Origin of the sequence: Leptospira langatensis, from assembly GCF_004770615.1 — a bacterium.
Classification (GTDB): domain Bacteria; phylum Spirochaetota; class Leptospiria; order Leptospirales; family Leptospiraceae; genus Leptospira_B; species Leptospira_B langatensis.
In genome coordinates, this window is sequence record NZ_RQER01000011.1 from 518,482 (window position 1) to 575,426 (window position 56,945).

56 protein-coding genes and 2 tRNA genes (1 of these 58 running past the window's edge) are annotated in these 56,945 nt (G+C 45.4%); 29 read left to right on the forward strand and 29 right to left on the reverse strand.

What is annotated here, in order from left to right; all coding sequences use genetic code 11:
• The first annotated feature begins 97 nt into the window (after positions 1–97).
• Positions 98–1,903 (forward strand): translation elongation factor 4, encoded by a 1,806-nt coding sequence (gene lepA / locus EHO57_RS18365; RefSeq protein WP_135642572.1) that lies wholly within the window; start codon positions 98–100, stop codon positions 1,901–1,903.
• Between the two features lie 3 nt (positions 1,904–1,906).
• Positions 1,907–2,857: a PALP domain-containing protein gene (locus EHO57_RS18370; RefSeq protein WP_135642574.1), complete on the forward strand. Its 951-nt coding sequence runs from the start codon at positions 1,907–1,909 to the stop codon at positions 2,855–2,857.
• Between the two features lie 36 nt (positions 2,858–2,893).
• Here the strand turns inward: EHO57_RS18370 and EHO57_RS18375 are convergent, their stop codons facing one another.
• Genes EHO57_RS18375 through EHO57_RS18385 form a run of 3 tightly spaced genes read right to left on the reverse strand, consistent with a single transcriptional unit; the run spans position 2,894 to position 6,245 of the window.
• Positions 2,894–3,625 carry a succinate dehydrogenase/fumarate reductase iron-sulfur subunit gene (locus EHO57_RS18375; RefSeq protein ID WP_135642576.1) on the reverse strand — a complete coding sequence of 244 codons (732 nt, stop codon included), beginning with the start codon at positions 3,623–3,625 and terminating at the stop codon, positions 2,894–2,896.
• On the reverse strand, positions 3,625–5,541 hold the full coding sequence (locus EHO57_RS18380; protein ID WP_135642578.1) for a fumarate reductase/succinate dehydrogenase flavoprotein subunit: 1,917 nt from the start codon (positions 5,539–5,541) through the stop codon (positions 3,625–3,627). Before EHO57_RS18380 ends, EHO57_RS18375 begins: the two co-directional genes overlap by 1 nt.
• 2 nt (positions 5,542–5,543) lie before the next feature.
• Positions 5,544–6,245 (reverse strand): succinate dehydrogenase cytochrome b subunit, encoded by a 702-nt coding sequence (locus EHO57_RS18385; RefSeq protein WP_135642580.1) that lies wholly within the window; start codon positions 6,243–6,245, stop codon positions 5,544–5,546.
• Between the two features lie 205 nt (positions 6,246–6,450).
• Here EHO57_RS18385 and EHO57_RS18390 point away from each other — a divergent pair, with 205 nt between their 5' ends.
• From EHO57_RS18390 to EHO57_RS18405, 4 genes are all read left to right on the forward strand, one after another.
• A complete protein-coding gene (locus EHO57_RS18390) occupies positions 6,451–7,941 on the forward strand; it encodes an aldo/keto reductase (RefSeq protein WP_246050792.1) in 1,491 nt (496 codons plus the stop codon).
• Entirely contained in the window at positions 7,931–8,416 is a 486-nt protein-coding gene (locus EHO57_RS18395) for a DUF309 domain-containing protein (protein ID WP_135642582.1), read from the forward strand. Before EHO57_RS18390 ends, EHO57_RS18395 begins: the two co-directional genes overlap by 11 nt.
• Before the next feature lie 9 nt (positions 8,417–8,425).
• Positions 8,426–9,316: an alpha/beta fold hydrolase gene (locus EHO57_RS18400; RefSeq protein ID WP_135642584.1), complete on the forward strand. Its 891-nt coding sequence runs from the start codon at positions 8,426–8,428 to the stop codon at positions 9,314–9,316.
• Positions 9,317–9,484: 168 nt separating this feature from the next.
• Positions 9,485–9,694, forward strand: coding sequence for a hypothetical protein (locus EHO57_RS18405; RefSeq protein WP_135642586.1), 210 nt, complete (start codon positions 9,485–9,487; stop codon positions 9,692–9,694).
• Positions 9,695–9,791: 97 nt separating this feature from the next.
• Here the strand turns inward: EHO57_RS18405 and EHO57_RS18410 are convergent, their stop codons facing one another.
• Together EHO57_RS18410 and serA are read right to left on the reverse strand one after the other, a co-directional pair.
• On the reverse strand, positions 9,792–10,097 hold the full coding sequence (locus tag EHO57_RS18410) for a PilZ domain-containing protein (protein WP_135642588.1): 306 nt from the start codon (positions 10,095–10,097) through the stop codon (positions 9,792–9,794).
• Between the two features lie 545 nt (positions 10,098–10,642).
• Positions 10,643–11,866: a phosphoglycerate dehydrogenase gene (serA, locus tag EHO57_RS18420; RefSeq protein ID WP_135642590.1), complete on the reverse strand. Its 1,224-nt coding sequence runs from the start codon at positions 11,864–11,866 to the stop codon at positions 10,643–10,645.
• 131 nt (positions 11,867–11,997) lie between these two features.
• Between serA and EHO57_RS18425 the strand changes: the two genes are divergently transcribed.
• Positions 11,998–12,531: a hypothetical protein gene (locus EHO57_RS18425; protein ID WP_425460802.1), complete on the forward strand. Its 534-nt coding sequence runs from the start codon at positions 11,998–12,000 to the stop codon at positions 12,529–12,531.
• Between the two features lie 161 nt (positions 12,532–12,692).
• Here the strand turns inward: EHO57_RS18425 and lysS are convergent, their stop codons facing one another.
• The 4 genes from lysS to EHO57_RS18445 all read right to left on the reverse strand — a co-directional run bounded on the left by lysS (position 12,693) and on the right by EHO57_RS18445 (position 15,696).
• Entirely contained in the window at positions 12,693–14,192 is a 1,500-nt protein-coding gene (gene lysS / locus EHO57_RS18430) for a lysine--tRNA ligase (protein WP_135642594.1), read from the reverse strand.
• A 2-nt stretch (positions 14,193–14,194) separates the two neighbouring features.
• Positions 14,195–14,830, reverse strand: a complete 636-nt coding sequence (locus EHO57_RS18435; protein WP_135642596.1) for a hypothetical protein — start codon at positions 14,828–14,830, stop codon at positions 14,195–14,197.
• Between the two features lie 47 nt (positions 14,831–14,877).
• Positions 14,878–14,960, reverse strand: a tRNA-Leu gene (locus EHO57_RS18440).
• A 64-nt stretch (positions 14,961–15,024) separates the two neighbouring features.
• Entirely contained in the window at positions 15,025–15,696 is a 672-nt protein-coding gene (locus tag EHO57_RS18445; RefSeq protein ID WP_135642598.1) for a CDP-alcohol phosphatidyltransferase family protein, read from the reverse strand.
• A gap of 132 nt (positions 15,697–15,828) precedes the next feature.
• Between EHO57_RS18445 and EHO57_RS18450 the strand changes: the two genes are divergently transcribed.
• Positions 15,829–15,902, forward strand: a tRNA-Asp gene (locus EHO57_RS18450).
• 288 nt (positions 15,903–16,190) lie between these two features.
• Here the strand turns inward: EHO57_RS18450 and fliG are convergent.
• Genes fliG through pdhA form a run of 4 tightly spaced genes read right to left on the reverse strand, consistent with a single transcriptional unit; the run spans position 16,191 to position 20,558 of the window.
• The gene (fliG, locus tag EHO57_RS18455; RefSeq protein WP_135642600.1) at positions 16,191–17,210 is read right to left on the reverse strand and encodes a flagellar motor switch protein FliG; all 1,020 of its coding nucleotides are present in this window, start codon (positions 17,208–17,210) and stop codon (positions 16,191–16,193) included.
• A 25-nt stretch (positions 17,211–17,235) separates the two neighbouring features.
• The gene (locus tag EHO57_RS18460) at positions 17,236–18,555 is read right to left on the reverse strand and encodes a pyruvate dehydrogenase complex dihydrolipoamide acetyltransferase (protein WP_135642603.1); all 1,320 of its coding nucleotides are present in this window, start codon (positions 18,553–18,555) and stop codon (positions 17,236–17,238) included.
• 45 nt (positions 18,556–18,600) lie between these two features.
• Positions 18,601–19,575, reverse strand: coding sequence for a pyruvate dehydrogenase complex E1 component subunit beta (locus tag EHO57_RS18465; RefSeq protein ID WP_135642605.1), 975 nt, complete (start codon positions 19,573–19,575; stop codon positions 18,601–18,603).
• Positions 19,575–20,558, reverse strand: coding sequence for a pyruvate dehydrogenase (acetyl-transferring) E1 component subunit alpha (pdhA, locus tag EHO57_RS18470; protein WP_135642607.1), 984 nt, complete (start codon positions 20,556–20,558; stop codon positions 19,575–19,577). Before pdhA ends, EHO57_RS18465 begins: the two co-directional genes overlap by 1 nt.
• A gap of 147 nt (positions 20,559–20,705) precedes the next feature.
• On the opposite strand from pdhA, the gene EHO57_RS18475 reads away from it, so the two are divergent.
• From EHO57_RS18475 to EHO57_RS18510, 8 genes are all read left to right on the forward strand, one after another.
• Complete coding sequence (locus EHO57_RS18475) at positions 20,706–21,374, forward strand: response regulator (protein ID WP_135642609.1); 669 nt, start codon at positions 20,706–20,708, stop codon at positions 21,372–21,374.
• 4 nt (positions 21,375–21,378) lie between these two features.
• Entirely contained in the window at positions 21,379–22,812 is a 1,434-nt protein-coding gene (gene creC, locus EHO57_RS18480) for a two-component system sensor histidine kinase CreC (protein ID WP_135642611.1), read from the forward strand.
• Positions 22,813–22,890: 78 nt separating this feature from the next.
• The gene (creD, locus tag EHO57_RS18485) at positions 22,891–24,213 is read left to right on the forward strand and encodes a cell envelope integrity protein CreD (RefSeq protein ID WP_135642613.1); all 1,323 of its coding nucleotides are present in this window, start codon (positions 22,891–22,893) and stop codon (positions 24,211–24,213) included.
• A 64-nt stretch (positions 24,214–24,277) separates the two neighbouring features.
• Complete coding sequence (locus tag EHO57_RS18490) at positions 24,278–24,973, forward strand: DUF1361 domain-containing protein (RefSeq protein WP_135642615.1); 696 nt, start codon at positions 24,278–24,280, stop codon at positions 24,971–24,973.
• A gap of 367 nt (positions 24,974–25,340) precedes the next feature.
• Positions 25,341–26,186 (forward strand): flagellin N-terminal helical domain-containing protein, encoded by an 846-nt coding sequence (locus EHO57_RS18495; RefSeq protein WP_135589416.1) that lies wholly within the window; start codon positions 25,341–25,343, stop codon positions 26,184–26,186.
• A 496-nt stretch (positions 26,187–26,682) separates the two neighbouring features.
• The gene (locus tag EHO57_RS18500; protein WP_135589415.1) at positions 26,683–27,531 is read left to right on the forward strand and encodes a flagellin N-terminal helical domain-containing protein; all 849 of its coding nucleotides are present in this window, start codon (positions 26,683–26,685) and stop codon (positions 27,529–27,531) included.
• Between the two features lie 380 nt (positions 27,532–27,911).
• Entirely contained in the window at positions 27,912–28,232 is a 321-nt protein-coding gene (locus EHO57_RS18505; protein ID WP_135642617.1) for an ArsR/SmtB family transcription factor, read from the forward strand.
• Between the two features lies 1 nt (position 28,233).
• Positions 28,234–28,782: an SRPBCC family protein gene (locus EHO57_RS18510; protein WP_135642619.1), complete on the forward strand. Its 549-nt coding sequence runs from the start codon at positions 28,234–28,236 to the stop codon at positions 28,780–28,782.
• Positions 28,783–28,838: 56 nt separating this feature from the next.
• On the opposite strand, the gene EHO57_RS18515 is transcribed toward EHO57_RS18510, so the two are convergent.
• A complete protein-coding gene (locus tag EHO57_RS18515) occupies positions 28,839–30,086 on the reverse strand; it encodes a lipoprotein LipL46 (protein ID WP_135642621.1) in 1,248 nt (415 codons plus the stop codon).
• 66 nt (positions 30,087–30,152) lie between these two features.
• Here EHO57_RS18515 and EHO57_RS18520 point away from each other — a divergent pair, with 66 nt between their 5' ends.
• The 6 genes from EHO57_RS18520 to EHO57_RS18550 all read left to right on the forward strand — a co-directional run bounded on the left by EHO57_RS18520 (position 30,153) and on the right by EHO57_RS18550 (position 35,823).
• A complete protein-coding gene (locus EHO57_RS18520; protein ID WP_135642623.1) occupies positions 30,153–31,412 on the forward strand; it encodes an exo-beta-N-acetylmuramidase NamZ family protein in 1,260 nt (419 codons plus the stop codon).
• A 31-nt stretch (positions 31,413–31,443) separates the two neighbouring features.
• Complete coding sequence (locus EHO57_RS19005) at positions 31,444–32,199, forward strand: LIC_11883 family protein (protein ID WP_246050793.1); 756 nt, start codon at positions 31,444–31,446, stop codon at positions 32,197–32,199.
• Positions 32,196–33,050, forward strand: a complete 855-nt coding sequence (locus tag EHO57_RS18535; RefSeq protein ID WP_135642625.1) for a DUF2797 domain-containing protein — start codon at positions 32,196–32,198, stop codon at positions 33,048–33,050. Before EHO57_RS19005 ends, EHO57_RS18535 begins: the two co-directional genes overlap by 4 nt.
• An 11-nt stretch (positions 33,051–33,061) precedes the next feature.
• Positions 33,062–33,922, forward strand: a complete 861-nt coding sequence (locus tag EHO57_RS18540) for a M48 family metalloprotease (protein WP_135642628.1) — start codon at positions 33,062–33,064, stop codon at positions 33,920–33,922.
• Between the two features lie 165 nt (positions 33,923–34,087).
• Positions 34,088–35,272, forward strand: a complete 1,185-nt coding sequence (locus EHO57_RS18545; protein ID WP_135642630.1) for a DUF2157 domain-containing protein — start codon at positions 34,088–34,090, stop codon at positions 35,270–35,272.
• Entirely contained in the window at positions 35,269–35,823 is a 555-nt protein-coding gene (locus tag EHO57_RS18550) for a GDYXXLXY domain-containing protein (RefSeq protein WP_135642632.1), read from the forward strand. Before EHO57_RS18545 ends, EHO57_RS18550 begins: the two co-directional genes overlap by 4 nt.
• Here the strand turns inward: EHO57_RS18550 and EHO57_RS18555 are convergent.
• From EHO57_RS18555 to EHO57_RS18575, 5 genes are all read right to left on the reverse strand, one after another.
• A complete protein-coding gene (locus tag EHO57_RS18555) occupies positions 35,795–36,673 on the reverse strand; it encodes an NAD(P)-dependent oxidoreductase (RefSeq protein WP_135642634.1) in 879 nt (292 codons plus the stop codon). The genes EHO57_RS18550 and EHO57_RS18555 overlap by 29 nt on opposite strands.
• Positions 36,674–36,719: 46 nt before the next feature.
• Positions 36,720–37,463, reverse strand: coding sequence for a mammalian cell entry protein Mce (gene mce / locus EHO57_RS18560; protein WP_135642636.1), 744 nt, complete (start codon positions 37,461–37,463; stop codon positions 36,720–36,722).
• 67 nt (positions 37,464–37,530) lie between these two features.
• The gene (locus tag EHO57_RS18565) at positions 37,531–38,298 is read right to left on the reverse strand and encodes an ABC transporter ATP-binding protein (RefSeq protein WP_135642638.1); all 768 of its coding nucleotides are present in this window, start codon (positions 38,296–38,298) and stop codon (positions 37,531–37,533) included.
• A gap of 3 nt (positions 38,299–38,301) precedes the next feature.
• The gene (locus EHO57_RS18570) at positions 38,302–39,081 is read right to left on the reverse strand and encodes an MlaE family ABC transporter permease (RefSeq protein WP_135642640.1); all 780 of its coding nucleotides are present in this window, start codon (positions 39,079–39,081) and stop codon (positions 38,302–38,304) included.
• A gap of 5 nt (positions 39,082–39,086) precedes the next feature.
• On the reverse strand, positions 39,087–40,487 hold the full coding sequence (locus EHO57_RS18575) for a hypothetical protein (RefSeq protein ID WP_135642642.1): 1,401 nt from the start codon (positions 40,485–40,487) through the stop codon (positions 39,087–39,089).
• Positions 40,488–40,528: 41 nt separating this feature from the next.
• Here EHO57_RS18575 and EHO57_RS18580 point away from each other — a divergent pair, with 41 nt between their 5' ends.
• Entirely contained in the window at positions 40,529–41,584 is a 1,056-nt protein-coding gene (locus EHO57_RS18580; RefSeq protein ID WP_135642644.1) for a D-alanine--D-alanine ligase, read from the forward strand.
• 156 nt (positions 41,585–41,740) lie between these two features.
• Here EHO57_RS18580 and metW read toward each other — a convergent pair whose 3' ends face one another.
• From metW to EHO57_RS18595, 3 genes are all read right to left on the reverse strand, one after another.
• Positions 41,741–42,352: a methionine biosynthesis protein MetW gene (gene metW / locus EHO57_RS18585; RefSeq protein ID WP_135642646.1), complete on the reverse strand. Its 612-nt coding sequence runs from the start codon at positions 42,350–42,352 to the stop codon at positions 41,741–41,743.
• Positions 42,349–43,458: a homoserine O-acetyltransferase MetX gene (gene metX / locus EHO57_RS18590; protein WP_135642648.1), complete on the reverse strand. Its 1,110-nt coding sequence runs from the start codon at positions 43,456–43,458 to the stop codon at positions 42,349–42,351. The genes metW and metX overlap by 4 nt, the downstream gene beginning before the upstream one ends.
• Positions 43,459–43,574: 116 nt before the next feature.
• Positions 43,575–44,879, reverse strand: coding sequence for an O-acetylhomoserine aminocarboxypropyltransferase/cysteine synthase family protein (locus tag EHO57_RS18595; RefSeq protein ID WP_135642650.1), 1,305 nt, complete (start codon positions 44,877–44,879; stop codon positions 43,575–43,577).
• Between the two features lie 325 nt (positions 44,880–45,204).
• On the opposite strand from EHO57_RS18595, the gene impL63 reads away from it, so the two are divergent.
• On the forward strand, positions 45,205–46,890 hold the full coding sequence (gene impL63, locus EHO57_RS18600) for a cytoplasmic membrane protein ImpL63 (protein WP_135642651.1): 1,686 nt from the start codon (positions 45,205–45,207) through the stop codon (positions 46,888–46,890).
• 4 nt (positions 46,891–46,894) lie between these two features.
• Here the strand turns inward: impL63 and EHO57_RS19010 are convergent, their stop codons facing one another.
• From EHO57_RS19010 to EHO57_RS18620, 4 genes are all read right to left on the reverse strand, one after another.
• Positions 46,895–47,767, reverse strand: a complete 873-nt coding sequence (locus tag EHO57_RS19010; protein WP_246050795.1) for an RsmE family RNA methyltransferase — start codon at positions 47,765–47,767, stop codon at positions 46,895–46,897.
• On the reverse strand, positions 47,767–48,282 hold the full coding sequence (locus EHO57_RS18610) for a zinc ribbon domain-containing protein (RefSeq protein ID WP_135642653.1): 516 nt from the start codon (positions 48,280–48,282) through the stop codon (positions 47,767–47,769). Before EHO57_RS18610 ends, EHO57_RS19010 begins: the two co-directional genes overlap by 1 nt.
• A complete protein-coding gene (fcpB, locus tag EHO57_RS18615; protein WP_135642655.1) occupies positions 48,283–49,107 on the reverse strand; it encodes a flagellar-coiling protein FcpB in 825 nt (274 codons plus the stop codon).
• Between the two features lie 126 nt (positions 49,108–49,233).
• On the reverse strand, positions 49,234–50,529 hold the full coding sequence (locus tag EHO57_RS18620; RefSeq protein ID WP_210409999.1) for an AAA family ATPase: 1,296 nt from the start codon (positions 50,527–50,529) through the stop codon (positions 49,234–49,236).
• A gap of 81 nt (positions 50,530–50,610) precedes the next feature.
• On the opposite strand from EHO57_RS18620, the gene fliN reads away from it, so the two are divergent.
• A complete protein-coding gene (fliN, locus tag EHO57_RS18625; RefSeq protein ID WP_135642659.1) occupies positions 50,611–51,129 on the forward strand; it encodes a flagellar motor switch protein FliN in 519 nt (172 codons plus the stop codon).
• A 61-nt stretch (positions 51,130–51,190) separates the two neighbouring features.
• Here the strand turns inward: fliN and EHO57_RS18630 are convergent, their stop codons facing one another.
• The 3 genes from EHO57_RS18630 to EHO57_RS18640 are packed head-to-tail and all read right to left on the reverse strand — an operon-like array spanning position 51,191 to position 53,560.
• Positions 51,191–52,123 (reverse strand): SPFH domain-containing protein, encoded by a 933-nt coding sequence (locus EHO57_RS18630; RefSeq protein ID WP_135642662.1) that lies wholly within the window; start codon positions 52,121–52,123, stop codon positions 51,191–51,193.
• A 4-nt stretch (positions 52,124–52,127) separates the two neighbouring features.
• Complete coding sequence (locus EHO57_RS18635; RefSeq protein ID WP_135642664.1) at positions 52,128–53,057, reverse strand: SPFH domain-containing protein; 930 nt, start codon at positions 53,055–53,057, stop codon at positions 52,128–52,130.
• A gap of 29 nt (positions 53,058–53,086) precedes the next feature.
• Positions 53,087–53,560 carry an NfeD family protein gene (locus EHO57_RS18640; protein WP_135642666.1) on the reverse strand — a complete coding sequence of 158 codons (474 nt, stop codon included), beginning with the start codon at positions 53,558–53,560 and terminating at the stop codon, positions 53,087–53,089.
• 70 nt (positions 53,561–53,630) lie between these two features.
• Here EHO57_RS18640 and EHO57_RS18645 point away from each other — a divergent pair, with 70 nt between their 5' ends.
• The 4 genes in view from EHO57_RS18645 to EHO57_RS18660 are tightly spaced (at most 38 nt apart) and all read left to right on the forward strand, a layout consistent with a single transcriptional unit that may run on beyond the window.
• On the forward strand, positions 53,631–54,068 hold the full coding sequence (locus EHO57_RS18645; RefSeq protein ID WP_135642668.1) for a heme-binding domain-containing protein: 438 nt from the start codon (positions 53,631–53,633) through the stop codon (positions 54,066–54,068).
• A gap of 32 nt (positions 54,069–54,100) precedes the next feature.
• Positions 54,101–55,516 (forward strand): argininosuccinate lyase, encoded by a 1,416-nt coding sequence (gene argH / locus EHO57_RS18650; RefSeq protein ID WP_135642670.1) that lies wholly within the window; start codon positions 54,101–54,103, stop codon positions 55,514–55,516.
• Between the two features lie 38 nt (positions 55,517–55,554).
• On the forward strand, positions 55,555–56,454 hold the full coding sequence (locus EHO57_RS18655; RefSeq protein ID WP_135642672.1) for a peptidylprolyl isomerase: 900 nt from the start codon (positions 55,555–55,557) through the stop codon (positions 56,452–56,454).
• Positions 56,454–56,945: the 5' portion of a hypothetical protein gene (locus tag EHO57_RS18660; RefSeq protein ID WP_135642674.1), read on the forward strand. Its footprint extends 117 nt past the window's final position; only the first 492 of its 609 coding nucleotides appear in the window; it begins with the start codon at positions 56,454–56,456; its stop codon lies beyond the right edge, outside the window. Before EHO57_RS18655 ends, EHO57_RS18660 begins: the two co-directional genes overlap by 1 nt.

Sequence of the window (56,945 nt, forward strand, 5' to 3'; positions counted from 1 at the left end):
CTTGCTCTGTAAGGCTTTTTGCAGGGCAAGTTGTTTCGTTTCCTCCTTAGTAAAACGCTTTTCAGAGGGGCATTCCCCACGGAATTTGTTTTTAGCAATGTCCGACCGTCAGAAATTCATCCGAAACTTTTCCATTATTGCCCATATCGATCACGGGAAGTCCACTCTTGCGGATCGCCTTTTGGAGATAGGCAGGATCACGGACGATCGAACCAAGAAAGACCAGATCCTGGACTCGATGGATATCGAGAGAGAAAGAGGGATCACGATTAAGGCGAATAACGCCACCTTCAATTATCTGGCCGCCGACGGAAATACGTACACGATGAATCTCATCGATACTCCGGGGCACGTGGATTTTACCTATGAGGTCTCTCGCTCCTTAAAGGCCTGCGAGGGAGTTCTACTCATTGTGGATGCGAGCCAAGGAGTCGAGGCTCAGACCTTAGCGAACTTATATCTGGCCATGGAACAAGACCTGGCAATTATCCCTGTGATGAACAAGGTGGATCTTCCCGCTGCCGATGTGGAAAAGACAAAGCTCCAGATCGAGGACAGTCTAGGTCTCGAAGCGGATAAGGCTGTAGCCATTTCTGCGAAGACCGGACTGAATGTGCAGGCGGTTTTAGAAGAGATCACAAAACAGATCCCGCCTCCGAAAGGAGATCCGAAGGCACCTCTCAAAGCACTTATCTATGATTCCTATTTCGATCCTTACATGGGAGTGGTGATCAAGATCCGGGTCTTTGACGGAACGGTGAAGAAGGGAGATCGGATCCTTCTCATGAGTAGCGAAAAGGATTTCACCGTAAATGAGGTAGGGATCAAAGGGATTGCCCTTACTCCGACCGAATCCCTCACCGCCGGAGAAGTGGGTTATATCATCGCCGGGATCAAGAAAGTATCCGACGCAAGAACCGGAGATACAGTAACACTATTCTCGAATCCGAGTAAGGAAGCTGTTCCCGGTTATAAGGATGCGAAGCCGATGGTATTCGCGGGACTCTTTCCGATCGCCGGAGAGCAGTTCGAAGAGCTTGTGGATGCCATCGAAAAGATGAAACTGAACGACGCGGCTCTTGTGTATGAAAAAGAAAGTTCCGCAGCACTCGGTTTCGGGTTCCGTGTAGGATATCTGGGGCTTCTGCACATGGAGATCGTACAGGAAAGATTGGAGAGAGAATTCAATCTGGACCTGATCACCACTGCGCCTTCCGTAAAATATACGATCAAGACCAAGAAGGGAGAAGTCTTCGATATAGATAACCCTTCTAAGTTCCCGGATCCTGTTCTCATCGATACGACCGAGGAGCCATATGTAAAGGCATCCATTATCACTCCGAACGAGTACGTGGGAAATATCATGACTCTCGCGATCGAAAAAAGGGGAGTCCAACTAGATACTGTCTATCTTTCTCAAGACAAGGTGCAGTTGACATACGAACTTCCGCTTGCGGAGTTAATTTTCGAATTTTATGATAAACTAAAGTCCTTAACCAGAGGATATGCTTCTCTGGATTATGAACCCTGCGGTTATAAGCCTTCCAAACTCGTAAAAATGGATATTCTTGTAAACGGAGAGTCCGTGGACGCTCTCTCTATGATCGTTCATACTTCCAAGGCCGAGTCCAGAGGTAGGGAGATCATCGAAAAACTGAAAGAGATCATTCCCCGCCACCAATTCATGATCCCGATCCAGGCGGCTGTCGGAGGAAAGGTCCTCGCAAGAGAAAGTATTTCCGCACTTCGCAAGAATGTGACCGCTAAATGTTACGGCGGGGACATTACTCGTAAAAAGAAACTCCTAGAGAAGCAGAAAGAAGGGAAGAAGAGGATGAAGCAGATCGGAAATGTGGAAATCCCGCAAGAAGCCTTCCTCGCAGTCTTAAAAACCGGAGACTGATCCTTGCTACTAAGTGTTTTGCGCATTGGCAAGACACGGATCGATCCGGTTGTTCGAACCGATTCTTACGAGATCCATATCAAACGAGAAGATCGGATCTTCTTTTCGCAAGGAACAAAGATCCGAAAGCTTCTGGGGATTTACCAAAGCCTTTTACCTGAGATCCAATCCGGCAGGATAGAGAAGTTCATTCTACAGGGGAATTTACATTCCAATGCGATCCTGGCCGGGGTGCTTTTCCTTCGAAATGTAGGAGTGCCTACAAAAGTCCTGGGTTATTCTAGGGATCCAAAGCTTGTTTCGCCCGCTTCTGTTCTGGCGAGTCGTTTTTCGGAACTGGAATTGTATCCGGGTCGAAGGGAATGGGAAAAGGCTGTCGAAGATACTACAAAATCCTCGCTGTCCGGATGGGATCTTATTGCTGAAGATCAGGACTCGCCTAGGAGCCTTCTTCTTCCGGAATATCTCTTCTGCCGGGAAGCCTTGGAGGGACTTTCTTCTCTTTGGGAAGAGATAGACCCGAGCTCCTTCGATCGGATTGTTTTAGATGTGGGCTCCGGACTGACCTGGATCTCCGGCATCCAATGGGGAAGGATTCCCATAACTGGGATCTGCCTGGGCTTACGCAAGGAGAGGACGATCTCTTGGCTTCAGGAGAATTTGTCGTCACTTCGACAAACACTTCCTCCGCTCCCGTGGAACTCTCTCATAGAGCCAAGGGAAAAGCTAGACCATCCTTTTTCCTTTGGAAAGAAGGGTGGGTTCTGGGAAGAGAAAGCAGACGAATATGAAAGAAGATTTGGGATCTATCTAGAGCCAATCTATGCTGCTAAGTCGTTCGCAGTTCTGGAAGAGATGGCCAAGTCGGGAGAACTGAAGGGCAGGATCTTATATATCTACCAAGGTGGAGCCTTGCAAGGAATGTCCCTGGATAATAAAAAAGCCTCCAGATAGGAGGCCTTTCTACAGAGTTGAAAATTCCAATTTGAATTAGGAAAGAATGAATTCCTTGTTCAAAACTCGAATGAAGTCGCGTTTGATGTCTTTCGGACAAGCGGCCTCGCACTCGTATTGGTTTGTGCAATTTCCAAATCCTTCCTTGTCCATTGCGTTCACCATGTTTTTCACGCGTTCCTTCTTCTCTACCTGTCCTTGTGGAAGAAGTGCCAGGTGAGAGACTTTTGCGGACACAAATAACATAGCAGAAGCATTCTTACAAGAAGCGACGCAAGCACCACAACCAATACAGGTCGCAGCATCCATTGCCACATCCGCATCTTTCTTAGGGATCGGAAGTGCATTCGCGTCAGGAGCTCCCCCGGTATTGATACTTACGAATCCTCCGGATTGGATCACACGGTCGAAAGCGCTACGATCCACAACCAAGTCCTTGATCACGGGAAATGCTTTCGCTCTCCAAGGTTCGAGATAAATTGTATCTCCGTCCTTGAAGCTTCTCATATGGAGCTGGCAAGTAGTGACCCCAGGAAGAGGGCCGTGCGCCTCTCCGTTGATCATAATATTACAAGAACCGCAAATACCTTCTCTACAGTCGTGTTCGAAGGCGATCGGATCATCACCCTTCACGATCAACTCTTCGTTGACCACGTCCAGCATCTCTAAGAAAGACATATCAGGAGAAACTCCCTTTGCATCGTAATTTACGATCTTGCCTTTCTCTTTTGAGTTTTTTTGTCTCCAGACTTTGAGTTTGAGGTCCATTATTTGTAGCTCCTCGTAGCGAGTTTAATGTTCTCGAATTCCAAATGCTCCCTGTGTTCCACAGGTTTTGTTCCAGATCCTTTCCATTCCCAAGCAGTTGCATGGCAGAATTTATTGTCGTCGCGTTTTGCTTCGCCGTCTTCCATCTGATGCTCGGTGCGGAAATGTCCACCGCAGGATTCTTCTCTGGTGAGCGCATCCAAGCAGAGTAGTTCTCCGAATTCTAAGAAGTCGGCAACTCTTCCTGCTTTTTCCAAGGATTGATTTAGCTCAGTTCCGGAACCTGGAACGTTTACGTTCTTCCAGAATTCCTCTCTGATCTGAGGGATCTTAGTAAGAGCTTCTTTTAGGCTCTTCTCATCTCTTGCCATACCGCAATTGTTCCACATGAGTTTTCCCAACTCTTTATGGAAGGAATCTACGGTTCTCTTTCCTTTGATGGAGAGAAGTTTATTCGTCTGTTCGTTTACATCCGTCTCTGCCTTTTTGAACTCGGCATGATCTACAGAAGGAGTTTTGCCGAATCCGACTTCTGCGAGATAATTTCCGATGGTATAAGGAAGAACGAAATATCCGTCCGCGAGTCCTTGCATGAGAGCGGAAGCTCCGAGTCGGTTCGCACCATGATCAGAGAAGTTTGCCTCACCGATCACGAATAAACCTGGAAGATTGCTCATTAGATTATAATCTACCCAAAGACCGCCCATGGTATAGTGAACCGCAGGGTAGATCCTCATTGGGACCTTGTATGGGTTCTCTCCGGTAATCTGTTCATACATCTGGAAGAGGTTTCCGTATCTTTCTGCGATTGTATGCTCTCCCAAGCGTTGGATCGCAGAAGAGAAGTCTAGATAAACTCCTTGTCCGCCCGGCCCTACGCCGAATCCAGCATCGCAAACTTCTTTTGCAGAACGAGAAGCGATATCTCTCGGGCAAAGGTTTCCATAGCTCGGATATTTTCTTTCCAGATAATAATCTCTCTCGCTTTCCGGAATGTCCGCAGGATTACGAGTGTCTCCTTGTTTCTTAGGGACCCAAATCCTACCGTCGTTACGAAGAGACTCGGACATCAAAGTTAGTTTAGATTGATGGTCTCCAGACACAGGAATACAAGTAGGGTGGATCTGAGTGTAACAAGGGTTTGCGAAGAAGGCGCCCTTCTTGTACGCTCTGAAAGTCGCAGTTACGTTAGATCCTTTTGCGTTTGTAGAAAGATAGAATACGTTACCATATCCACCGGAAGCCAGGACCACTGCATCGCCAGCGTGCACACTGATCTTACCGGTAACCAGGTCACGGATGATCACGCCTTTTGCATGGCCGTCGATCACTACCAGGTCTACCATTTCGGTGCGAGGATACATTTTCACATTTCCCAAACCGATCTGACGGGAAAGAGAAGAGTAGGCGCCTAAAAGAAGCTGTTGCCCTGTTTGGCCTTTTGCGTAGAAGGTACGAGAAACTTGCGCTCCACCGAAAGATCTGTTATCCAAGTGGCCACCGTATTCACGAGCGAATGGAACACCTTGGGCTACGCACTGGTCGATGATATTTGCGGAAACTTGAGCCAAACGATAGACGTTCGCTTCTCTCGCTCTAAAATCACCACCCTTGATCGTATCATAGAAGAGACGATAGACGGAGTCACCATCGTTCTGATAATTCTTGGCAGCGTTGATACCACCCTGAGCGGCGATGGAGTGAGCCCTACGAGGGCTGTCTTGGAAGCAGAAAGTTTTTACGTTATACCCAAGTTCAGCAAGAGTTGCGGAAGCGGAACCCCCAGCAAGACCAGTACCGATCACGATGATTGTATATTTTCTTTTGTTGGCTGGGTTCACCAATTTGATATGGGATTTGTAATCGTCCCATTTCTTTTCCAACGGACCCGATGGGATTTTGGAATCTAAACTCATAGTTATTGCGCTCCTGAAACTTTCACAAAGTTAAGAAGTACGGCAACCGGCATAGAACTGTTACCGATGAAGATGGTCAGTGCATAAAGGATTGCGAATGCGTTCGTTTTCGGTGCCCAGAAAGGGGTGTTGAGTCCCAGGGTTTGGAAAACGCTTGTGACCCCGTGTCTAAGGTGGAATGCGAGAATGAACATTGCCACGATATAGGAAACAGAAACATAAATGTTCTTAAATCCTAAAACGACCATGGAATACACATCATGCCTTTGCTTGTCCCCGATCGTTTCTTGAAGTGCAAAATTCTCAGGTTGGAATTTACCAAATGTAAAATGAAGCAAATGATAGATAACGAAAGAGAGAATTACCAAGCCGGTGAGAGCCATATAACGGGAGGAAAGGGTGGCTTGGATCGTGCTATTCTTTACGTAGCCGACCGGTCTTGCCGCCTTGTTTTCCAAGGACAATTGGATCGCGTAATACACGTGTAAAACGAAAGCGACCAAAAGAATTCCTCGAGCCAACCATAAAAGTCCGCCCAAGCTTTGTAGGAACTCGGCATAAGAATTAATCTTGTCCGGTTCTTGGAAGATCTGGAGGTTCCCCAGCATATGCAAAAATACAAAGCCGAAGAAAATGATACCGGTGATCGCAACGATAGTTTTTCTACCGATGGAAGACCTTAGATATCCAGCTTGAAAATCCATTCAAAATCTCCTGTGAGGATATAGGAAGAAGTCATCGATTTGTGTGAAAAAGGACCAGGAAACATACCAAATGTTCGCCTGACACTCTAACAAATTATGATAAAAAAACAGGTTCAGACGAAAAGCACTTTTAAACGAAAAGACAAAAAATGGACATTCTAAGCAGAAAGTTTAGACTTGGTCTCATTTAGCTTGGGACGGAAGTTTGGAACATTATAATATGCCTGGATCGGATCCGTTTCGAAGTTTATACCAAGAGGAATTGAGGGAGGGAAGAAAGGAGAAATCTCTTTCTTCCGAGGAAAAGACCGGGTATTTTTATTTTAGAGGAATGCAACTCTCTCGAGTAGGGTTCGGCGGATATCGTATCGGGCTCCAAGATCCGGAGCATAGAGAGGCTCTGGAATTTTCACTACGTTCCGGAGTGAATCTGATCGACGTATCCTCCAATTACGGTGACGGGGAAGCGGAGAGTCTCGTAGGGCAGGTGTTGCGCAAGAGTTTTGCGAAGAGGATCACGTCCAGAAAGGAGATCTTCCTCGTCACGAAGGTGGGCTATATCCAAGGAAAGAATTTGCAGTTAGTCGAGTCCAGAAACCAAGACAAGACTCCTTTTCCGGAAATCACGTATTACCAATCCGGCTGTTATCATTGTATTTCTCCTGAATTTTTAGAAGATCAATTAGAGAGATCCCGCAGGCGACTCGGACTTTCTGTTATCGATGCATTCCTTCTCCATAATCCCGAATATTTTCTAATGCATTCTGAGAAGAAGGGGATCCCCCGTGCCGAAGCCAGAGCCGAATACTACCGAAGGATCCGAGAGGCCTTTATTTTTCTGGAGAAGGTGAAAAAAGAAGGGAAGATCCAGTACTACGGGATCTCGAGTAATACCTTCCCTGTCCCGGAAGAGGAATATACTCACAGTTCTTTGTCGAAGATACTACAGATCGCGGAAGAGGTCGGAGGAAAGGAGCACGGCTTTGCGGTGGTCCAATTCCCTGGAAATTGGTACGAGGACGGATTTATCAGAAATCAGAATTCGAATGGAAAAAACCTTCTGGATCTCTGCGAATTGCACGACCTTCTCCCTTTGACCAATAGACCGCTGAACTCATTTCGGGCCGGCGAGGGGATGGTCCGACTCTCATATTCCAGTCTGAATGCTCAAGAAGTGGAAAATTCGTCGAAGTTACTACAGATCCTAGAACTCGAATCTTCTCTCACGGAAGAACTGGAACCAAATCCAAAGTGGAGCACACTTTCTTCTCTTTGGAATGAATACGGAGAAAAGATCAGAACAGAAGACCAGTTCCAGGTCTTGTTGGAAAAGTCCTGGATCCCGATCTTGCGGCAAACGGTGAGCGAGCTTTCGGCAGAACAAGGAAAGGAAGCAGCGGAAGAATATATCCGGGTGTTGAATACGGCCCTTCCGTATTTGGAGGAACGAATACGGATCCGGTCTTCCGAAAAATTGGCTAGTCTCTATAAAGATTTGATCACAAGATTCCATTCGACCGGATATGAACCGACTAGTCTTTCCTCTCTAATGGTCATGGATCTCGCCTCTCTTCTCAAGAATGGGACAGTTCTTTTAGGAATGAGAAAAAGGAAATATGTTCGGGACATTCTTCCGATCTGGAAACAACCTCTGCCGACTATACATCCGAACCATTGGGGAGAGCATGGAGTTTGATCCGGAAATACGTTCTATCCTAGAAAAGATCAAGTCGGGAGAAGATGCAAATTCTACCTTCGACTACGCTTGGAAAGAAGGAAGACGGCTGTATTTAGATAAAAGATATTTCGAGCTCCACGAAGTATTCGAATTCCAATGGAAGAAGGAGACTGGAGGCCGGAGACTCCTTCTGCATGGATGGATCCAACTTGCAATTTCTCTTAATAAGATTTTTGTAAAACCCAATATGAGAGGAGCAAGGATGCAGGCGGAGAAGTCCAAACAAAAATTCGAAAGCCTTGGCTCTACCGGAGAACTATCTTCCAAAGGAGATAATTGGAATTCGGAGATCATTGTATTCCTAAATGAATTATTATCCTTATTTTCAGGGGAAGAAAGTTGGGATATCGAACAAATTAGCAGACTTTCTCTTCCAAAATTCCAAGCTGACGGAAAGGAATGGTTTGCACCTTTCGTTTTTACTATAGAATGAATCCGGATTATGGAATTGGCTGACGGAAAACACACTAGCGCAGAGACCGGATTCTTTGAGTCCGGCGGATATAGACTCGCGTATGCAAAAAGAGACAATGGAAAAGGAAGAGCCTTACTTCTCCTCCATGGTTTCATGGATTCTTCCCAAACCTTTTTATTCCAGGAGGAATTCCTTTCCGAGTATTTCGATCTCTACCGTTTCGACTACCGTGGCCACGGTGACTCGGAATGGTTGCGAGAAGGTTTTTATCATTTCATGCTTCCTCTTGTGGATACGAGAAGCTTTATCACGCAATTCCTTCCTGAAAAATTCCATATCTTAGGCCATTCCATGGGAGGAGGCTTGGGTTCTAGGATCGCAGGACTCTATCCGGATCGAGTGGAAAGTCTTGTCGCCTTAGAAGGGTTCAGTTCCATTCCCGACCCGGAAAGAGAGAGAAGAAGGTTCCGATCCTGGCTGGATTCCTGGGAGATCAGTCTTGCAGGAAAAGATAGAAAGCGCCAAAAGAATTTCAGATCCGTAGCCGAGGCGGCCGCAAGACTGGCGCCGATGTATCCAAGACTTCCGGAAGATAGGCTCTTAAAGATTACGGAAACCTTAACTAAGCCTAGCGAAGACGGATTCATGTGGAAAAGCGATCCTTCATATAAGAATGGTCCTCCCGTTTTCTTAAGTCCTCAATTTACTAGACATCTTTGGGAGAGCATTTCTTGTCCTGTCCTCGTGATTTACGGAAAGAAGACCCATCTGGCTCTGGATGATTCCGGAGAAGTGTTCTCTCATATTAAGAATTTAAAATATACTGAAATAGAAGATGCGGGCCATAATATGCATCATGATCGCCCGGAAGCGGTAAATGAGCTACTTCGCGAATTCTACGTAACAAATTTGAAGTAAATAGGTTTAACGTACGTATCAATGTCGTCTAACGTAAAATTTACGCACGTATGTTTAGTACTAAAAATCCTGAGACATAAAAAATTTATGGGGAAATAAATAAAAAAAACTTGTACTTTAATCGTACTCAAATACGCTCCTTCCAACGTTTGGTAGTAGGGAGCGCACATGGTGAGCAGCAAATTTAAAGAGCAATTGGAAAGATACGTAAATTATCGCGGGATCGACATCATCTTACATCTGAAAGACGGTTCTGTAATCGAATTGGATAAAAATCGCAGGCTCATCGGTGAAGAGATCGTATACTTCCCGGAAAAATCCAGCCCAAGTAAAATTTCCTTAACCATGATCCAGAAAGCGGATCTATTCGTCGCATAAACGATCAACTTTCTTCGAAACGAATTTAGAAGAAAAACAAACGACGCCGGGGAATCCCCCCGGTGTTTATTTCAAATCAGGCCCAATCGAAAATGACTTAAGCCAGGTCCTGGATCAACCCTTCGATCTCTCGGATTTTCTCGAAATCCTTCTCCGTATAATTCAGAAAAACGTCAAATTCCGAATCGGAAACTCGATCACACTTGATCACTTTCATAGGAATATCGATAGATCCGGATAAGCTGATCATTCCTACTTTCACGAATAGATTGGTTCCAGGTTCCAGTGGAATATCAGTTCTATGAACGATTCCCACCAGTACATTTTCCGCGATCCTAAGCTTGGAATTATCCAAGACTTGGAAGCCTACATTGAGGGTAGAAGGGATTCTATTATATTTCATGGCGGTATCCTCCCGATCAGTCCTTCGAAGGTTAATATAAATCGCTTACGTTCCGATTAAGATCCCCTTACGATATTGAGAAAATCGTTCGAATCAGCGATTCTATACATTTTAAGCAATTTCTATACCAGTAATTCCGTATTTGGACTTGGCAGGAAAGAATTTCGTGCAATGCACTAAAATATTATGTCGATTTCTAATATAGCGAACATATCCGGCGATAAGGCATCGAAATATCGAGATTTTCAGTGTTCGTGCCCAGCAAATTCTTGCTGATAGGAAGAAGGGCATCCGGGGTTTCGGAATCTTCTTCTAATTTAGAATTTGGGAAATGCCAATTTATTAAGCGAAATGGCTTTATTTGATTCCTAAGAAGCTTGGAAATATTTTATTCCGACGCGAATTGGATTTTAAGTGGGAATTCCGATCTTCTGAAATTAGAACAATATCAAAAGATCGGAATTATCTCTCCGAGAGAATACAAATTGAAGTATTTGGTCTAAGGCAATCTTAGACCAAATTAAATAAAGATCTGGACCGGAACTTCAATAAAGGATTCTGGTCTTGATCGAGCCAGGATGTTTTTCAATCCTCTCCTTCAGCTCGTCACCCACGTTCATATTGATCACCATGGATAGATATCCGATCTCCGCGCTGGTTCCCAGATGTTGGGAACTGATATTCGCGCCGATCTCGGAAACCATGCTGTTGATATCTTTCAAGAAGCCGGGCTGATTCTTGTGAACGTTCAGAATTCGATACATTCCCTGAGGGATCGGAGTTAATTCTATATTCGGAAAGTTCACTGCAAATGTAGTAGAACCGTTGTTTATGAATTTTAGTAACTTACTCGCAACCTCGGAGCCGATATTCTTCTGAGCTTCTTCTGTGGACCCTCCGATATGCGGGGTCAAGATCACATTTTGCAGATTCTGAATGGGAGTGATAAAAGGATCGTTATTGGATTCAGGCTCTTCCGGAAAAACGTCTATTCCAGCACCGGCGATATGACCGGACTTGATCGCAGCAGCCAAGGCCTCTAGATCCACAACCTTACCTCTGGAAAGGTTGATCACATAAGCGCCTTTCTTGGTGGCCTTGATCTCTTTTTCTCCGTAGAGCTTCATTGTTTCCGGGGTTTCCGGAACATGGAAGGTAACGAAGTCGGAAACGGAAAGTAGTTCCTGATAGGATCCGATCGGGCTAGCATTCCCCAAAGGAAGAACGGTCTGCACATCGTAATAGACTACTTTGAGTCCCATTGCTTCTGCCAAGACGGAAACCTGGCTTCCGATGTGTCCGTAGCCTACGATGCCTAAGGTCTTTCCTCGGACCTCGAAACAGTTTTTAGAGATCTTATTCCAGATCCCTCCATGAGTGTTACGGATATGATCCGGCACTCTTCTGGCTAACATTACGATTTCTGCGATTACTAGTTCCGCAACGGAACGAGTATTGGAGTAGGGAGCGTTGAATACAGGGATTCCCTTTTTCTCGGCTTCGGCAAGATCCACTTGGTTTGTGCCTATACAAAAGCAGCCCACTGTCATGAGGCGTTTCGCCTTATTCAAAACCGGAGCCGTAAGATTGGTCTTGCTTCTGATCCCGAGAACATGAACATTTTCGATCTCTTTCAAAAGTTCGTCCTCTCCCAGAGCTTGGGGAAGAAGGCGCACATTGAAACCGTCTTTTTGGAAGAGATTGAATGCGTCTTGGTGTACGTTTTCCAATAGGAGTACATTGATCTTTTCTTTTGGATAGGAAATCATAGTTCTATTGCCATGGAACTTTCTCTCGGCTTCCATGAAAACGGATTTTTTACTTCACCTTTCCAGCAAGCAGGGAAGAATGGAGCCAGAAAACCTACCCGGAGATTTAGATCCGACTCATGTTTGCCCGAATTTCGTTTCCCTTTCTTAGCTTCTTTTCGATTTCGATCATAGCTGTTTTTTTGCCAGGCTGTTCTGCAAGGATCCAAGTCCTTCCGGAGCCAGTAGTCGAACAGACTGTATTACGTTCCGGGCCGGTCTGTCCCGGGTCCTGGTTTTGCAGCCAGGGAAGGCCAGGTTCCTTGAATTTTAAGGGAATCTTAAATAATAAGACAGGGGAAAAGCCCTTGTTCATCGAATACTACATGAGTTCTTTCGAGGAAAGTTTTCCGATCGGGATCTCGATCAAGTTGGATCAGACCTGGCACAATCTCAGAAAGACTTCTACCGATTTTGGGGACACAGTTCGAGTCGTTTCCATCGTACCGCCGGAACTAACGGATAAGGTATTGAACGCGAAAGAGATCCAGTTCAGCTTTTCCTCTAGGGACAATACTACGACAGTTCATCTTTCTTCTTCGAATTCGGATCAGCTGAAGTCCTTACTGAAAGACTTGAAAGAAAAATTAGATTCTCAAGCGAAGCTCACGATCACAAATCATTAAGTTACTTTAGCCCGGGCTGCAGCGACCGTGAGAATCCAAGAAGGGTTGCGGTTCGTACTTGCCTGGGCTTTTCGAGAGGAATGAGCCGTGACTCAAGGGCTACGGCTTTCTAAAGAGTGGCCTATTCGACTACTAACCCCTGAGCTGAAATGGTAGGGGTCTTATTCCGGTCTCATTAGAGGAAATAGAATGGTATCTCTGATGGAATGAGAATCAGTCAAAAGCATTACTAGCCTGTCGATCCCGATCCCGAGGCCACCTGTAGGAGGCATTCCGTATTCCAGGGCTCGGATATAATCCTCGTCCATCATGAACGCCTCGTCGTCTCCTGCTTCTCTCTGTTTGACCTGTTCTTCGAACCTTTCTTTTTGATCGAATGGATCGTTTAACTCGGAGAACGCATTTCCGATCTCTCTTCCTACGATATAAGGCTCGAACCTTTCCACATAACCGGGGTTATTCGGATTGGATTTCGCCAGAGGGGAAAGCTCTTTCGGATAATCGGTAACGAATACAGGTTGGAGAAGATTCGGTTCCGCCTTTTCGGAGAAGACCTCATCGGCTACCTTCCAGATAGAAGTGCATTTGCTCGCATCCACCTTAACGGAAGAAGCCTTTTCTTTCGCCTCTTCCAAAGTCTTTACTTGGGAGAAGTCTATGCCGGAATATTCTTTGATGATATCCACGTATTTGACTCTTCTCCAAGGAGGGCTTAGATCGATCAGATCATTCCCGTATTTGATCTTAAGAGTTCCGCAGATCTTTTGAGCAAGATGAGTGATCAGTTTTTCGGTGAGCTCGAGCATTTTGCCCATGTCTCCGTAAGCCATATAGGCTTCCATCATGGTAAACTCTGGGTTATGCTTGGTAGAAGTCCCTTCGTTCCTAAAATTGCGATTCAATTCGAAGACACGATCGAGTCCGCCCACGATCAATCTCTTTAAATATAACTCTGGAGCGATCCTTAGAAATAACTGCATATCCAGAGTATTATGATGAGTAACAAACGGTCTAGCTGCTGCTCCACCTGCAATCGGTTGCATCATAGGAGTCTCTACTTCTAAGAATCCTTCGGAGGTAAGGAAATTGCGGATCTCGGATACGATCCTGCTTCTTGTAATAAATGTGTCTCGAACCTGGTCGTTCACCACCAAATCCACATAACGCATTCTGTATCTTTGCTCCACGTCCACAAACGCGTCGTAGACCACTCCGTCTTTCTCTTTTACGACGGGAAGGGGACGGATGCATTTTGCAAGAAGTGTGACCGAGGTCAAATGAAGAGTGGTTTCCCCTTTTTGGGTTTGGAAAAGATAGCCTTCTATCCCGATGAGATCTCCCAGGTCCAAGCTCTTGAAGAGGGAATAATTCTCTTCTCCCAGATCGTCTCTAGTCGCATAAAGCTGGATCACTCCGCTCTTGTCTTTGAGGTGGGCAAAGCTTGCCTTTCCCATGACTCTTTTGGAATGGAGCCTTCCTCCCAAGAGGAATTTCTTGTCCGGACCAGTAGGATTCTTAGCGTACTCTTCTATCAAAGAAGCGGAGTCCGAATCCGGAAAGAATCGGATCGGATAGGGATCGATTCCCTTCTCCTTGAGACTTTCGATTTTTTGGATCCTTTGCTGTATGAGTTCGTTTGTTTCTTTGAGTTCTTGAGACATTTCTAATTTCCTAATAATATCAGATACAAATGCTTAGCGAGTCTTCCGAGGATTGACTCCAGGCTTTTCGGTTTTAAGAACCAATCTCCGGAACCGATCCCTTCCGAGACCTTAGAGATCGCAATATAGATCCCAGCCGGTTCCAAAACTCCTCTATATAAACGAAGAAGAGTGGCAGAATCGAATTCCTTTCCGATCAGAAGAAAGGTCTTCCATTGGCGGTCCAAGGCGATCTTCAAAAGCGTTTTGGGAAATTCCTGAGGGCCGGCCTGGATCGTATATACAAGGATCTTATTCTCATCCACGCCTAAAGACGTTAGATACGCTTGCAATGAATTCGTTACGTCGGAGGATATCCCTATATCCGACTCGGGAGTAGTCGGCGAATATAAGATGACGATGACTGGAGCGAGGCCCTTCTTCCAAAGTGCCGCGGCCTGTTTGAACTTATCCCTTTTTCCGGTTTCGATCGCTTCTAATATAAGTGCATCCGATTTTTTAGGATCCGCCTTAGATACTAATAGGAAGGGAGCGGAGAAGAATAGGATAAGAAAAAGAATGAGTAATCCGAAAAAACCGTAGGAAACAAGCTTTGTCTTATCTAAGAATTCTTTAACGGAGAGAGGACCGGATGCCATACGTTCTCTGAGGATTTAATTTTTCGAGGTGAGGGGAGATCGAAGTGTGCTCGAGAGGGGACTCGAACCCCTACACCGAACCGGCACAAGCACCTCAAGCTTGCGTGTCTACCAATTCCACCACCCGAGCGGTCGCGATTGACAGAATGGGTGAGGCACCCGGCCTGTCAAGGAAATTCGATCCGGTATCCTGCTCAGACCAGTTGGTATTTCTTCTTCTGCTTTTTATCTTCCGGATCCAGTATGAATCTTTCCGGATGGAATACGATGTCCCAATATCTGCGGGCATAGGCGACCACTCCGACGAGCAAGATCAGGACAAGAACGTATCCCGAATACTCGGGATGACGAAAGAAATGAGTCGCTTCGAAAAGAGGTCCGAATAGCGGAAGGGTCATGTACCAAAGCACGCTGACCGCAACGATCCCGACTCCGAACTTACCCCACCAATTCGGTTTTCCTTGGATCCCTCTTTTTAGATAGAGGAATCCACCCAACCAAACCCCAAGGATCTCTCGCCCAATATAGATGAGAAGGATCCAAAGAGGGAATTGGTAGAAGTAAACGATGACGGAGAGACCGCCAATGGTCACGATCTTATCGCAAACAGGATCCAAATATTTTCCTAATACTGATTCTTGGTGGAGCAAACGAGCTAGAAATCCATCCAGAAAATCGGTAAGGACTGCAAGAATGCAGGTTGCGATCGCGAGCAGTAGATACTCTCCACTGCGAGGAGCTTCTATATGTTTTCGAGTGAAATGAATAAAGAAGGGAAGAAGTAAAACTCTGGATACGGATAAGAAATTGGAGAAAGTGAAGATCCTATCTTCCAGTAAATCCTTGGGCTTTTTTTCCTGAAGCATGTATCTTAGGCCGAATTCTATCGGAAAAACCGATCTTTAGGAAAGGCTATGGAAGGGACTTAAAAATTCATCCCTTTTTCAGAGAAACGAATTGACCCACGAGATCGCTTGGAAATTATGTTCTTCATAAAAGGAGCTGTAGCTCAGCTGGTTAGAGTGCCTGCCTGTCACGCAGGATGTCGCGGGTTCGAGTCCCGTCAGCTCCGAAATTCCCAAACAATATCTATACTGCATTGCAACGGATCAGATTGATTCTGGCATGCTTTTAATTGACCAAACTTTGTTTGGTCACCGACTCGCTGCGCGGTCGTCTTCTCGCTCCTATTGTCGCTGCGAAGACTCGAAGCTTTTGCTCGAAAGCAATCATAGCGACCCATAGGGAGCGTAAATGATTGCGTCGCGAGCCAGGGATGGCGAAGCGAGAGCAAAAGACGCCGTGGAGCCAAGTCGAGCAGGAAGGGAGACTGCGTAACGGCGAGTCCCGTCAGCTCCGGTTAGATAAATTCTTCCGAATCCTTTTTTAGAATAATCTCTCCGATTTCTTCTAAATCCCGTAAGACAGTCAAAATCCCATTTCTGGCATCTGTGATCTCTTTCAAAGTGACCTTGCCTCGGATCTCCATGCTTTCCAAAATATCGTTTGCGCGATTCTTGGACATTGCCTCGAAGAAATGCGACTTGATCCCTTCTGCGGCGCCCCGGAGCGCGATCGCGATAATATCGTCTCCGCCCAATCGATTGATCAGGATACGCATTTCTTTTGAATTCAATAATAGAACATCTTCGAAGGTATAGAGTTTTTCTCGTACTTGAGAGGCGAGTTCCGGAGAATGTTCTTCCAGCTCCTTGAGAATTGTCTCTTCTAAAGACTTGTCCATATGGTTCAGGATGCTTGCCAGAGCCTCTGCACCGCCCGCTTCGCTGAATTCGGATTTGTCCCTTTGCTCGTACTTTTTCTTTAAGACTTTTGCGATCTGTCGGATCGCGTCCGGATGAGTCTTGGTTGTATTCGCGAGTCGGACGGCTACCTTGCTCTGCAATTCTTTCGGAAGGAATTTCAGGGTCTCAGCGGCTTTCTTGGGTTGTAAGAAGGCTAGGGTGACAGCGATGGTCTGGGTATGTTCCGGCGCTAAAAGATGGGCCAATGTCTGTGGCTCTGCATCGTTCAGGAAGGAGAAATCTTCTTCGGTATCCTTTCTATCTAGTTTTCCTAATATACTTTCCGATTTTTCCTTTCCGAGGGATTGGTAGAGGAGCTCTCTCGCTGTATCAATTCCGCCTCTGGATTCGCCAGCCAGATCTTTGAGAGAACCTTGGAAATCGAGGAGTGCAGCTTCTTTATCCGCTTTAGTTACGGATTTGATCTTTGCCATTTCTTGGACGATCTCTTCGATCAGTTTTTCGTCCAACTGTGCCAACGCCTTGGCTGCAGCTTCCTTTTCTAAGGAGAGAAGAAGTAAAGCCGCCTTTCTTACTTTTTGGTCCCGAGCAATTAGATTGGAATCCTTATCCACTTTCCCTTCCGCCAATTGGAAACTATTAAGCGAGTAGTCGAAGCGGATGCTCTAGAAAATTTCGGAATACTTCTAACCAACCGGCACCGACAGCGCCGTCTACCACTCTATGATCGCAGGAGAGGCAGACTGAAAGAGTCTTTCCCGGAACGATGGCACCGTTCTTGATCACAGGTTTTGCCACCACATTTCCCACAGCCAAGATTGCTGCTTCCGGTTCGTTGATGACTGCGGCGAAACGATCTATACCGAACATTCCCAAATTGGAAACGGTAAAGGTTCCGTCCGAAAACTCTTCCGGTTTGAGTTTCCTGTCCCTTGCGCGGGAAGCAAGCTCTTTTACCGTCTTACCGATCTCCAGAACAGAACGTCTGTCTGCATTCCGTACGTAGGGAGTGATCAACCCACCTTCGATGGAAACTGCGACACCAATATCCACTCTACCATGTTTTAGGATATGATCCTCTCTCCAGGAAGAATTCACTTCGGGAACTTTTCGTAAGGCCAAGGCAGAGGCGCGGATAATAAAATCGTTCAGGCTAAGCTTGATCTCTTCTCCGGAGGCTTTTAAGTCCGCATTCAAGTTTTCCCGAAGAAGGGTTAATGGCTCTGCGTCGATCTCCATATCCAAATAGAAATGGGGCTGGTGAGTTTTGGAATGGATCAAGCGAGAAGCGATGGTCTTTCTCATTCCGGAAATCGGAAGCTTCTCTTCTTGCGCTGCCGGCGCAGCAAATGGGGAAGAAGTCTCGAAAGCCGCGCTCATTCCGTTCTCAATATCTCTCTTGATGATCCTTCCATCCGGTCCACTGCCTCGGACCCTGGAGAGATCTATCCCGGATTCATGCGCGAGTTTCTTTGCGAGAGGAGAGGCCTTGATCCTGCCTTCCAAAGCGGAATTCGAAAGGCCACGGGTAATGCTGGATTCTTTCACCGGTTCAGGTTCTTCCTCGATTACAGGAGAAGGAGACGGACTAGCTGCCTGCTTGGGCGCCTCCGCTTTTTTTTCGGGGGCGGGAGCCGCCGGTGCTGGGGTATTGGCTTCCGAAGGAGGGGAGGCGACCGTTCTGGACTTTGCCTCCGTTAGCAGGGCGGAAATATCCTCGTCTGCTTTTCCAATAATAGCGACCGGGGCGCCCACAGGGAGTTTTGCTCCTTCCTGAGCTAAAATTTCAAGAAGCACCCCCGAATCGAAGGCCTCCATTTCCATGACTGCCTTGTCCGTTTCGACCTCGGCGAGGATCTCTCCCGGGGCGACCGAGTCGCCTTTCTTCTTCAGCCATTTGACCAAAACCCCTTCCGACATCGTAGGGGAAAGTTGGGTCATTTCGGATATTTTTGCCATATAATTTTGCCTAATTATAATATACTAATATTAGAATATTCTGGATTACTTAATCATACTTCTGACTTTCTGGATTATCTTCTCTTCGCTCGGGAGTGAGGATCTTTCCAGATTGGCCGCGTACGGCATGGGCACATCTTCTTGAGTGATCCTTTCTACAGGGGAATCCAGATAATCGAAAGCGTCTTTTTGGATCAGATAAGCGACCTGAGCACCAAAGCCTGCCACATTCCAACCTTCTTCCACAATGAGCGCTCGGTTCGTTTTTCTGACCGAAGTGAGAATGGCTTCCTCGTCCAAGGGGCGAATGCTTCTCAGGTCTAAGACTTCGACCGAGATGCCTTCTTTTGCTAATTTCTCCGCAGCGGGAAGGACATACATGAGAGCGCGAGACCAACTGACGATGGTGAGTTGTGTTCCTTCTCTCTTGATATCTGCCTTTCCCATAGGAATGGAGAATTCTCCTTCTGGGACTTCTCCTTTGGATCCGTATAATACCTCGCTTTCTATAAAGATGGTAGGATTATTATCTCGGATGGAGGTTTTTAGAAGCCCGTACGCATCCGCCGGAGTATAAGGGGCAAGTACCTTCAATCCGGGAATATGGGCATACCAGCTCTCGAAGGATTGAGAGTGTTGCGCGGCGAGTCTTCCTCCTGCACCTCCGGCTCCTCGAAATACGATCGGGATCGGAAATTGTCCGGCGCTCATATAATTCATCTTTGCTGCGGAGTTAATGATCTGATCGATTGCTACGAGAGAGAAGTTCCAGGTCATAAACTCTATAATGGGTCTAAGTCCCACCATCGCGGCGCCGATCCCGACTCCCGCAAATCCGTTCTCAGAGATAGGAGTGTCTATCACTCTCTTTTCTCCGAACTTGGCGAGCATCCCTTGGGAGACCTTGTAGGCTCCTTCATAATGTCCCACTTCTTCTCCCATGAGAAAGATATTCGGATCCTTCTCCATTTCTTCGGTCATGGCCCGATTGAGGGCTTCTCTATAAGTAAGTACTGCCATTACATGTTCTCCGCATAGACATGTTTGTAGAGCCAGCCTAAAGGAGGTTCTTCGCTTTTTTCAGCAAAGTCCACAGCTTCTTCGATCTGCTTGGCGATGGTTTCGTCTAACTTGGATATTTCCTCTTGTGCCCAACCAGAGCCAATGAGATCCTTTTCTGCCTTGATCAGTGGATCTCCTTGTTTATATTTATCTAATTCTTCTTTGGTACGGTATTTAGCAGGGTCGGACATGGAATGTCCTCTGAAACGGTATGTGGAAATTTCCATAAGAGTAGGGCCTTCTCCTCTTCTTGCTCTCTCCACTGCCACCTTGACGTGATCTCTCACCTTGCGGACTTCGTCTCCTTCTATATGGTCTCTCGCTATATCGTAGGCCGCAGCTCTGACGGAGACGTCTTTTACCGACAAGGCCCTGTATTCGGGAGTTCCCATTGCATAATGATTGTTCTCGCAGATCATTACGAGAGGAAGTTTCCAGATGGCTGCTAAGTTCATTCCTTCGTGAAAAGATCCAATGTTCGCAGCACCTTCCCCGAAGAAACAAAGAGTTACCGCTTGGTCTTCTCTATATTTGGAAGCGTATGCGATCCCAGCCGCCAAAGAGATATGGCCTCCTACGATCCCGTGGCCTCCCATGAAGTTTTTCTTCTTATCGAAGAAGTGCATGGAGCCTCCGTTCCCGGCTACGATCCCAGTCCTTTTACCGAACAATTCCGCCATGAGCGACTTGGGTTCTAAGCCTCTTGCGAGTGCGTGACCATGATCTCGATAGGTGGAAACTATATAATCTTTTTCTTCTAGAGCGGAGATCGCTCCCACGCCCACCGCTTCTTGACCGATATATAAATGGCAGAAGCCTCCGATTTTTCCCATGCTGTACGCTTTGGCAGAAGCCTCTTCGAAGCGTCGGATAAGAAGCATTTGTCTGTAGAGTTCGAAAAGGTCTTGGGTTTCTTTCTTTGTTTTTGGTTGGCTCATAATGTTAGAAAATGCGAAAACAATCGCAAACTATCTCTTTAGAACGAAGATATGCAATTGGATTTCACGAATTTTCGAAAAAAATTCTAAATCGTCTCTCAGATCCAAAAATTTCTTTTTTTCTAAGATGTTCCGAGTTTGTTTGAGCCTGTGAGGACGATACTCGTCACGGAAGATGAACCGGGGATCCGGGATACGATTCGAATCGCTTTGGAATCGGAAGGGTTTCGTATGTTAGCCGCTATGACCGGAGCGGAATGTATTTCCTTACTCGCCGAATCTCCCGACCTGATCGTATTAGACGTAGGACTCCCTGACGGGAGCGGTTTCGAATTCCTAAAAGAGATCCGGAAAAAACATAGGACCCCTGTGATCCTTTTGACGGCCAGAGAATCGGAATTGGACCGGGTTCTCGGACTGGAGCTAGGTGCGGATGATTATATGGTAAAGCCCTTCAGTCCTAGGGAATTGGCAGCCAGGATCCGGGCCGTTCTTCGAAGATACGACGGGACCTTTTCGGAAAAACAAACCGCATTTCGGGTGGATGAGGATCGAAAGATCGTTTATTATTTTGAAAAATCCTTAAGCCTAACTCCGTACGAATATAAAACTCTTCTTCTGTTCCTAAAATGGCCCGGAAAAATCTTTACTCGAGAGGAAATCATGGACATGGTCTGGACGGAGCCGGAGGATAGTTTCGATCGTGCGGTGGATACTGTGATCAAGAACGTCAGATCTAGGCTCAAGGAGATCCGTCCCGATCAAGATCCGATCGAAACGAAAAGAGGCCAGGGTTACGGTCTAAAGGAAAATATATGAGTCTCTGGATCCGGATCGTAATCGGTTTTTTTTTGTCTTTTCGATCGGTTATTACTATTTCATAGATAAGATCGAAAAATCCATTCGCCCTCGCTATATGGAGACCGTAGAGGAATCCGTTAACGATACCGCAAATCTTTTCTCTGCCCTCCTCGAAGAAGAAATATCAAAACATCCTAATTTAGGTTTGGGCGAGCTTTCGAATCGGACTCTGGATCCTATTTTTAGGAACGCGAGGGCTAAAGACTTAAACTCAAAAATTTTCGAAGTCACTAAGAAGAAGGTGGATCTCCAACTCTATGTTACGAACGAGCATGGGATCGTAGTTTATGATTCCGAATCAAATAGAAAGGGATTGGATTATTCTTTAAAAAACGATGTGTATCTGACTTTAAAAGGTAAATATGGTGCGCGGTCTAGTAAATTGGTTTCCACGGACCCAGAAGGTGCGTTATTCATTGCGGCGCCCATCCGAAAATCAGGGAGGATTGTCGGAGTTCTAACGGTCGTCAAACCGAAGATGAGTGTGATCCCATTCATCGAATCTGCTACAAGCAAGTTCCGCAATCTAAGTATCTTTGTCGCTTCGGCAATTGCATTTTTGTTTATAGGACTAGCCTATCTTATCTTTTCTCCGATCCGTAAATTATCTGAATATGTTTCCGCTTTGCGATCCAAAAAAAGGGTATCCTTTCCTAAGATCGGAATTCCTGAAATACGAGGCTTGGGCGAGGAGATGGACCAGCTCGTAAGAGAGATCGCCGGAAAGGAATATGTAGAGAACTATATACAATCTTTGACTCATGAAATCAAGAGTCCTCTTTCTTCCTTAATGGCTTCTGCGGAGCTTATCTCGGAAGATCCGAATCGGGTCCAGACCCTTCTTTCTAATATCCAGCTCGAAGGAAGAAGGATCCAAATGATCATAGAAAAATTACTAGAGCTAAGCGCTCTGGAAAATATTTCTCAGATCGAAAAGACTTTAGAACTGGATCTGGCCGAGATCTCCAGAGAATTGATCGAGTCTCTATCCCCTGAATCCATGCGTAAGAACGTTAAGATCGTTTTAGAAGGAACAAGAGTTACTGTGGAAGGGAATCGTCTTTTCCTGGATATGGCGATCCGTAATTTAGTGCAGAACTCCTTTGATTTTTCGAAAGCCGGATCAAATATCTTTATCCGTACCGGATACAAAGAGGGGGCTCCTTTTTTAGAGGTGGAAGATTTTGGTCCGGGAATTCCAGAATATGCGCTCGAAAGGATCTACGAAAGATTTTATTCCTTACCTCGTCCGGATACCGGTAGGAAAAGTTCCGGGCTAGGGCTTGCCTTTGTGAGAGAGATCGCAAAACTTCACGATTCTTTAGTAGAGATTCAGAACAAAGGAGAGAAGGGAGTGATCGCACGGATTTTTTTCCCGAAACGTTCCCAAACTTAGGATCCTCATCAATTCCTCATATTTCGCTCATCCTATCCTCACCAAGAGCCTGCATACTTTAGAGGATAGGAGTTGATCATGTTTAAAATCCAATCTTCCGTGAATCTTAGGATCCTTATCTTAGGGCTCATGTTGCTCGGTTTCCTTATCCCACTGGGTATGGTAGGTGGTTTAGTATCGGAAAGGCAGGAGAGGGCCCGTTCCTCTGTCCAAGAAATAGGTTCCAAGTGGGGGATGCCCCAAACTGTCGCAGGGCCTTTTTTGGTAGTTCCTTATACGTTCTATTCTGAAAAGAATCAGGACGGTATATCCACAGAAATTGAAGGTGAGATCTATTTTTTACCGGATGAATTGGATATGGAAACGGATCTAAAGACCGAAAAGAGAAAACGCGGGATCTATGAAGCGATCCTGTATAGCGGCGATCTAAAGATAAAAGGGAATTTTAAAACTCCTTCTCGTACCGATTTCCCGAACGGTACAAAGTCGATCCAATGGGAAAATGCAAGGCTGATCGTCTCCATCAGCGATCCGAAGGGAATTGGAAACGATCTGGAACTCGTGGTGGCCGGTAAGGAAAAAACTTTCCAACCGGGTTCTTCTTCTCCTTTTATTCATTCGGGTCTTTATGCGAAGCATGATCTTTCTCGTTCGAATCATCCTCTTTCGTTCCAGATCAAAATTCCGGTGAAAGGTTCCGAATCCATGTATTTGGTCCCTCTTGGAAAAAGGAGTTTGATCCATATGTCTTCGGATTGGAAGGATCCTTCTTTCGAAGGAGCCATATTGCCCAAGTCCCGAAATATTACCGAGTCCGGTTTTCAGGCAGAATGGGAGTCCTCTTATTTCGGAAGAAATTATCCGCAAACGATCACCTATATGGATTCGAATACCATGGAACTAATACTATACTCCGGGTATGGAGTGAGGTTGATCGTTCCGGTGGATCATTATTTGAAATTGGATCGTTCTTTGAAATATGCGATCTTATTCTTAGCAACTAGTTTCACCCTGTTCTTCCTGCTCGAAATATTCGGCGGAAAAATATTACATCCTTTGCAATATCTGATGATCGGATCCGCGATGGTGATCTTTTATATTCTCACCTTATCGCTTTCGGAACAATTAGGTTTTGGTCCGGCATATATAGTAGCGTCTATCGCAGTATCCGGGCTCGTTTCCTATTACGCAGGGGCAGTGCTTCAAAGTGTCAAGAGAGGGATTCTCGCCGGAGCATACTATATCGGATTGTATTCTTTCCTATATGTTGTCTTGGATTCGGAAGATAATTCTCTCTTGCTCGGATCGGTTGCTATCTTCGTCTTACTTGCGGTTCTGATGCATTTGACCCGAAAGATAGATTGGTATTCCTTCGGATCCAAAGAAAAACAAGTAGTTTAACCTATTTCGACTAAACCTAGAAGGGAGGGATCCCTCCCTTCATATATTATAAATAACGTATATTATGAAAGCTAGTTTTAAGATCCCTTTTTTCTCCCAACTATTTACTCTGGCAATTTCCTGCGTATTGAGTCTGGTCTTGATCCATATCCGGATCCTCATCTCGCAAAAGGTGAGTTATTATTTCCTAATCTGGAACCTGATCTTAGCCATGATCCCTGTTGGAGTCGCATATTTTGCCTATATTTATTATGAATGGAGAAATAGAAGAATAGATCCTTTGTTCTTTCTGTTACTCACGATTTGGCTTCTTTTTTTCCCGAATGCTCCTTATATCGTTACCGATTTCGTGCATTTGAAGCCAAGGCATTCTATCCCGATCTGGTTCGATATATTCCTGATCTTCTCTTTTTCCTGGAACGGTTTCTTTTCAGGACTTATTTCCTTGAGGATGATGCATCTGATCTTGAACGATAAGATGAACGTATTTACAGGATGGATCTTTATACTTCTCGTTGCGCCGGTAGCGGCTTTCGGGATCTATATAGGTAGATTTTATAGATGGAATTCCTGGGATATCATAGAGAATCCCGGGCCGTTATTTTATGATTCTTTAAAATTGATCCAGTCAGTTTTGGGAAATAAGGAACTTGCGAGTATTCTTGGGCTCACTTCTTTGGGGATATTCTTGGCGTATGCTTTGATTTTGTCGGTGGGCGGAATGCAAATGCAGACCAGATCGGGCAAGGGAAGGGGATAGGAGGTTTTTCCTCATTCCCCAAAAAAATGCTTATGGAAATTTGCGAATCGTTCGAACCTTTAGATGAGCCCAAAATGGGCTGAAAAATTTTCTAAAAAATTCTCCTAAATCATTTTGGCCCTGCTGCCAAAAATACCTAAAAACAAGCTTAAAACGGAGAAAATAGGCGATTTTATCCTGAAATCGTGAAAATTAATCCCGGACATTCTCCCCACCGAAGATATATTTGAAGGAATCTCAGAATTCTAGGTTTTTCCCGGATTTCAGACCTTCATTTTAAATATATAAAAAAAGACCAAAACCAAACCAGCGCAAGATCCCGGCACGGATGCCGGGCTCATGATCTTAAGTTTCAAGGAGGAAACAAATGATCATTAACCATAACTTAGCCGCGATTAACTCCCACCGCGTTCTGAAGTTCCAGAACAACGAAGTGGCAAAAAACATGGAAGCTCTCTCTTCCGGTATGCGTATTAACCGTGCCGGCGACGACGCTTCCGGTCTTGCTGTTTCCGAGAAGATGAGAACTCAGGTGAAAGGACTTCGCCAAGCGGAGAGAAACACTGAGGACGGCATGTCCCTGATCCAAACTACGGAAGGATATCTGCAGGAAACTAACGATATCATCCAAAGGATCCGTGTACTTGCTATCCAATCTTCCAACGGTATCTACGGTGCAGAAGACCGTCAGATGATCCAAGTGGAAGTCTCTCAGCTCGTAGATGAGATCGATCGCATTTCCTCCCAAGCAGAGTTCAACAAGATGGCATTGCTCCAAGGCGATTTCGCTCGCGGATCAAGAACCGCTTCTATGTGGTTCCACATCGGACCGAACCAGCACCAGAGGGAACGCGTTTATATCGCAACTATGACCGCTAAGGCATTGAACCTGATCAAAGCTGACGGATCTCTGTTGACCCTGTCCACTGCAGAGTGGGCTAACGAAGCAATCGGACTTTTGGACGATGCTTTAATGAAGATCAACAAACAAAGAGCAAACCTCGGAGCTTACTTCAACCGTTTAGAGCATGCTTCTAAAGGCCTGATGGTAGCTTACGAGAACATCCAAGCTTCAGAGTCGAGAATCAGGGACGCGGATATGGCAGAGGAAACAGTATCGTTCACTAAGAACCAAATCTTAGTACAATCCGGTACTGCTATGTTGGCGCAAGCTAACGTAAGACCTCAGTCTGTCCTCCAGTTACTTAGGTAATTAGGACTTTCCGGCAGCGGGGGCAGTAATGCTCCCGCGCTGGGAACTTTTCTGAGTAACGGATACGGATAACTGAGAATCGACTTTGTCGGAGTGTAACGCAGATCTTGAATATTCTAAGTATTTAAAGTTTTTGTAAGAACTCTTTTCTAAACCTTCATCGCCGATCGTCATCGGTTTTCCGGCAACCGTCTCTTGAAGAGGTACGGGGAAAACGTTGGGATGGTCGCGCCTTCACAAGAAATCCCAATCTTTTTCCGGTTCCTTTTCTTAAGGTTAATCCTTTTGAGATCGAATCCGAGTCCGTAAGGGCTCGTAGCAAGTTGATTTTTCCTTGGAGAGATCCGGGGAATGTTCGCGTTGATAAAACATCCAAACTCTTGAGGGAGAAATGGCCTGTCGGGTGGTCCGACCGGGTCCATCCCGGAGCACCGGACAGACCATTGTCCGCGGAGGATAGGGAGATCCTCCGGAAAATCTCTACAAGGAGTGTAGGATGATTATCAATCACAACCTGAGCGCGGTGAATTCTCACCGCTCTCTGAAGTTCAACGAGCAAGCTGTGGATAAAACCATGAAAGCTTTGTCTTCCGGAATGAGGATCAACTCAGCTGGTGACGATGCTTCTGGTTTGGCTGTCTCCGAGAAACTTCGGACCCAAATCAACGGTCTGAGGCAAGCGGAGAGAAATACGGAAGACGGAATGAGCTTCATCCAGACTGCGGAAGGCTTCCTTCAGCAGACCTCGGACATCATTCAACGGATCCGGGTTTTGGCCATCCAAACCTCGAATGGGATCTACAGCCCTGAAGACAGACAATTGGTTCAGGTAGAAGTCTCTGCCTTAGTCGATGAAGTGGATCGGATTGCTTCTCAAGCTGAGTTCAACCGTTTCAAACTATTCGAAGGAGATTTCGCTAGAGGTTCCAAAAGAGCTTCTATGTGGTTCCATATGGGACCGAACCAGAACCAAAGGGAAAGGTTCTTCATTGGAACTATGACTTCCCGGGCTCTGAAGCTGACCAAGGCAGATGGTAGACCGATTGCGGTCTCTTCTCCTGGAGAAGCGAATGACGTGATCGGCTTAGCCGATGCGGCGCTCGGAAAGATCATGAAGCAGAGGGCGGATATGGGAGCTTACTTCAATAGGCTTGAATATTCCGCGAAAGGACTCATGGCTGCATATGAGAATATGCAAGCTTCCGAGTCTAGAATTCGTGACGCTGATATGGCGGAGGAAATGGTTGCGCTAACCACAAAACAAATACTCGTGCAGAGTGGTACGGCGATGTTAGTGCAAGCCAATATGAAACCGAATTCGGTCCTTAAGCTTCTCCAAATGTAAGTCTTTGGGAAGATAAAATGCCACCGGGAGAGGGATTGCTCTCGGTGGCTTTTTTTATGATTAGTCTCTGATCCAATCCGTTATCCGAATGATTCTTGATCGAGATCTCTAAATAAGTTAGAAATTTATAATATCTTTCCTCTCTGGAACGCCTCGGCTGATTTTATAGTCGTCCAATCCATTTTTTTCTAAACCGCTCACTAGTAAAATTTTGCTTATTTATCGCGGAGCAGGTCTTACTTTTTCTCGTTCGATTTTTCCATTTTCGTGCCAAAATCCCTGGTTTTCTTTCGAATCTTCCCCTCCTTTTTTTAGAAGAATTTGTAAAATCCATATATTTAAGTATTGACTTAATTAAGTTATAGCTTAAATATATGGGCATGCAGGCATTAGATGCGATTTCGGATCCTACCAGGAGAAAGATCTTAGAACTTCTTTTTGACGGGGAAAAGGGGGCAGGAGAGATAGCGGGGCATTTCGATATCAGTTCCGCCGCGATCTCCCAGCATTTGAAGGTTTTGAGGGAATGTAATTTGATCCAAGTCCGCATAGATGGGCAGAGGAGGATGCATTCCTTGGACTACAAAGGTTGGAAGGAAATCCAGGATTGGATCGATCGGGCTAAAACCTTCTGGGAAGGCCGATTGGATGCTCTGGAGAGAGAATTGAAGGCGAACAAATTGAAGAAAGGGAGAAGATAGTATGGAGAATCTATCTATTAATAAAGCGCACGGGACCGATGTGTCAAACGCAGAAGTGCGTTTCGAAAGATTATTACCGGGACCCATCGAGACGGTTTGGGAGTATATTACGGATTCTGAAAAGAGGGGAACCTGGCTTGCGAGCGGTCCCATGGAATTAAAAGTAGGTGGGAAAGTCAGATTCCACTTTCTTCATTCCTCTCTTTCGGATGAGAAGACCTATCCTGATAAATTCAAACAGATGGAAAACGGTGTTTATGGGGATGAGACAGTAGTGGCTATCGATCCTCCTAGATCTATAACCATCACTTGGGCACCAGATTCGGAAGTAAACATCGAGCTAGTGGAAAAGGGAGAGGATGTTCTTCTTACATTAAGACATTATAAACTAGTGGACGACGGTGTAAGACTGCTGATCTCGGCTGGCTGGCATTCCCACCTGGACATTCTTGTTTCGAAACTCTACAAGCAACCGGTTCCTAAGTTCTGGCAGAACTTCTTGAAATATGAATTGGAATACGAGAAAATGAGGGCTGGAAGTAAGGTCTGAAAATAAAAAAGCCGACTGTTCCCAGTCGGCTTTCTCTTATCGAAAGGTGATCTCGATTATTTGTTCTGAACGAACTCTAAAGTTACCACTCCTCTGGAAGCGGATTTAACGTTTAGGGTCTTGCTTGCCAAGAAGCCGAATCCTCTGTCTTTTTTATAGACTAATTCGTCCATGAAAAGAGCGTCTTTTCCAGGGTAGGTTACTTCCCACTCGGAACCGTTCACATCGGAAGTTCTAACGTTTACGTCTTTCGCAGCAGTAAATTCTGTCAGATCGTCTTTGAACTTAGTAGCCTCATCAGCGTTCAATCCGGTAAACTTAAGGATAATGGTATTATTCTCAGTCAGGTTAAACCATTCTTCTTTGAGTTGTTTGCTTACTTTCTTGCTTACGCTTTCCGCCCAGTTAGAGATCGCTTTTTCACGGGATACTTTTTGAGTAATATCCGCGCCGCGACCGTCAGCAGTTCCTGAATCGACGATCTTGCCGTCTCCCCAAAGTAGAACTACCTTGTAAGAACCTGTGGCTGCGGTGCTGAAAATAGGTCTGTCTAAATTCTTTCCGCCAACGTTCGTTACCTGGCCTTGGTCTTCGGTCTCAACTGTTCCGACTAACAATACTTCTGCGCCGGAAGCTGCGGCTTGCTGGATGATCGCAGAACCGGAATCGATAGAAGCAACTGCATCCGCATTCACTGCGGAAGGTTTTACAGTTTTAGAAGCAGAGCTTGGATCAACGATCTTGTTTCCTGCTTTTTTCAGTCCTTTGATCACTTCCGCTTCAGCGATATTGTTTGTGCTCAAAGGAGCAACAGGTTGTCCTGCAAGTTTAGAAGGGATCAGGATCACTACTCTAGGATTTCCAACGTCCGCTAGAAGAGAGTCTACAGCGGTAGAAAGTTTAGAGTCTTCGATTGTGCAACGAACTGTGAGCTTGAGAATGGGTTGGGTGTCGATCTTGCCTTCGGTTTCATCGACGATATCATAGGTCTTTACGAAAGCATCTGTCTTGGAAAGTAGGCTAGAACCTAAGCTTTCTCCGTCGGAAGCCTGGCTTTTGTTGGAAATTTCCTCGCCTACAACTTTACGAACAGCATTGATCTTTGCATCTTTGATCGCTCGTTGTTTTGCATTGGTCTTGTCCCCGTTATAGATCGGAGCCTCTCCGATCACGGTGACTGTGTTTCCTTCTCTAGTATACTCTTCCTTTTTCTTACGACCGGATCCTCCTCCGGTGGCGCATGCAAAAGTGAAACCTAAAATGAGTGTGAGAGCGGTACCCCGCAGGATGGGCAGCTTTGCCATATCGCTTCCTTTTTCTCCTTGATGAATTGAATTCTGTCTATTTACTGAACAAATAAGGTATCTTACATGCGGTTCAAAGAAAGAAACAAAAAAATCCTAACTTTACTCATTTTTTTTCTGACAATATTCTCCGACTCCTGCGCTGAAGCTTCTTCCAGAAAGCATATCTCCAAATCCAATATCATCCCTGCCGAAGTTTCGTTTTACGAGCAAGTGTTGCCGACTCTTGCTGGGAAATCTGTCGTTCTTGTTACAAACCCGTCGGGTATAGGTAGATATCCTGAAAAGATCCTAAAAGAATTTAAGGATAAGAAGGTTAAGATCAAGCATCTGATCGGCTTGGAACATGGCTTCCTTGGTTTAGAAGAAGATTTTAGCAAGTCTCCGGTCACAGTAGACGAAACCTTCCAGCTGCCTATCTATCATATTTATAAAGTAAAGAATGCAGAGATCCCGGCGATCTTGAAGGGAGCAGATGCAGTCGTATTCGATGTTGCGGATATGGGTATGCGTTGCTACACTTACTTAAGCGTTTTGAAACGTTTGATGGATAATTTACCCGAACCGAATATCCGATTCATCGTTTTGGATCATCCGAATCCAGCCATGTATCTGGGAGCAAGAGGAGAAGGCATCCAAAAGAAATTCCTAAACTTTGCTGGTGAATTTCCTTCACTCTTCTTTACCGGCATGACTATAGGAGAGGCAGCCGCTTTTTATAATGGGGAGTATCTCTCGAATAAGGTTAAACTCGATATCGTTTCTCCGGAAAACTTAAAGAGAGGTTTCGATTGGGAAAGAGAGGGCATCCCTTGGTCGACTCCTTCTCCCAACTTGCCTATGTTGGATTCCGCTCGGAATTATCTCGGTCTAGTTCTATTGGAAGGAGTGAATGTCTCCGTAGGAAGAGGGACTCAAGCTCCTTTCGTATATTTCGGAGCTCCTTGGATGAACGAGCCCGATCAGATCATTCCGGAACTAAACGAGGATAGCAAGGGCGACTATTACTACCAAAGCGTATATTTTAAACCTACCTTTGGACCGTTCAAAGAACAGATCTGCAGAGGACTTCGCTTAACGATCGTGAACAAAAAATACGACCCGCTCAAAATGTCCTATAATCTAATGACTATTTTAAAGAAACATTATAAGGATTTCAAATGGAGGCAATATCCGGACGGAACCCACAATATAGATTTTCTTTGGGGAACTGAAAGGATGAGAGAATCCATCGATGCCGGCAAAACCTATGAGGAATTCAAGGCAGGATATTCCGAGTCGGAGTCTTCCACAAACAAGATGATACAAAAGTATCTGCTGTACTAAGGTTTTCTAGGAAAATTTCGAAATAAGAGACATGAAACGTGCCTTACTGATTGTTCCTATTTTATTTGCCTTCTCTCTTGGAGCGGAAACACAAACCGGCTGGAAGGATTACGGATTAAAAGAAGTTCTGGGAAGATTAAAATTCTACGCATTTGCAAAGATTGCGCAAAGTGTCAGGACCGGAGTCTCCCATTTTGATCAGGAATTTACTTTGAGAGAAATTCCTTGTGGGGAAGACTTTCCGAAACTAGAAGGGAATTTTCAATGCGCCCTTCTTCGGGTCAGCAGTTTAGAAGATCATTCTTCCGGATCGAACTCTAAGTCTAGCCAAATTGCAAGCGGAGAAGGGAATACGTCTTCTTCTTCTCAAAATCCGGCGACTCCGTCGGAAAATGCTTCGGCAGAAAAATCGAAAGCTGCCGAATCTCCCAACGGTTCCCAAGCAAGCGCTCCGGCATCTTCTAGTATTCCTTCTCAGAGATCCCTGCCTATATCCACGGCGAGCTCTCCCGATCCGGCAGTTTCGGTCCCGAAAAAACTTCCGATCCATGTGAAATGGTACGAAGGCTCCACCTTGGCAGGTAAGGGTGTTCTTCTGATACCGGGACAGAATGGAGAAGGGGATCTTCATCTGTATTATCATACGGATGGAAGATTGAGCCATTATTCTTTCGGGGATTCGATTGTAGTTTTTGATTGGAAAGGCAAGGAATTAAGCACAATCCTTTCCGTAAAAGTAGATTCCCGCTTGCGGCCTTTAGGTGGAAAGGAATACTTCTTTCCATGAAGGAACTCTCCCACGGTTTCCTAAGAATGTTGGATCACGAAGGGATCGATCCGGTGGAATATATCTGGGTTGTAGCGACTTATCCTTCTAATGAAGCCGGAAAACAGGAAGCAATATTAACTTCTCCTAATTTTCAGGTCGGTAAACTCGTCGGTAAAAAAGTAAAGCTTGCGTTTACAGGAAAGATCCGCTGCGTTCACTGCGGAAAAGTAACCAGTAAGAGCTTTAACCAAGGAGCCTGCTTCTCCTGTTTTCAGACGCTAGCGGAGAATGATCTTTGCATTCTTCGTCCTGAGACCTGCCATTTTCATTTGGGAACTTGCAGGGAACCGGAATGGGGAGAAGGTTACTGCTTTCAGAAACATACTCTCTATTTAGCAAATACGAGCGGACTGAAGGTGGGGATCACTCGAGAGAATCCTGTATCGAATCGTTGGGTGGACCAGGGAGCGCAAGAAGCCATTCCACTCTTAGAAGTAACTTCCAGAAGGGACGCCGGACTCATAGAGAAACAATTCACTACTGTGATAGATGATAAAACCAAATGGCAGAAGATGGTAACCGAGGATTCAGGTCCATATGACCTGGTCTCCAAGAAGAAGGAACTATTGGCCGTGCTCGATTCCTGGGATCTGGGAGTCCCTTATACAGAATTGGACACTACCTCGGTGACTAAATTAAGTTATCCTATATTAGAATATCCTAAAAAATCAAAGTCCTTTTCTCCGGACAAGGAAACGGAGATCGATTCCAGACTGATCGGGATCAAGGGGCAATATTTACTATTCGAAGATACGGTGATCAATATCCGGGCTTACGCAGGATATGAGATCCGACTTTTTTCCGAATAAGAAAGGGAAGAATGAAACTGATCGCAATCCGGAAATATTTTCTAATCGTTACTATTGCATTTTCTTTTCAGAACTGTGGATGGCTTGTAGATATCGCCTTTCCGTTGGAAATCGACAAATTCCTGGGAGAGCGCTTTTTTAAGTCAGTTGTCCAAGGGGAGAATAATGTTAAGGTCTACAAGAACCAGGAGCTTCAGAATTACGTACAGTCCATTACGGATAAGATCCTGAAATCCAAGGAGATCCGTTATAAGGATGAATTTCCCTATAAGGTGACCTTATTAAAAGATGACGATACGATCAATGCGGTTTGTGCCCCTGGCGGATATATTTTCGTCTACACTGGGCTTTTGCATTTCGTAAAGAATGAAGCTACACTAGCCGGCATCTTGGCGCACGAGATCGCTCACGCGGAGAGAAGGCATTCTACCAAACAGTTATCCACTTCGATCGCTTTGTATTACGGATTGTATCTGACTCTTTCTTATGTTTTGGGTTCTGAACTAGCACAGCATGCGGCAAACTTGGCTGGTCTTTCCACGAATTTACTTAGTCTAGCGAATAGTAGATCCGCAGAAGAAGAAGCGGACGAGTTCGGTTTCCGATACATGAGATCTACTCCGTATTATCCGGGAGCCATTTCAGAATTCTTTAAGGACATCCAAGTCTGGCGAAAAGAGCAGGGAGATGTACAAGATACGAATCTTCCCTTGGAAAAGTATTTAAGTACTCACCCAATGGACGAAGAACGGATCGCAGAAAATGAAAGAAGGTTGAAAGAGGCTAAGATCCCTAAACCGAATCCGAAATCTTTTTTTAGAGAAAGATACCGATCCAAGATCTCTCAGTATTTAGGAGAGAAAGCAGAGTAAACTCCTCGGGAAGACTGGGATCACTGATTCCTTCTTTCGGAACAATATGAGCGAATTGTTTCACTCTGTTAAATAGATCCGAAGACGGGCTTTGCTTTTTGAATAAGAAAAGCATTTTAGAAAGAGAGTTGACTCTTTCCTTTCGAAGGCCGGAAATAGACGGCCATGAATTGGAAGGGAAAATTAAAGATCTGGATGGATGCCGGCCTCATCAATAAAGAGCAGGCAGATGCAATTTTCGCATTTGAAAATGCAAAAAAGATCCCATACGCATTTTATTCGTTCTTAGCTCTAGGTATTGTTGTCTTAGGGTTAGGAGTGATCGCGCTCGTAGCAGCAAACTGGGATCAGATCCATTATTCTGTAAAATTATTCGTCAGCTTTTCCGTGTTAATCGGGATTGCCTTATTGATCCTATATTCGGAGAGAAGGGGGTTCTGGAATTCTTCTATTCGATATTTGCTCGTGCTACTATTTAGTGCCCTTTGTTTGGCGAATATAGGTCTCATTTCTCAGATCTATCATACCCAAGGAAAATTCTACGAGGCAATCGCTCTTTGGTGTGGGATGACCTTTCTATTGCTATTCTTCTATCCCGGAAGGATTTTGCTCCATCTTTGGATAGCAGCCTTCGGATTTGCCCTCTTTTACGCGCTTGCCGATCTCGATATGCTCTCCGGACAAAGAGAATATTATATTTATTTAATGGCATTTTGGTTGTCTTGGGTCTTCGGTGCGATCAGCATTTTCTTGGACAAGAGAATGGAGTCGGGCGAAGACAGGAGGTCTATTCTTGCCAATCCGTTCCTAGTTTGGTATTTGTTTTACTTCATATACTCTTCCGTCTTAGGAACTTTTCTGACTGCCTATGATTCCGTAAAAGAAACGAATCTGACAGGGAATTATTTTACTCTTCCGTTCCCTTGGTATGTGCCTACGATTCTTCCTTTGCTTTTCCTTTTGGGAGGTCGTTTATTCAGAAAGCGCTTCTCTGCAAGAAAGCTAGTGCTTTTCAGTATTTCCGGGATATTCTTGGGTTTACTCAATTATCCGCAACTCACTCATTGGGCAGGTAAGTTCCCGGCGATCTTTTACTTCTTTCTTGCCTGGTTCCCTTTGACATTCGTATTCTTCCAATCCAGAAGATGGTTCGATCTCTGCTTAACTGTGATCGGGATCCGGTTCGTAGTCGCCTACCTGGAAGTGTTCGGGACCTTGCTCGATACTGGAGTCGGTCTCATCATCTCCGGCATCTTCATTTTAGGATTTAGCGCCCTCATTTTCAGACTGAGAGAGAAGATACGGATCAAGGCAAATCAACTCTTTCCTGAGGAGGAACTAGGACTATGAAACGATTCTACGGAGCTTTGCTTTCTATCTTTCTTCCGATTTTGGTTCTTGGTTCCTTAACTCTGGAGAGAGAGATAGATCTAAGGAACGGTAAGGTATTGATCCTTCCGATCACAGGTTATGATCCAAGAGACCTACTATCGGGGCATTTTTTAAGATTTCAGATCGATCCTAGTTATTCGGAAAGCGTATGTAATGAGGACTCGAACACTTCTTCCTTATCAGGAGAGACAGGAGTGAAATTGCAATCTTCCGAATACGGTTCCTGCGTTTGCTTCGAGAGTCGAGAGCCCTCATCCTATGAGGCAAAGTATTTGGCCGATTGCAGTCCTTCCGAAAGAGAGATCCTGAAATGTTGGACCTATATCAAAGGAAGCTGCAAATACGGTCGATTCGAGTATCCATTCCGTAAATATTATATTCCGGAAGAGAAGGCAAAGGAATGGGATGCCAAGTTAAGAGAACCCGGAGCTAAAGTCCAGCTTAGGATGAAGGAAGACGGTTCCGGTCTGATAGAAACCATTATTTGGCCGGCCGAATCCGCGCAGTAACCTCGTTTAAGCTACAATAGTCCTTCTCCCCGAGTCCTGCTTCGATCCCAGACTGATAGATCGGATCCAAGTGAGAGGAAAGGGGAAGGACTGTATTCGTTTCAGAAGCGAGAGCAAGTGCGTGTCTCAGATCTTTATGCATATTCTTTAATGCAAAATGAGTTTCATAATTCCCCGAGAATACGAAAGGAAATTTGAAATCGCTGATCCCGGATTTTGCACCAGATTGTTGGATGATCTCTTTTAAGATCTCGGGAGAGATCCCTTGCTTCTCAGCTAAAAGGAATCCTTCCATATAGATCTGAAAGATGCCTGCTTGTACCATATTCAACGCGATCTTCGCCTTTTGCCCGTCTCCTACCTTACCGCAATACACAATATTCTTACCGCAGATATCCAAAACAAAATGGATCTCGGAGATCTCTTCCTGGGAATGCGCGCCGATCATGAATAAGATCTGACCGTCTCTCGCTGCGTTCTTGGAACCTGTCATTGGAGCGTCTAAGAATTTCACACCTTTCTTTTGGAATGCCTCCGCAAGTCTTTGGGTAAGAGAAGGGGAAGTGGTCCCCATATCGATCACATATTTCGGTTTTGCTTCCAGCAATTTTGACTGAAAGACTGCGCTTTCTACGGAAGTATCATCGGTTAGGCAGAGGATGAGTATCTCGCAATCCTTCGCCGCCGCATAGATATCCCCGAATACTTTCCGAGTAGGCGATTCCATGTCGGCGATCTTCTCAGGGGTCCTCGCGAATAGATGAAGAGAATGCCCCGCTTGAGAGAGATTGTTTGCGATCCCTCTTCCCATAATACCGGTACCTAAGATTGCAATTGTATGTTCAGACATAGAGAAAGGATCTATGAGTTCGGAAGTTTTTGCAAGAAAAAGGCTGTTAGAAGGAACTGAGTGCGGCGCGAATAAAGCTTGTGACCGGAGCCTGCTCTCTCGTATCTTCTAGGCCTTCTCTCAATTCCCTTAATACGATCTGTGCATCCGTGAGCACTGTATTTACATTGGTGTGAAGATCGTCCCTGTTGATCAACCTTCCGAGGGTTCCGTCCCCACTATTGATCTTGGTAGTGATATCGGCGACATTGGAGAAGGTTTTGCGGATATCTCCCCTGTTCTCTGCGATCAATTCGGAAAGAGAGACCAAAGGATCTTGGAGTACCCTTCCTTTGAGAGAAGCGCCCGCCTTATAGTCTACAACCGGGAAGGTTTTAGCTGGACCTCTTTCATCCGCGGACTCGGAAGTCCCAGGATCTATGGAGATCACCCTTCCGGAAAGAAGGCTTTCGTTACGGATCGTGATATCGTAATTCTCGTACATTCTCAAGGGCTCTTTCAATAGAATGGTAACTTCTACCCTTGTCGCGACTCCTACTTCTCCGGCAGGAAGTACCGCTCCATTCTCATCTATCTGAATGAGACGGATATTGGAAACATAGCCGAATGGAACGCCTTGCACTGTGACCTTGTTCCCGACCTTGATCCCTTCCGAATTCTTAAAATTGATCCTTAGGAATTCTCCCCGTTTTTGTACAGGACCGCCTTCTGTCATTACGGTGAAATAACCTACCACAACAACAGCGACGGAGAAAATCGCGCCGACTAAAAGATATCGAAAGGAACTCATTTGTTAAAGGACTCTATATAATAAGTATCGGATTTTTGTCCCGAAATATTCTCATTTGACCCCGGATTCATTTTTTGGTTTCAAGAATCATAGGGCCTTTGGTATGCCCATGTATGAACTGACGAACAAATTCGTTGTCTGAATTCTGGACTTCTGCGGGAGTTCCGGTAAATAATACCTGTCCGCCGTAAAAGAATGAGATCCGGTCGGCGATCATGTACGCGCTGGACATATCGTGAGTGACCACAACCTGCGCGGCTCCCGTTTCTTTTCGGATCCTGAGAATGAGCTCATTGATCACGTTTGACATAACAGGATCCAGACCGGAGGTAGGTTCGTCGTACAGAATGATCTCCGGATTGGTCGCAATTGCTCTCGCGAGTCCGGCTCTCTTTTTCATTCCTCCCGAAATATCGTTCGGAAAATTGTCCTTTGCGACGGTCATATCCACAAGTCTCAACTTCTCGGCCACGATCCTCTGGATCTCTTCTTCCGGATAGAGTTTATGTTCTCGGAGGGGAAGGGCAACATTATCGAATACGGTCATCCAGTTGATGAGCGCTCCTGACTGGAATAAGACTCCCATCTTAGCGCGGATCCGTTCCCTGTCTTGGATCTCCGCTCCCGAGATCTTTTCGCCGAAGATCCTACATTCTCCTGCATCCGGATCTAGGAGCCCTGTGATATGTTTCAAGGTGACGGATTTTCCAGTACCGGAGGGTCCCAGAATGACTAGAGTTTCTCCCTTCTTGACCTGGAGGTTCATTCCTTTTAGGATCTTTCTCTCCCCGAAGGCTTTATGAAGATTGATGAGTTCTATTGCGAATTCTTCCATAGACTATTGCCTGTAAAAAATAGCGGTGATCACATAACCGAAGAAGATCACCATGAGAAAGGAAGTGACCACAGATTCCCGAGTCGCTCTTCCCACACCAATGGCACCGCCGGACGTACGCAGACCGTGAGAGCAGGAAATGGAAGAAATGATAAGACCAAAAACATAACCTTTAAAAAGCCCGGTATACACATCCTTCAAGCCGGGAATGGAAGTGATCCTTTCATACACGTCTTGGAAATATACGATGAATTCCAGACCTAGCTGATAGTGAGCTACGATGGCGCCGCCCAAGGTGCCAAGGATGGTGGAGTAAACGCATAGGATCGGAACCATTAAAGAAAAACCTAATACTCTCGGAAATACGAGAAAGCGAACCGGATCGATGGACATGACTTCCAGGGCGTCGATCTCTTCGGAAACTTTCATTGTGCCTATCTCTGCCGCGATCGCGGAACCAATAGATGCCGCTAGGATCAATGCAGTCATGAAGGGAGACATTTCCCTGGTGAGAGTGATCGTAAGAAGAAGACCTACTTGGCCTTCCGCGCCGAAGTCCTTTAATCCAAGACCGGTATTCAATGTGAGAAGCATTCCCGTAAAGATGGCCACCACGGAAACCACGAAAAGGCTTCCCACTCCGGAGATGAACATCTGGTCCAGGATCTCTTTTCGTTTCTCTACTGCGAATCTTAGATTTAGGAAGGTCTCCGCGATGAGAACGATTGTGTAACCGGCTGCGTAAAGAGTATCGTTTGTTTTTTCTTTTAAGGATCCCAGCATCGGAATTATATTTTAATCCACCAAAGAATTTGCACCGTTGTCTTTTCTTTATCTTTCTCTACTCCGAAAAGACCGTAGAGGAACTGGTAGGAGATCTTTTCCGGAGTATTGCTGTATTCCACCAAAAAAGGAATATGGATATGCAATTCATCCTTACTCCATCTTTGGGTGTACAGTCTCATCAGGAAGGAAAGACGCTTCTCTCCGTTCGCGAGCCTTTGGTACTCTACGATAGACCAGACCGGATCCCAGATCCTTTCCACAATTTCCGATTTAATGGGAAATAAGGAAAGGAAATTCCAAGTAAGATTTCCGTCCCTGTCCTCATGCCAACGGAAGAAGGGCCAGAGTTTATAATAGTTTTCCTCTCTTCCCCATTGTACATAGGTGCGGTTCGTCCTCCACCAGAAGGGAATGAAATAGGTCTCAGAAGACTTGAGATGATAACTGTCCGTGCTCAAACGGAAATAGAACGGAGTAAGGAAGCGGGTCTCTTTATAAGCGAACCTATAATATCCGTAAAAAGGGAAGAATATTAATTTTCTATAATCTTCATCGTCGTTCTGACCGTATTGAAAAATGAAAAAGAATATGTTTAGATCCTTTTCGTGAGTCCTTTTATCGTATCCGTAGGAGAATAGGGAGCCGAAGATCGGCAGCCAGAAGAATGCTTTCGCCTTCATATTCCCATATTCCGAACTCTTAGAAGAATAGAACGGCCAGAGCATGAGATAAGAGAACGGTTCTCTCTTGTCCTGATTGATATTCCCCCATTGAATGAATGGCCAGAGGACAGAGTAACGCTCATATTTTCCCTTATGCACCTTTTGAGAATAGAAGGGAAGGAACCGAAGATCGTCCCTGACTTCCGAGCCTCCCCACATGATGAGAGGCCAAAAAATACTTCGCGCAGTATAATTCTTATGCTTCCAACTCGTGTAGAAAGGAAAGAGGACAAAGTTCAGTTCCGCATAACCGATCTTTCCTCTCATTCCTCCGTAAAATGGAAAAAAACCGAAGTAGGATTCTCTTACCGTTTCTCCTTTTCCCCATACGAGAAGAGGAGAGAGGGTGTCCTCGTCCCAGCCAATATCATCGTGAAAGGATTCCGTTCCGCTAATAAAGAATAAGAAGGACCAAACCCTCCAGTAATCGGTCTGCTCCGAATAGAATATAGGGAATAAAAAGGTTCTGTACTTATAATTCGATTTGGTCTCGGTGTATGTGGAGAAGAAGGGACGGTAAATTTGTTCTTCTTCTCCCAATCGTTTTTCGGATTGGTACAAGAACCAGAATTGTTTGTACTCGGAGGGGTAGGGAGAAACCGGTTTAAAAGGAAATTCAGAAAATACGCTTTCCGTACAAAACAGGAAAAAAAGGATAAGGAGAATATTCTTATGCAACATTCTTCCGAACAGATCCTAAACAGGGAGAATAGGGGTAACCATTGAAGATAGCGGTATTATTCGGAGGAACGTCGACGGAGCACGAAATTTCCCTCAGAACGGGTACTTTCATAAGTAAGACATTGGCCTCCATGGGACATTCGGTCAAACCCATTCTCATCTCCAGGGAAGGACGTTGGGTGATCCCTAAAGAATATCGACCTATTTTTCCCGAAGGAGCAAACGGGAATCCGGAATTATATTTAAAACAATTCGAAGAATTGCACGGAGTGAGTGCCTCTAACTTTACTTCCTTGGACTGTGATGTGGTCTTTTTAGGTCTACACGGAACAAGCGGAGAAGACGGTTCTATACAAGGATTCTTGAAAGTACTCGGGCTGCCTTTTACAGGCTCGGATGTGAAAGCTTCCGCATTGGCCATGGATAAAATACGCGCTAATCGCTTATTCCATTTAGCGGGAATGTCGGTCGCTCCTTTTTGGGAACTGCGTAAAAAAGATTTTCTAGAGAATCCGACTTTGGTCGAAACCTTGGATCTAGAATATCCTCTTTTTCTAAAGCCTGTGGAAGGAGGTTCCAGTTTTCATACCTTTCGGATCAATACTGCAGAAGATTTGGAGAGACGACTTCCGGAATTCTTCGAGCGAGAAGACCACGCGATCTTACAGAAATTCTTAAAAGGAACCGAAGTCTCCTGCGGTGTTTGGGAAAAGAAAGAGGGAAATAAGCGAATCGCAAGGGCGCTTCCTCCCACGGAGATCATTCCAGGTGGGGAATTCTTTGATGTGGAATCCAAATACAAACCGGGACTTTCGCAAGAGATCACTCCTGCTCGTTTGCCGGAGCCAATCATCCAAAAGATCCAAGAACAATCGATCCTCGCTCATAAGACCATGGGTTGCGAAGCGTATTCCAGAACGGATTTCATTCTTGTAGACGGGGTCCCCTTTGTATTAGAAACGAACACTCTTCCTGGAATGACAGAGACAAGCCTAATCCCTCAGCAAGCAAAGGCAGCAGGGATCCCGATCGAAGAGTTATATCAATCCTTGATCGATCAGGCATTAGAGAGAGCAGGTAAAGTGCCAGTGGCTTGAGGTTGGCTGAGCGTGGCCCCCACCCATCTTCGGGTAGGGGGGAGTGGCCTGTGGGAGAAGCTCGTCCCGTATATCAGAAATCCTTAAATCTCACAATCACAAATTTTCTCGAACAAAATCATGTGGGAACTATCCGCTCAGTTCCTCGCATACCTCTTATCGAATTTGAAAGAGTGCGAGCTTGGCGAAGAAATTTGCTCGGAACCGCACCTGTTTCAGGTCCGTGAAGAAAGCTTTATCTTCGACCGTAAATCCTCGGATCTGGCAAAACTCCTCGAAGTCTAGAACGGAAAGAAAATGTAAGTTCGGAGTGTTGAACCAACGATAGGGAAGAAGGTCCGTAACAGGAGTCTTCCCCTGGAATAGGATCCTAAATCGGACTTCCCAATATCCGAAATTCGGAAATACAATGATGACCCTTTTTCCGATACGGAGACCTTCTTTGATGATATCTCCCGGATGTCTGGTCTCTTGGATGGTCTGGTTCAGGATCACATAGTCGAATCTCTTGTCCTCATGGTGACTGAGACCTTCATCTATATCTCCGTGATGGACATAGACCCCCTTACGAATACATTCCACGATCGCGTCTTCGTCTTTCTCGATCCCTTGGCCTCGGATCCCTTTTTGCTTGAGTAGATAGAGAAGGTCACCGTTCCCACAACCCAAGTCGAGAACTCGGGAGCCGGGAGAGATCGTATCCAGAATATAAGCGAAGTCCGGTCTTTCTCGAAGAGTTTTGCTGCTTAAAACTTTAGAAGCGATCATTCATCCACCGGCATTTTTAAGAATCCGTTGATCACATCTTCCTGCTTAGCGTTTGGAAGAAGAAAACTATCGTGTCCTTCCTTGGTATTTAGCTCCACATAAAAGACTCTTTTGTCTGCGGCTTCCAGGCTCTTTACGATTTCCCTGGACTGAGCGGGGGGATACAGCCAATCGGAACTATAAGAGATGATCAAAAATCTACACTGAGCGGGACTCAATGCTTTGGTAAGTTCTTGGCCCTTGCCTAAACTGAAATGATCCAGAGCCTTGGTAACATAGATATACGAGTTCGCGTCGAAACGATCTACGAAACTTTCCCCTTGGTAGATGAGATAGCTTCCCACAGCAAAGTCGGAATTCAATAGGTTTCCTCGAGGAGGGTTCCTGCCGAATTTCTCCCTCATCTTGTCGTCCGAAAGGTAAGTGATATGGCCCACCATTCTCGCAAGAGCTAGGCCCTTTCGAGGAGAGGCATTGTCTTCGTACAAGCCGTTATTCCAATTCGGATCGGAAAGGATCGCTTGTCTTCCCACTTCATTGAATGCGATCTGCATCGCGGAATGTTCGGGAGAAGATGCCAAAATAATACAGTTCGTTAGGAAGTCGGGGTAGGAGATACTCCATTGCAGAGCCTGCATTCCCCCCATGGAACCACCGGCCACGCAGAATAATTTTTGGATCCCGAAAGAATCTATGAGAAGCTTCTGAGCCTCCACCATATCCTTGATGGACACGAAAGGGAAGCTCGACCCGTAAGGTTTACCGGAAACCGGATTGATGCTTATCGGACCGGAAGATCCCTTGCATCCACCTATCACGTTAGACGAAATTATGAAGAATTGGTTCGTATCGAAAGATTTGCCAGGGCCGATATAATCGTCCCACCAGCCAGGACGTTTCTCGGAAGAAGAATGATATCCTGCGGCATGAGCGTCGCCGGAGAGAGCATGACAGACCAAGATGGCATTGTCTTTTGCAGGAGAAAGAGTTCCGTACGTTTCATACGCGATTAGAGTAGGGGAAAGGACAGAGCCGTTGTCCAAGCGCAGATCGCCTAAGGTTGCCGTTTTTGTTTCAACGATTCCTACTGAGCGCTCTAAATCCATTCGATTTCCACCAAAAGCCGAAGCCACTTTCCTCATTTTCGGATCCTTCAAACAAGTTTGAAGAGAAAACGGGAAAGTGGCCTGTTTTTAGACGATTTTTTTGATCGAGTCGAAAGTCACACCTTTTTCAAAGCTTCATCGAGATCCGTAAGGATATCGTCGATATGTTCCAGACCAACGGATAGACGAATGAACTCAGGAGTCACACCGCTACTCAATTGCTCTTCCGGACTCAACTGTTGGTGAGTGGTAGAAGCTGGGTGGATCGCTAAGGATTTAGCATCTCCCACGTTTGCAAGGAGAGAGAATAATTCCAACCCGTCGATCAGCTTTTTCGCTTCCGGGATCCCACCTTTAACACCGAAGCCTACGATCGCGCCGAAAAGTCCTCTGGTATGATACTTCTTCGCAAGAGCATAGTTCTTGTCGGTAGTGAGACCTGGATAGTTCACCCAAGTAACTTTAGGATGCTTAGAAAGGAATTCAGCTACCTTCTGCGCATTTTGGGAATGTTGGGTCACTCTCAATGGGAGAGTCTCGATTCCTTGGAGAATATTGAAGGCGTTGAAAGGAGAGATGGCAGGTCCCAAATCCCTAAGTCCTTGTACTCTCGCTTTGATGATGAATGCAATATTCACTCCGCCAAACGGTTCAAATTTACCGAATACATCCCAGAATTTCAGACCGTGATAGCTTGGATCGGGATCGGTGAAGTTCTTGAATTTGCCATTTCCCCAATTGAATTTACCGGAATCTACGATGATCCCTCCGATAGAAGTCCCGTGTCCTCCCAAGAACTTGGTAAGAGAATGAACCACAATGTCTGCGCCAAAATCGATCGGACGCACTAGATAAGGAGAAGGAAGGGTATTATCGATGACAAGAGGAATCCCAGCGTCGTGAGCGACTTTAGCAACCGCTTCGATGTCCAGAGTATCTAATTTAGGATTTCCTAAAGTTTCGGCAAAGATCGCTCTTGTCTTATCGTTGATCGCCTTTTTGAAATTTTCCGGATTGGATTGATCCACGAAATGGACCTTGATCCCGAGCTTCGGAAAAGTATAATGCAAAAGGTTGTAAGTCCCTCCATAGAGAGAAGAAGAAGCCACGATTTCCTGTCCAGCTTCCACAATATTCAAAAGAGCTAATGTTTCCGCGGATTGACCGGATGCGGTAGCAAGCGCCGCGACCCCGCCCTCCAGAGCTGCTACTCTTTGCTCTAGAACATCAGTGGTTGGGTTTCCGATCCTTGTATAGATATTCCCGAATTCTTGCAGGCCGAAGAGTCTCGCTGCATGATCGGTGTCCTTAAAAACGTAGGAAGTAGTTTGGTAAATAGGAACGGCTCTCGAAGTGGTGGTTGGATCGGGCGCCTGTCCTCCGTGCAGAACGATTGTTTCAGGTTTATAATTTCTAGCCATGCGTTGAAACTCCTTTTAGGTTATTTCAGAAAATTCCTCCGAAATGTCCAGCAAAATTCCATTAAATAGGATATAAAATTTATTATAACAGAATGGGTTCGAAAACGAAAATTTGGGACTATTCTGTCCCTCAAGTCATGGTTCGAAAATAAAATTAAGAAAATAATTTCCAAAATAAGAGAAAGATTACTCTTTTACTGGTTTTTGATCGAAGGGTCTGGTTAGAATTACTTCGCCGTTTAGATTCTAAGCTGCAAATACGATATTAAAGATAATATTCTCTGCGAATTGGAAAGGTGCGTCTCCGGAAATATCCGGTAGATCTATGAAATTGGAACTTTTGAAAAAGCTTAAGATATCATTTCTCTTCCCCGGGCTTCTGCTTTTCTCCGTATATTTTCTTCCTACACCGGGAGATGAATTGCAGGCACAACTCTGGATGCCACCCGGAAGGCAATTCATGCAACCTCCGGATCCGTTCACGTACGATTTGGGGATTAATAAGTTCAATAACGATTACTACTTGTACGTCGCCCCCACGATCAATTTGAACTTCGGAGGAGACTTCGGACTTTCTTTGACGGCTCCCTTGAACATTCTTGTGAGTGATCAGGCTCCCAAGGACCCAACTACCAAAATTGGAAGCATCCGTAAGATAGACTACGATCAGAAAAGCGACTATCTGAGGGTGATCAATAATATCTGGTATGGGACGTATGGACAGTACAAGCCGGGGCAAACGAGCTTCTCCTTTTATGCGGGGAAGATCTTCGATGGGTATATAGGCCACGGTACCATCGTAAACCGATATGTGAATAACCAACGAATCGATATCTATAACGTAGGTTTGATGTCAGATATCAATAGCGACTACGGTGGTGTTCAGGTATTTACGAATTCCATTTATACGCATGAGATTGGGGCAGGCCGTGTATACGCTAGACCTCTCGCAATGGTCTTCAAAGGATTCGATATATTAACAGGAAGATCCCAACTATTCTCTATGATGCAAGTAGGCCAGGGGAATGTTGCCGACGAAGCAGGACGCAAGAAAGTCTATGAAGAAGCTGGAGTAGACCCCGAGGACAGGGAAAAATACAGAGCGCTTGTAGAGGACCAGAAAACCCATCAACCTGTGGAGACCATGGTGCCCATAGAAAAGAAGCCTCAGACCACCCAGCAAAAGGTGAAGGAGTTCTTTAACCAAGACAATTTCTCGAATCGATTTGCGATCGGCTTTACTACCGCATTCGATACAAAGGCTCCCACCCAACTTGCATTCGATACCACAGGAAGGCTCAGATTAGATTCGAATAATAATCCTCTCGTAGACCAGACCCAAAAGCTGAGTATTCAAGGAATGGATGCCGAATACAAATTGATCAGTTCAAAATACGTAGAGCTTACTCCATACTACGACGTGAATACGATCAAGATACTGAATAATGCGAAAGGGACTCATACGGGTGTCCAGTTCAAGTTCGGTGGGAATGATATCTATATGAAGATCAAACCCGAATACAGGAATATGGATGCGAACTATATTCCTATGTACTTCGATAGCTTTTATGAGATCGAGAGATTTCAAACCAATACCCAAACCCAGATCCCGGAAACCAAGTTGCAAGCGGCTCAGTTAGTGGATCCGAACGGACCTCGGGTGAAAGGATATTTTACTTCTATGGTCTTGAGTTTCTATCGTATGTCCATAGAAGGGAACTTTGAAAACTATAATGGCCCGAATAACTCAAGAGTATTCTTGGGGATGTACATTCCTGTCGGTTCTCTTTTGATCTTCTCCGGATATTTTACTCATAAGAATTTCGATCAGAACAAGGATGCCTTCAAGGTAGACGCAAACTCTGTCGGAGCCGTCGAAGCGGCATTGAATCTGGGCTTTGTCAGCATTCGCTTGCAAGAGATCCGACGTTGGGTGTACGATAGCACCACGAATTCCTTCCAGGCTCAAGACGAGAAGAAGGTGCTCTTTTCCAATTCTCTTTCCTTCTAAAAGATCAGAAATTTGGAAAGCTAGCTTCCCATTGAGCTAAGAAGAATGCAAATGCCTGCTCCGATCTAAGGACAGCTTTTGAAAGTCGAACAGGTTGGATCTTCTTCTCATGAAAGAATGCGATTTCTCTCTTGGTCCAGCCTGGCTCCGGGCCGAGTAGAATAGAAACTGGGCCAGTGGATCCAACTTCAAATGATTCAGACTTACTCTCCGGAAATCCTTTCTTTGAGCTTATAGGATCCTTCCTGGAAAGATCGCCATATGCATTTTCTGATCTAGATAGATCTCTTCGGATGTCCTCTTTGTATTCTGAAAGGAGAAGTCCTTTCTTATCCAAATAGAAGGCCGGACCTTTTATCGTTTCGCATCTCTCCTTAAGACTCTTGTCTCGAACAGGCGCTTTGCCTTTTTCCGGCAGGCTAAAGCCCAATTCCAGCTGAGGAAGATAGATATTCCCGCCTTGCTCCATTCCTGAGTGCAAGGTTTCTTGTACGTGTTTTTCTCTCCAGATAGGGGAGGTCAGATATTCCTTTCTAGAAAGGTCCGCAAAGCGAAATTCGAGGGAATGGATTCCCCATACTCCTGCAAGATGCAGTATCTTCTCCACAGTGGGAGGGCGTTGCACAGAAGAGATGAATTGCAATCGGGGACTTCTTCTTTTGGGTTGTAGGATCGGAGTGTAGATCCCTTTGATCTTATCCGAAGAGATCTCTCTGATCCTGAAAAGTCCAAGGCTCTCGTTGATCAGGCCTGCCTTGATAGAGTCTCCCTTTTCTTTCTTTAATATATTCTGAATATGATGGATCTTTTCAGAGGAGAGAATTTTCCATTCACCGAAAGATGATCTCTCTTTCGGATCCAGGAGTAAAATATTCATTAGGTGTCGACTTGAGGACGGGTTTCGTTTTCCTCAGGCTCTTCTTGTGGTTGGATAGGAGATTTTTCTTGTAATGGATTCCACTGCTGTTGGTTCGGAGAATCGTTCCAATCAACGGAAGAATAGAAGCAGGCCCGAACAATACCGACGAATATCAATGCGAATAGAATATACTTAGCGAGCATGGGACCAAATCCGGAACTAGGAGTATAGCTTTCTCTTTGTCCGGGAGAATTCGGGCTTTCCCAGCCTAAGGAATCGTTCTTCTTAAATTTAGAACGAATGCGATCGAAGGAGTTTCGTAGAAAATAAAAAAATCCCCGAATAGAACGAGGATTCCCTTTGTTAGGATCTTGCCCGGGCGAATCGTATCTTCCGCCTCTAAAGCTGGCAGGATCTTCAGGATCGAATACAAAAGAATGATAACATCTAGGGCACCGAACGGTCAGCCTTCCCAAATCCAAGGGAATTCTGAGCTCGGTGCCACAAGAGGAACAAGGAACAATGTACCGCACTTAGTACTTCAAGGACTCCTTGAGAGTATTAACGTTCTCTTTGTAGTTCTCGTTTCCTAATTGATCGTTATAATCGAAGATCTTGGTAAAGAGTCTGTCGAAATTATCCAGATGTTTGATATAGAAGGTCTTCTTGAAAGAGTTACGGATAGGGTGGGTCTTAGTATTTTCTACATTAGACAATACATATTTACCGACACCTTTTTCACTAGGAGTTTCAGGGCGGTTCCACTCAGGATAGCCGTTCTTTTGGTAGAAAAGTTCGATCTTTTCGTTATGAGCCGGTTGATCATTTGGTGAACGATCAATGATCTCGGAAACGGATTTGTCTTCGATCTGGAAGTTATTTTTGTAAACTCGGCTGATGATCTTAGAGATCTTACGAGGAGGTTCCATTCTTGGATCCGGATCATTCGAGTTCGGTCCTTCGAAGTAGATCTCCATGTATTTGGAAAGTCCACCTTGGACAACTCTTCCTTGGCCTCTTTCCTCGTCCTTAATGAAATCGTAAACTTCTACACGAATACAGTTATTAGCCGTATCTTCCTGAGCATTGCTTGCTGCAGGAACGCACTCGTCATTATTCGCTTTTCCTTTGAATAGAACGGTGCGGAAGGGAAGGATACGTACTTTCATTTTCATGAGTACGGTATGACGTTTCAGCCTTTCATTGAGAGCGGTAACTCTTTGGTCTAGACCCTTTTCAGTGTCCAGAATGGCCGCTCCAACTTGGCCATCTTCTTTCTTTTGAGCTTGGTTGTCTTGAGCGTTGAGTATGCCAACAATCGAGAAGATCGCCAGGCAGAATGCTATTTTGCGTTTCATTGTACCCTATTCCTTGGTCTCTATGCAGAATTGGATTTCTTCGAAAACCGAGAAAACCCTGTCTCTAGTATCGGAAAAATAGACTCCCGATTAAATCCAAGACTTACATTTTCGAGAGGAAAACTGCTATTTTCCGGATTTTGAGCTCGTTTCCAAATACAGTTCATACGGGGGAGGAGCCGGTTTCAATCCTTTTTCGATTAGACTCGCAGCCCAGCGTCTTTCCACAAAATCGCAAAAATCCCGTAAATCCCTACCGGAAAAAGACTCCAAGCGTTGCGATATTGTTATGCGTTCTGGTTCGGTCAGTTGTTTTGCATAATTTCCTAATATAGCCGCTCTTTCCCTTTCATTAGGTAAAGGGAATAGAACGGAACGATCGAATCTGGACAGAAGTGCCTTATCCAGGTCCTGTTTTCGGTTCGTGGCTCCTAGGGTGATTGATTTTTGTCCCCCCTCGAAACCGTCGAGTTTCCGTAAAAGCACGGATAGAATATTCCTTGTGGCTTCAAATAAACCGTCATCCCGAGAACCTGCTAAGGAATCGATCTCGTCCAGAAATAAGAGGCAGGAGGGAAAGAGGGAGGCCACATCGAATACATAGGCCATATTCTGGGCGCTTTCCCCATAATATTTACTTAAAATAGATTCCACTGGCACGTAGATGAGAGGGATATCCGTCATACAGGAGATCACCTTGGCCATAGTGGTCTTTCCGACCCCAGGTTCTCCTTCCATAAGAATGGCCCTGGGTTTGGTCCTACCGGGGAATTTACGAGTGAGTTTGGCGACTTCTTCCAAGGTCCCAGGAGATTTTAGGGGAAGGATAATCGATTCCAGGATCTGTCTTTTCACATCTTCGTAACCGGCGATCGAATCGAAGGTTACCCAGTCTCCCTTCTTCTTTGCCTCTTGCGGATCGAAGACGTCGATTCCCAATCGTAATAAAAGTTCCTTTGGATTTTGGACCGACTCTTGTTTAGAAAGTCTCAGGTATTTGAAAAGATCGATTGCAGCGAAGATCTCTTCCCGATGGAAATCTCCTTTCTTAGTGATCTCGATCTTGCTTTGGTTCCTTCCCGAATAAAAACGAAACTTAATATTATCCAGGATATTCTTGGTTTCGAACAAATTCTCATTCAACGCTTGGAGACAGCAGTATCCTGGTTCGAAAGTATGGATCCTAAGATTCTCTATATGATTTCGGACAATATGAAAGCAGTCCAGTAACTGGGTCTTATCTGCTCCCGGAATAGGAAATTCTATCTTTAGATCCTTCTTCTCGGGAAGAAAGGAGGGGAGTTGGGCTTCCGGGACCCCGGCTTCCTTTAATTCTCCGTACAGAAGTGCCTTGGCTTGGGTAAAATCTAAAATATTGCCTGAACTGGGACGGGCAGGCGGGTTCCAATCTTCTGGTTTCATGCTTTCTCCGGGAGAATTTCTCTTGTATAATCTGTCGGTTCGGTCGAAGAATTTAGAAAGAACCTTTGGAGGCAAACCCTTATGGGTGAAGGATCCCTTTCCCAAGACGATATAGACGCACTCTTAACAGGCTCCAGTCCTGGGGGCGGAGGCGGTGGCTCTGCTGATTTTAATTTAAGTGGGGAATTGGATTCTCTTCTAGGCGATCCAAGCAGTGGAGGAGGAGGAAGTTCTTCTGGCGGAGGTGGTGGTGCACCCTCGTTCGCGGATATTGCTGCGGCTCTGGGACCCTCTGCGGCTCCCGCTCCTCCCAAAACAAGTTCTCGTTCTAGTTCCGTTTCTTCCAATACTGCAAACTTAAATCTGTTACTAGATGTAAACATCGCTCTTACAGTAGAGTTGGGCAGGACCAATATGTACATCAAGGATGTTCTAGGTCTAAACGAAGGTGCCGTGGTGGAATTGGACAATGCGGTCGGAGAGGACTTGGATATTCTTGCCAATGGTAAGTTGGTAGGAAAAGGAAAATTAGTGATCCTGGACGACTATTACGGGATTCGGATCACTGAGATCGTGGATCCTTCTCGACGATTGATGTAAATCCAACGGGAGAGTTCCGGATCACAGATGCGATCCGGAACTTTTTATAGTCCTTCCGGATCTAAGACTTCTTCTCTTCGCTTCCTAAGACTGCCTTCATTACGGATTTGAAATTCGATAGGTTTAAGGGGAGTACTAACTCCGTTCCTTCCTGGCCTAACTTCTCCACTTCCTTAATGAATCTCTGAGCGATCCGGAGTTTGACCGCTTCCTTTCCGCCCTTGGTCTGGATGGCACTTGCCAAAAGCTCGATCCCTTTTGCAGTAGCAACAGCAATGGATTCGATCTCGGAAGCAAGACCTTCTGCCTCGTTGATCCTTTTTTGCTTTTCACCTTCGGACTTATTGATGGCTTCTTCCTTGATCCCCAAGGAGCGGTTGATGCGAGAATCCCTATCTCCTTCAGAAAGAGAGATCTGGGCTTTCTTTGCGATTTGGGCCTTCTTCTCCCTTTCCATAGCCTCTATCACAGATTTAGGAGGAGCGATATTTACGATCTCATAACGATTGACCCGGACTCCCCAAGGTTCCGCCGCTTGGTCCAGTACTTCTAGGATCTTGCTGTTGATGACTTCTCTCGTCTCAAATGTAGTGTCCAGATCCATGGTTCCAATAATCGCTCTCATGGTAGTCTGCACAAGTTGAGTGACTGCGAAATGATAGTCCTCAATTCCGTAGCTTGCTTTCTGAGGATCCAAGACCCTCAAATACAAGATCCCGTCCATCTCCACTTTCACGTTGTCTTTGGTGATGCAGGTCTGAGGAGGAACGTCTATGGATTGCTCCTTTAGAGTATGGTAATATGCATCCGAGTCTAGGAACGGAATGAGAATATGGAATCCTGCGTGAAGGGTTCTACTGTATTTTCCGAGTCGCTCTACGATAATGCATTCTTGAGCGGATACGATCCGAACGGAACGATAGATCTTATAGGCGAAGTACAAAAAGAATCCGAACCAAAATATGGTGAGAAAAACATCGATTACTGTGGACATTTTCTTATTCCTTGCCGGCACCTAAGTCCGGGATCTTATTCGTTACCTTGGAAAGCCCTTCGAAGACCCCCACAATATTCGCCATCTCGGTAGGAAGCACAGTTGTCTTGGCTTTCTGTAAGATCTCTCCTAATCCGGAAAGATAGTCTTCTGTGATCTGTAGATTCACAGCCTCTGTGCCTCCGTCTTTTCCGATGGACTCCGAGATCATCTGGATCCCTTTCGCTTTTGCTTTGGCAATGAACTCGATTTCCTTTGCCTTTCCTTCGGCTTCGTTGACCTTTTTGATCTTTTCTCCTTCGGAAAGATTGATCGCTTCCTGTCTTTCTCCCATGGAGCGATTGATCCTAGAAACCTTCTCACCTTCGGAGATAGTGATCTCAGCTCTCTTGACCCGTTCTGCTTTTACCTGCTCTTCCATCTCATGCAGGATTTCTTTTGGAGGGGAGATATTCTTGATCTCGTAGCGAGTGACCTTGATCCCCCAAGGATCGGTAGCCTCGTCCAAGGCTCTCACAACATTCGCATTGATATCGTCCCTTTCGGAGAAGGTATGGTCGAGCACCAGTTTACCAATCTCTGAACGAAGAGTTGTCTGAGCCAACTGAATGGTTGCGCTCAGATAATTCTCTATCTCGTAAGAAGCCTTATATGCATCCATGATCCGGATATATAGGATCCCATCCACTAAGATGGAAACGTTATCCTTGGTAATACATGTCTGCGGAGGAATATCGATCGCGATCTCTTTCAGGTTCTGTCTGTACTTGACCTGATCCAGGATCGGGATGAGAAAATGAAAGCCTGCACCCAAGGCTCCTCGGAAGACTCCCAGACGTTCCACAACAAAACTGTAATTTTGTGGGACGATGATGAAGGTCTTCGACACCAGATAGATCAAGGCGATAAACGCCAAAGTGAAAATTAGGAACATATTTGTACCCTTCCAATCTCCTATTTTTATTATTGTATTTCGGGGAATTCCAAAGGCTCGACTATGAAAGTGAGATTTTCCCTTTCTATGATCTTAGCTCTCTTTCCGGCAGGGATCCTTTTTGATTTGCTGATCGCGTCCCATTCGGTGCCTTGGAATAAGATACGTCCGCCTCTTCTTTCCACTAGGACATCTTTGGAAACGGAGACGATCCGACCCGGTCCTTCGTCGGGGCTGAGAGTAGCCGTTTCGCTCGCCGAAGGAAAGAATTTTCTGAGAAAGGTTCCGCCGATCAGTATCAAAATTCCGGAAAGGGCCGCCCAGATCGCAGCTTGTGTCCCGATTCTTAAATCTATGAAATAGGAAAGTGCTCCCACGATCACCCCAGAAAGTCCTAAAAAGAAAACAAAGGTTCCTGGGACAAAAAGCTCTGCGATCATGAGGAGGATCCCTGTACCGATCCAGAGATAAGAAAGTGTATGTCCGTCTTGAAAAAAGTCCATGCTCCGGTTTATTGAAAGGGGAAAATTCTATTTTCAAAAACATTCCCGTCCATATTCTTAGCGGGAAACGATGAGAAAAATATGGATTCGTCTTGGAATAGGGCTAGGGGTCGTATTCCTCGCTCTTCAGTTAATCCCCGTACGTCCTCCGTTAGGAATGAATGCTAATGAAATCAAAACGGAAGAACGAGTCAAAAAGATTTTGAGAAGGTCCTGTTACGACTGTCATTCGGATCTGGTCCAATGGCCTTGGTATTCAAAGGTTTTTCCTGTTTCCCTATATATCGCTCATCATGTGGAAGAAGGGCGAGAGGAACTGAATTTTTCCGAATGGGAAACGTTGATTGCAGCCAAAAAAGCAGATAAGGCCGAAGAGATCCTAGAGGAGATTGAAGATGGGGCAATGCCTCCTAAAGAGTATATCTTCCTCCACTCGGATGCAAAATTAGATAAGGAAGAAGTAGAGATCATAAGGGATTGGCTACAAACCTTCTCCGAGAAAGAATAGATCGCAAGATGATCTAAAAGAAAGTAAATTCGATGCAAAAAAAAGAAGAAGGCAACGCTAAACTCTGGGGAGGCAGATTCAAGGAATCCGCTTCTCCCATCATGGAAAGGATAGGGGAATCCGTTTCCTTCGACAAAAAATTGTACAAGGAAGATCTGGAAGGAAGCAGGGCTCATGCAAAGATGCTTCATAAGATCGGCATACTGAATGCGGAAGAGTTAAAGCAGATCCTAGAAGGCCTTGCTCAAGTAGAGTCAGAAATAGAATCCGGAAATTTCAAATATAGTTCCGAGCTAGAAGATATTCATATGCATATCGAATCCAGGCTTACGGAACTCAAAGGCGAGGTCGGAAAGAAGCTCCATACAGCCAGGTCTAGAAACGATCAGGTGGCCCAGGATACTCGTCTCTATGTTCGGAACAGGATCCTAGAGATCCAAGAGCGTCTGGAGTCCTTAAGAAAAGCATTATATACTCGGGCTTCAGAGAATGTGGATACCATTATTCCAGGTTATACCCATTTGCAGGTGGCACAGCCGGTTCGTGCCTCTCATTTTCTACTCGCATACTTCTGGATGTTTACTCGGGATACGGAGTTCTTCGAGTTTGCCAAGGAGAATGCGAACCTACTCGTTTTAGGCTCCGGTGCCATGGCTGGAGTGAACTACCAAAATGATCGGGATTTTCTTGCTTCCGAATTGAAAACGAACGGGATTTCCCCGAATAGTATGGATGCCGTTGCGAGTCGAGACCATTTATTGCAGTTCTTATTTGCAGCCACCCAAACAATGCTGCATGCTTCCCGGTTCTGTGAAGATATCATTCTATATTCTTCTCAGGAGTTCGGGCTCGTCAAACTGCCGGATTCTTTGACTACAGGTTCTTCTATCATGCCTCAAAAGAAGAATCCGGATATCGCCGAATTGATCCGAGGAAAATCGGCAAGGGTTGCCGGAAATCTAAATCATCTGATCGGACTTCTGAAAGGATTGCCTTTAACTTACAATCGGGACTTGCAAGAAGATAAGCTCGCGGTCTTCGATGCTGTGGAAACTGTTCTTATCAGTTTAGAGGGATTAGAGGCAATGGTTTCCGAGATGCAATTCCGTCCGGAAAGAGGGGAACGCTCCTTGAAGGAAGGGTTTGCTACCGCTACCGATCTCGCCGATTATTTGGTGGGAGAAAAGAAGATCCCGTTCCGAACGGCTCATGAACTTGTAGGAAGACTCGTATCCGAATGTGTAGAAAGAAAAGAAAACCTTTTCACCATTCCGGAAGAGATCCGTACCAAGATCTCTCCTCATTTCTCCGGAAAAGAATATGAAAAGGCAGTCAGTCTGGAATTGTCCGCAGACAAAAAGGCGAGTTACGGTGGAACCGCAAGATCTAGACAGCTAGAACAGTTGGAACTGGCTAGAAAAAGCCTGGAATCATCTTCAAAAAATTGAATGCATCCAAGGATTGGATCATCTAAAAGGAATAAAGAATGAAGCAAATATCTTCGATCCGTAGGAGCTCCTACAAACCTTTGGTCTTAGGACTTTTACTCTTCCTATTCGGTTTTGCCTGCAAAGCAAATCCATACTCTGAGCTCAGATACCTTCCGGAAACCTATACTCCCCTGAACGTAACCGTTAAGAAAGTAGAGACTGCGAAATACGCACTTCCCGAAAAAAAAGCAATCTATGCGGTAATACAAACGTCTCAAGGAGATATGGTGTTCGAGCTATTCGACAAGGATGCTCCTTATACAGTACAGAACTTTATAGATCTCGCGCAAGGAGAGAAGGAATTCACCCTAAGGAACGGACAACCTCAGAAACGACCTTTCTACGACGGATTGACCTTTCATAGAGTGATCGAGAATTTCATGATCCAAGGTGGATGTCCATACGGAGACGGTTCCGGAACGCCCGGATATAAATTTGCAGACGAGATCAATGCAAGAAGTCTAGGACTGGATAAGCAAAAGATCGGACAGGTCCCTTATTATATGAGCTATCTCCAAAGATATGTAACGCAAGAATTAGGGATCCGCAGCCAAAAGGAATTCGAAGATAGAAAGGAAGAACTAGAGAGCAATTTCGAAAAAGCGAAAGGACTCTCGGTTATGGAAGTTCTCTATAGATTAGGATATCGTTATAATGAAGTGGTCCAGAGCCATAAGGCGATCAAAGGAGCCTTGGCAATGGCGAATGCCGGACCGAACACAAACGGTTCTCAGTTCTTTGTGAATCAGGTAGATACTCCTCATTTGGACGGATTACATACCGTCTTCGGCCAAATCGTAAGCGGTTCCGATGTGATCGATAAGGTGATCGCCTCCGGAAATGGGAAGACTACGATCCGTAGGGTCTTAATCTTCGACCGTAGAGAACCAAAATAATGAAATCTGCCCTGGACCAGAATCCTATCTTTCTCTCGGTAGCCCGAGAGATCCATGCGTCTGCTTCCACGGGCAAGATCTTAGAGATATTATCTAATCTAAATCTAGAGGGGACCCTTGGCGGGCCCCTCCTGGACGAGATCCGATCCAAGAAGGACACCGCTTGGGATTTCAGATCCATAGTGCTGCTGGTCCGAGCGGTACAGGAAAACCGCCAATCCCTCAGCCAGACATACGAAGAAGCAATGGCTCGTTATAGCAAGGTGAATACGCTCACTGCAAAGAGAAGGGCCAACGAGGAAGAGGTCCGGCTCAAGCAAACCTTGACTGACTATATTCTAAAAATAGAATCCAATTTTGAGAAGAACGATAGAGCGGACGAATCCATGTTCAAGGAACTCTCCAAATTCCTGGAAACCCTCGAATCCGCAGACAAACTCTCCGAAGCCAATATAGGAAGCCTGAATCTGTCTCCCAAGGCAGTGAGCTCT

Bases quoted from the DNA above. Each gene is read 5' to 3' on its own strand.
- lepA (WP_135642572.1), top strand. From the start codon at position 98: ATGTCCGACCGTCAGAAATTCATCCGAAACTTTTCCATTATTGCCCAT.
- EHO57_RS18375 (WP_135642576.1), bottom strand. From the start codon at position 3,625: ATGGACCTCAAACTCAAAGTCTGGAGACAAAAAAACTCAAAAGAGAAA.
- EHO57_RS18380 (WP_135642578.1), bottom strand. From the start codon at position 5,541: ATGAGTTTAGATTCCAAAATCCCATCGGGTCCGTTGGAAAAGAAATGG.
- EHO57_RS18385 (WP_135642580.1), bottom strand. From the start codon at position 6,245: ATGGATTTTCAAGCTGGATATCTAAGGTCTTCCATCGGTAGAAAAACT.
- EHO57_RS18395 (WP_135642582.1), top strand. From the start codon at position 7,931: ATGGAGTTTGATCCGGAAATACGTTCTATCCTAGAAAAGATCAAGTCG.
- EHO57_RS18400 (WP_135642584.1), top strand. From the start codon at position 8,426: ATGGAATTGGCTGACGGAAAACACACTAGCGCAGAGACCGGATTCTTT.
- EHO57_RS18405 (WP_135642586.1), top strand. From the start codon at position 9,485: ATGGTGAGCAGCAAATTTAAAGAGCAATTGGAAAGATACGTAAATTAT.
- EHO57_RS18410 (WP_135642588.1), bottom strand. From the start codon at position 10,097: ATGAAATATAATAGAATCCCTTCTACCCTCAATGTAGGCTTCCAAGTC.
- serA (WP_135642590.1), bottom strand. From the start codon at position 11,866: ATGATTTCCTATCCAAAAGAAAAGATCAATGTACTCCTATTGGAAAAC.
- lysS (WP_135642594.1), bottom strand. From the start codon at position 14,192: ATGTCTCAAGAACTCAAAGAAACAAACGAACTCATACAGCAAAGGATC.
- EHO57_RS18435 (WP_135642596.1), bottom strand. From the start codon at position 14,830: ATGGCATCCGGTCCTCTCTCCGTTAAAGAATTCTTAGATAAGACAAAG.
- EHO57_RS18445 (WP_135642598.1), bottom strand. From the start codon at position 15,696: ATGCTTCAGGAAAAAAAGCCCAAGGATTTACTGGAAGATAGGATCTTC.
- EHO57_RS18460 (WP_135642603.1), bottom strand. From the start codon at position 18,555: ATGGCAAAAATATCCGAAATGACCCAACTTTCCCCTACGATGTCGGAA.
- EHO57_RS18465 (WP_135642605.1), bottom strand. From the start codon at position 19,575: ATGGCAGTACTTACTTATAGAGAAGCCCTCAATCGGGCCATGACCGAA.
- creD (WP_135642613.1), top strand. From the start codon at position 22,891: ATGTTTAAAATCCAATCTTCCGTGAATCTTAGGATCCTTATCTTAGGG.
- EHO57_RS18490 (WP_135642615.1), top strand. From the start codon at position 24,278: ATGAAAGCTAGTTTTAAGATCCCTTTTTTCTCCCAACTATTTACTCTG.
- EHO57_RS18495 (WP_135589416.1), top strand. From the start codon at position 25,341: ATGATCATTAACCATAACTTAGCCGCGATTAACTCCCACCGCGTTCTG.
- EHO57_RS18500 (WP_135589415.1), top strand. From the start codon at position 26,683: ATGATTATCAATCACAACCTGAGCGCGGTGAATTCTCACCGCTCTCTG.
- EHO57_RS18505 (WP_135642617.1), top strand. From the start codon at position 27,912: ATGCAGGCATTAGATGCGATTTCGGATCCTACCAGGAGAAAGATCTTA.
- EHO57_RS18510 (WP_135642619.1), top strand. From the start codon at position 28,234: ATGGAGAATCTATCTATTAATAAAGCGCACGGGACCGATGTGTCAAAC.
- EHO57_RS18515 (WP_135642621.1), bottom strand. From the start codon at position 30,086: ATGGCAAAGCTGCCCATCCTGCGGGGTACCGCTCTCACACTCATTTTA.
- EHO57_RS18520 (WP_135642623.1), top strand. From the start codon at position 30,153: ATGCGGTTCAAAGAAAGAAACAAAAAAATCCTAACTTTACTCATTTTT.
- EHO57_RS19005 (WP_246050793.1), top strand. From the start codon at position 31,444: ATGAAACGTGCCTTACTGATTGTTCCTATTTTATTTGCCTTCTCTCTT.
- EHO57_RS18535 (WP_135642625.1), top strand. From the start codon at position 32,196: ATGAAGGAACTCTCCCACGGTTTCCTAAGAATGTTGGATCACGAAGGG.
- EHO57_RS18540 (WP_135642628.1), top strand. From the start codon at position 33,062: ATGAAACTGATCGCAATCCGGAAATATTTTCTAATCGTTACTATTGCA.
- EHO57_RS18545 (WP_135642630.1), top strand. From the start codon at position 34,088: ATGAATTGGAAGGGAAAATTAAAGATCTGGATGGATGCCGGCCTCATC.
- EHO57_RS18550 (WP_135642632.1), top strand. From the start codon at position 35,269: ATGAAACGATTCTACGGAGCTTTGCTTTCTATCTTTCTTCCGATTTTG.
- EHO57_RS18555 (WP_135642634.1), bottom strand. From the start codon at position 36,673: ATGTCTGAACATACAATTGCAATCTTAGGTACCGGTATTATGGGAAGA.
- mce (WP_135642636.1), bottom strand. From the start codon at position 37,463: ATGAGTTCCTTTCGATATCTTTTAGTCGGCGCGATTTTCTCCGTCGCT.
- EHO57_RS18565 (WP_135642638.1), bottom strand. From the start codon at position 38,298: ATGGAAGAATTCGCAATAGAACTCATCAATCTTCATAAAGCCTTCGGG.
- EHO57_RS18570 (WP_135642640.1), bottom strand. From the start codon at position 39,081: ATGCTGGGATCCTTAAAAGAAAAAACAAACGATACTCTTTACGCAGCC.
- EHO57_RS18575 (WP_135642642.1), bottom strand. From the start codon at position 40,487: ATGTTGCATAAGAATATTCTCCTTATCCTTTTTTTCCTGTTTTGTACG.
- metW (WP_135642646.1), bottom strand. From the start codon at position 42,352: ATGATCGCTTCTAAAGTTTTAAGCAGCAAAACTCTTCGAGAAAGACCG.
- metX (WP_135642648.1), bottom strand. From the start codon at position 43,458: ATGGATTTAGAGCGCTCAGTAGGAATCGTTGAAACAAAAACGGCAACC.
- EHO57_RS18595 (WP_135642650.1), bottom strand. From the start codon at position 44,879: ATGGCTAGAAATTATAAACCTGAAACAATCGTTCTGCACGGAGGACAG.
- impL63 (WP_135642651.1), top strand. From the start codon at position 45,205: ATGAAATTGGAACTTTTGAAAAAGCTTAAGATATCATTTCTCTTCCCC.
- EHO57_RS19010 (WP_246050795.1), bottom strand. From the start codon at position 47,767: ATGAATATTTTACTCCTGGATCCGAAAGAGAGATCATCTTTCGGTGAA.
- fcpB (WP_135642655.1), bottom strand. From the start codon at position 49,107: ATGAAACGCAAAATAGCATTCTGCCTGGCGATCTTCTCGATTGTTGGC.
- EHO57_RS18620 (WP_210409999.1), bottom strand. From the start codon at position 50,529: ATGAAACCAGAAGATTGGAACCCGCCTGCCCGTCCCAGTTCAGGCAAT.
- fliN (WP_135642659.1), top strand. From the start codon at position 50,611: ATGGGTGAAGGATCCCTTTCCCAAGACGATATAGACGCACTCTTAACA.
- EHO57_RS18630 (WP_135642662.1), bottom strand. From the start codon at position 52,123: ATGTCCACAGTAATCGATGTTTTTCTCACCATATTTTGGTTCGGATTC.
- EHO57_RS18635 (WP_135642664.1), bottom strand. From the start codon at position 53,057: ATGTTCCTAATTTTCACTTTGGCGTTTATCGCCTTGATCTATCTGGTG.
- EHO57_RS18640 (WP_135642666.1), bottom strand. From the start codon at position 53,560: ATGGACTTTTTTCAAGACGGACATACACTTTCTTATCTCTGGATCGGT.
- EHO57_RS18645 (WP_135642668.1), top strand. From the start codon at position 53,631: ATGAGAAAAATATGGATTCGTCTTGGAATAGGGCTAGGGGTCGTATTC.
- argH (WP_135642670.1), top strand. From the start codon at position 54,101: ATGCAAAAAAAAGAAGAAGGCAACGCTAAACTCTGGGGAGGCAGATTC.
- EHO57_RS18655 (WP_135642672.1), top strand. From the start codon at position 55,555: ATGAAGCAAATATCTTCGATCCGTAGGAGCTCCTACAAACCTTTGGTC.